Here is a 51932-nt window from a genome sequence, read left to right as displayed (position 1 = left end):
CCGTCCTTTTTGGACGGGCGGGACGCCCATCCCACAATAACAATTAAAATTGTAAGTTATTTAATTCGCGATCCTAAGTTGTATTTTTCGGGCGGGCGAGACGCCCACCCCACAATAATTTCATCAAAGTTGACTGTAAAATTTAGATGCGCCTCAGCTTAGTAGCGATTTCACGATCCGAATGATGGTGGGGGTAGGTTATCTTTTAACGAACAGCGGGAGAAATTACGGTAACTCGGCGGCTGTCTACTAACATCGGCCAAAAACCTCGATCGCTCAATGCTTTTACGGCAGCAGTAGCGGCGTTTTGATCCGTTGTATAAGCGACGAATAAAAAGGGACGCTGGCCGTAGGAAGCTAAGCCTACTTGCGTGCCTAATGCTTCCCTGACTTGCGAGGCTAATTCGGGTTGGTTGAAGTAATCGACTAACACTGCATAACCAGGCCCCAGGGGTTGGGGATTGAAGGCAAGATTGCCGGTTGAAGGATTGGTGATTGGTTCAGAACCTGGTGCTGGCTGAGGGTTGTAGACTGGCAAATTTTGGGGTAGTGCCGCTGCGGGCGATCGTACTACGTAAGCTTGCAATCCGACAACATCTTCGATGTATTTAACCCAATCGCTGGCGATTTGCGAGTCGCGAAAGCCGCCAACTCGCGTCACCGTGTCGTTGATGTACTGACAAACTGTGTTGTTAGTATTTCCAGGGAAAGAGCGTTTTGCTCTTTCTTGCTGTTCGGGTGTTGGGGTGACAATTAACAGTAGATATTCATCGGACTGGGGCGGTTGGCAGCTCGACTCAGCTTTAACAGAAGTCGAGAAAATTGTCAATACCAAAAGGGCGATCGAAGTAGCAGAAAATAGGGGTAGAGACAAAATAAATTTGTACAGTTTACCCCTAATTGTTGTTAGTTGTTTTGTCTGATATTTTGCTATTTTGTTCATGCTGTCTGTAGGGAGGCAAGGGCATCGGGAATAGTTGGTGATGGTGCTTGAAATTCACCTGTCAGTACATATTCTAATCGCAGTTTCAACCAAGTGATGAAGACAGGATCTGTAGAAATAATAGCGGCGGCTGGCTGAGGGCATTTTGCTTTAACTTCTGCCATTGTCGGTGCTTCTAGGAAAGCTGGCTGTTTGACCAACCAGAAGTCTATTTGTTTTTCTTGTTCGTTGTAGTTGCGAGTTCTTTCTTTAAACACTTCATCTAGGGCTTCTTCTTCTAGCAAAAAGCGTTGGCTGGCTAAAACGTAGTAGTAGGTTTGCATTTTTCTCGGTTGTTAGGGGTTGACGGTTAGCAGTTAATGCCGCCTGTACCGACCAGTTTTGCTGGTCAGGGGCGGGTTTGCGGAGTTGCGATCGTTGGAGAGTTCTAGACTCTTGTGCCGTTTACTTTACCTTATTTGCTGTCATCTTGGGTAGATGCAGAGCAAGTCGCTTCAGAAAAATTTTTGGTGGTGAGAGTTGGGGGAGTTGTGAGTGTTGCGAGAGTGGCTGGTTTTTTGGGGATTTGGGCGATTATTTTTCGGGCTGGTGATTTTCGGGAAAATTTAGGTGACAATAGGAAATTAGATGGAATTGCAGGTTGAATAATTACCAATTATTGAGGCAATCTGGGGGCTGTTAAACCTGATTGGGAGTGGTTTGCATATGAAAAGTTGTTGGAGTGCGATCGCGACTGGTATTGCTTGGTGTCTGGCTTGGGGTGAGGGGCGCGAACCTCAATTTGAGATCGGCGTGTTGCAGGAAATGCGAGGAGCTTTGAATTCTGGGGAGGAAGTGCCGGAGGATGTGAGGGAAATTGTCGATCGGGTTCGGGAACTAGAAAAACTTGAGTTTCCGAATTCGAGTGGTGAGTTAAAGCAGTTAAGCGAACAGCATCCTCAGCTTTGGAACTCCCGGATCGGCTTAGTTTACGGCGGTGCAACCAAAATCAAGCAATATGTGTTTGAGTCATCAAAAATTCAGGATGTTCGCGGTGGCTCGGCGTTATTGGACAGAATAAACCTAGTTGACTTACCTGCTTTTTTTAATAAAAATCCTCAGTTATCCCAATACACAATTCAGTGCCAAGAAATCCGAAGATGGCTCGATATCACAATTCCCAGCCAGCCAAAACTCTCAGAAGCACTGATTCCCGAACTCATTATTTATTCAACAGGTGGCAATATTCTGGCATTTTGTCCGGCTGCATTGGTTGACGACTTGGCTAATGCGATTGAAAAACGCTACACCGAAGAAACTTTAACTGCAAATTCCTGTGCCGTAGGAGAGAAATTTAAACTCTTAGAAATTCGCTTTGGGTTGCTACGAGAACCTATTGAAAATACACTTTGGCTAGAGTGGTATCGTCAGCACTATCCAAAACCGCTGGTTCAAGCTTACTTTGGTAATTTGGAGAAAAATATAGAGAATAGTAAAACTGAACGGTGTACTGAAGAGCCTATATCCGTTGAAGATGCTTTTGCAAATAGAAAGAGCTTTAATGAAATAACCACCAAATTGGCAGTTCTCTTTAATCAACGGCGGAGTGGCAATGATTTTCCAAATCGTCCCAGTCGCCGCTATCCACCAATGTTTGAAACACATCCTTACTTGATACGAGATGGGAATGAACGTCGTTCAGCAATAACAAGCGTGCAGCCACCAAAACTGCCTAAAGAAACCAATTTTTCGGAAACTTCTGCTCGGAAACATCGAGTTGGCTACAGAGCTAAAAAAGATTTGCGCCAAGTACCTGAATGGTACGAGGAATCTCAGCTAGAATGGAACCCAGGCGTAATAGAAGGCTGGGTAGCTAGATTCGATCGCTTTCTGGAAAAAAATCCCAGTCTAAAACAGAAATACTATGGAGGTTTGAAATCCGATAACGTTGAAATTGCCGAAAATCTCAGCCATATTGGGAATGCGAGTAAAAATTTTATTGCCTATATCTATGCTGATGGCAATAATATGGGTGGCTATATTCAAAATATTCGCACTCCCCAAAAATATCAAGAGTTTAGTAAAGATGTAGAATTAGCAACGGAGTATGCTGTTTACCAAGCATTAGCAGAGAGTTTGCATCCTCATGAATTGCAAAATTTTACCGATGAATATTCTACACTCAGTAACGGCGATTTAGTCCATCCTTTTGAAATCATTACCATTGGTGGAGATGATATTTTCTTGATTGTTCCAGCAGATAAAGCATTGGCGATCGCCCAAACTATCGGACAACGATTTGAAAAAATATTGCTAAAACAACTGCCATTAGTAGAAAATTCAACAGCCACAGAACAAATCAATGGAGACTATCAGATTCAGCGCTCTAATAAACCTATCGACCCGAAAAAAATCCACCGCTACAAACCTACAGAAGCTCCTCTTTCTCAATGCCAACTCAGTACCTCAAGTGGCGTACTAATTACAGCTTATGATACCCCCATCTATTATGCCAAAGATTTTATCGATCAATTACTGAAATCAGCAAAAGAACGAGCCAAAAAATTAAAGATCGCCGGATACTGTGGCGGGACCGTAGATTTTATGGTAATGAAATCTGTTACCATGATTTCTTCGGATGTAAAAGTATTTCGCAAGGAGGCATTGTTCAAGAAACTGAAACCCAACCTCAAACTTTATGCTGCGCCCTACACATTACATGAATTAGGAGGATTACTAAGCTCCATAGAAGCCTTAAACAATGCTAAGTTTCCCAAGTCGCAACTTTACCAAATTAGGAGTTTATTAGATCGGGGAAAACACACAGCTATTCTGAATTACCGCTACTTCCGCACGCGAGTACAGCAAGGTAAATCCGAACTGCGAGAACATTTTGAAGAAGCTTGGTGTCAGCCAAAAGATCCAACTAACCCAGGCAATTTAGCTCCTTGGATGTATGATGATGGGTCGCTTGAGACTGACAAGTCAGACTATCCACTTTTTGAAACCATTTGGCGAGACATGGTAGATTTATATGATTTTATTGCTGCCTCTGAAGATGACGATATGTTAGAATCAGAGCTAGCGACAATGGAGGTTGAATCATGATTTTTATCGCTCGACTATCCAACTCCAGCGTCACATCCTATGAAATTACCGCTGTAATTGACTCCGCTTTGTGTGTCGGTGCAGGTGGTTCTTCAGGTTCGCTAGCTGATAAACCTATTGTTCGCAACTCAGAAAAAAATTTACTGATTCCTGCTTCTCAAATTAAGGGGCGTTTGCGCCACGAATGCGAAAAGATTGCCAGGGGTTTGCGTTGGGCAGTTTGTGATTCTCCCAACCCTCAAACCATGTGTCCTAAAAGAGCAGGCTTAACAGAAAACTTCGATCGCCCGGAATATCATGTACCAGGTTACGAGGGGAAGCATTGCCTAATTTGTCAAATATTCGGCAATCCAGTTTTGCCTTCTCGCATCTTATTTGATGATTTAATCTGTACGGAAGACCCGGAAAACTTAGCAGAAGTGATGCGTCCTGGTGTAACAATTAATCGCTGTCGCCGTACTGCTGAAGAACAAAAACTTTATTTTTTAGAAACATCACCAGCTAACGCACAACTCAAGTTTACCGGACACATTCACCTGCCTAGTCAGCCAAATTACGCAGGGGCATTAATTCTTGCTGGAATGCGACACATTCATGCTTTAGGTGGCAGCAAATCAGCGGGTTTGGGATGGCTGCATTGGGAGTTTCCTAACCTACTCTTAGAACAAGCCGCAGAACAAGCTGCGTGGGATTTTCTGGCAAAAGGAGATGGAGAATGAAAAAGATTAATTTAGAAATTAAAGCATTGTCTCCTTTGGCAATTGGCAAACAGAAGCCAGGCAGCTCAATTAGTGAAGCAGAAACCTACATTCCTGGTACAGTAATTCGAGGGGCAGTTGCAGCTTACATACTGAAACGCGCAACTACACCCATTACTGCTAGCGACAATTTTCACGATCTGTTTTTGGGTGATAATCCAGCTATTTTCCAAAATGCTTATCCTGCAACAATTGAGGGTGAGAAGCAAACTAGAATCCAACCAGAAGTTAAGGTTGTACCCGCTACTGCTCTTAGTTCTAAAACAAAATCTGGTTTTAAGTCCAAAGGAAACAATGGCGTTTTTGATACTCTTATCGATCGCTTCTGTGCGGAAGGATTCGGTCATTTGTACGATCCAAACTGCCCTAGGGATGGAGGTAGAGTCGATGTTTTCAAAGGTTTTTACAGCGAATTAAATGGCAAATTTTACAGCCATTCCGCAACTACCCGTCTGCTAACGCGAGTTGGCATTAATCGAAGACGAGCCACTTCTGAAGAAAGAGTATTGTACAGTATTGAAGTTTTGAATGAATCTCAAAGTAGGGGTAAAAAAGAGAAGCCTGTCGTCTATACAGGAGCAATTATAGTAGCAAATGAAATAGCAGATTCTCTACAATTTTTTATACACAATCATCAGGACGATTTGAGATTAGGTGGCGCAACTTCACGGGGATTGGGACGAGTTAAAATTACAGCTAAGTCGCCTGTAGATGCAAAAGCTTTGAAGCCTTCGGTGGAAGAAAGAATCAATAACTTTCAGAAAAAATTACATCAGCGGTGGGAGGAATGGAAGAGAATTTATAACCACCCTCTCGAAGATTTGCTACAAAATCGCACGTATTTCACCATCGATCTACAATCTGATGCTATATTAAGAGAAAATTGGAGACGTACTACTGTTATTTCAGAAGATATGCTTCGTCAGTTTTCAGGAGTGATTGATTCATCTCTGAAATTGCACGCTGCTTATAGTAATTATGATTACCTATCGGGTTGGAATTCTGCATGGGGATTGATGAAAGATGTGGAGTTGATTACAGATAAGGGAGGGGTTTATTTATTCAGTACAACTCAGTCAAGTTTATGGAGGGAGAAGTTAAATGATTTGGAAATCAAAGGAGTAGGCGATCGCACAGAGGAAGGCTTTGGTCAAATACAAATTTGCAACGAATTTCATCTAATACTTCGGGAGGAAGCTAAATGAGGGAATCATCAGAGCAACAAAAACAACTAAAAATTCAGAAAGGTATTCGTCAGGCTGAAGACTTTTTAGTAACGTGGATTCAGGATGCTTTGGATAATAAAAACTCTTACGGAGAGTTAGAAGAATCTCAATTTCGTAATTTAGTACGAGTTGCTGACACAACAGAAAGCACAGAAGTTATCAAAAATTTCTTGCGCTATCAACTTGGACGTGACAAAAAATGGGGCAGAGGAAATGATTCTCTAGCTGCCCAAATAATTAAAGATATTGACACCAGAATTAAGGAACGTGCTAAGAAAATAGCGGATGAAGTTAATACCGACGATCTCAACATTATCTGGATCGAACTAACCCGTCGTTATCTTGGCTACGGTGCGCGACATTTAACCTACAAACTCAAAGGTTAATTTTAGTTTATAAAAAGAAGTTGATGCTATGAAGAAACTCGTAATTTCTACCGTTGGTACAAGCTTGCTCACCAATCAAATCGATCGAGAATTTGAAGATAACTGGGCTGTTCGTTTGCGAGATACAGCGAATTTATCTCAGGAAGAAATCGCCAAGCATCATAAAGATGTATCAGATATTATTACAACTTTGCAGGATAGAGCAGCAGAGAAGCTTAAGAGTGAAGTTGAAGATATTCGAGAAGCAAGTGCTGAATTGAATGGCATCTATGCTTTATACAAAAAACAATTAAATCAAGGTAGTAAAGATATGCACTGGTTAATTGCTACTGACACAGCACAAGACCAAGTTACAGCAAAAATGCTAGAAGAGTTTCTGCGTAAACAGGGTTTAACTGCTGATGTATATACACCCCAGGGTTTTTCAGCAAGAAGTACAGAATCTTTCACCAATGGTATTGATGAGTTTCTGAACTGGATTGATGAGACTGTTCCTGGTTATAAAGATAGCGGTTATCAAATTTGTTTTAACTTAGTTGGTGGTTTCAAAGCGATTCAAGGATTCGCTAACACGATTGGGATGTTCTATGCGGATGAAATTATTTACATTTTTGAAGGTAGTCAAGACTTTATTAGAATTCCTCGCTTGCCCATCCAAGTGGATAAATCAGTAATTAAGCCAGTTCAATTTGCTCTAATGGCTTCAGGAGTAGGCGTTTGGGTTAAGTTATCAGAACTTCAGAGTGTGCCTGAAACTTTGATATTTGTGGTAGGCGAGGAAGCAACACTGAGCAACTGGGGTAGACTGACTTGGAATAACTGTAAACGAGAAGTTCTCGCCCGAGATTTATTAGAGTTTCCTTGCCTTGTTTACGAAGATTGGTTTGAAAATGACTATAAAAAAACCAATGTAGACTCTCAAAGAAAATTTGAGTTACACGAGGTACTTTCTGAAGTATCTGGTTCAATGCTAAAATTTAAGGGAGATACCACTCGATTTGATTCTCGACTTCACTTTTCGCGGTATGAAGGAGGGCAAAGATGTGAAGGAGGAGTCAGAAAGAATGAAATCGATCACTTTTACATTAAAAATACTGGCTGGCGAGTCAGTTGTATTGCCAAAGATGGCAAGCTGTACCTGCGCCATTATGGAAAGCATGATGATGTCAACGACAACCCCTGATCGCTTTATGTTTGACACTTTCAAAAATCGACTGGAAATCACAGGAACCCTGACAACAATCACAGCACTTCGCATTAGTGCGGGTCGCTCAACCGAACCGATTGGCTCCGATTTACCAGTAATCAAAGACGCTTTGGGCAAACCTTTGATTCCCGGTTCAAGCTTTAAAGGTGCACTACGATCGCGCTTAGAGAGCTTCCTCCGAGGTATCGACCCAAATCTAGCCGAAGATCCGGCTAACTACACAAGTTCAACTAGAAACAATCAAGTCAAATATTTGAAAAATGAACACAAGAATAATGACTTTGAGCTAACACAAGAGCTCATCAAAATAACAGACGATATTGGCAGTTTATTTGGCACTCCTTGGATGGCCAGCAAATTTCAAGTTCGCGACTTAACTGTACAACCCGATGCGTGGTTCGGGCAATATCAAGAACGAGATGGCGTAGCCATTGACAGAGACACAGAAACCGCCGCCGATGGCAAACTTTACGACTACCAAGTTGTCCCCGCCGCAACTCCCTTTGATTTTAAAGCAGTAGTTGAAAATGCTCATGATTGGGAATTGGGTTTATTAATGATTGGTTTGCATCAATTTGAGACCGAACAAATACCTCTCGGAGGAGGGCGATCGCGCGGCTTAGGAGTGGTTAAACTAGAAATTGATAAGATGCGCTGGATTGATGTCGAAGACCATCCCGAATTTTTGTTAGAATACTTAAAAAAGTTAGTGATGGGAGATGAAACGGCTTATGAAGATGCAGCCGATTATAAAGATGACTGGGTACAAAAGCTGATCGATAAACTCCTGAAAAATAAAACTTCTCAATCATCTCCAACTCAAATAGTTCAAGGCTAAAACTAAACATCCCACACAGGAGGTCAATATGAGTTTCAGCAATTATAAAGATATCGGTGAAGTTCTCCAAGAGTTTCAGATTACTTACACTGAAGCTAATTTTATGGGAGAAACTGCATTTAGTATCCCTGACTATTTTCGGGAAGACTTAGCATTTATGATGCGGGAAGCAGTTGTGGACAATTCAGAGTTTGCTGTGTGCGAAAATTTGATCTATCCAGTTCTCAAAGAAGTTTGGAAATCTTATTATACTAAGTTTGTTTTATGGAGCCATAAGTCTCTTACTTACGACCAGAATCTGTGTGGTTTTCCTGAATATATTTTGACTAAACGCTCCCCTTTAGGAAAATTTGTGTTTGGCAAGCCTTATTTTCTATTAGTTGAGGCCAAGCAAGACAAGTTCGATGAAGGTTGGGCGCAGTGCCTAGCTGAAATGGTTGCAGCACAGCAACTTAACAATGAACTTCAGGTAATAATTTTTGGTATTGTTTCCAACGGCAAAGATTGGGAGTTTGGCAAATTGGAAGAAACAGTTTTTACCAAAAATGTTAACCGCTATTTAATAGAACAGCTAGATCCACTCTTTGCTGCCGTTAACTATGTTTTCCAACAGTGTGAAGTTCAGCTAAATCAGTTAGTAACGGCTTAATCTTAAACTATCCCTAGACCTACTAAACTATGCACAAACGACTTGTCAACCACTGTACAATTGACTTAACTCTCATTCCCGACGGCCCAATTCTCATCAAATCCGGCAAAGAAGGAGCCGACCCAACTAAACCAGATATGGAATTTGTCGAGACTTACCATGCAGGAGGAAAGTCAATTTATCTACCGGGAAGCAGTTTAAAAGGTGCTATTCGCGCTCATGCTGAGAGAATTGTCAGGACAGTAGGTACAGACAAACGTCCTACTAATGGAGATACTTTATGGGCGAGCAATCCTCTTAATCGGGATGAATTAAAGTATCTTGAGAGTATCCCTGATTCCCAAGATATTTATCGGTTATCTTCTTTTACAGACCAAATGTTTGGAAATACTTCAATTGCTAGCAGACTTAGAATCCAAGATGCTCACCCAATTGATAAGAAACAGCTCAAAATTCAAGAACGCAATGGAGTCGCGATCGATCGCGTTTTCGGTTCCGTAGCCGTTGGCCCCTTTAACTACCAAGTCTGCACCGCCGGAGAATTTCGCACTAAAATACATCTCAAAAACTTTTCATTAGCACAATTAGGCTTGATTGGCTTAGTTTTGCGAGACTTAAATGAGGGCTGGTTTGGAATCGGTTTTGCTAAATCTCGCGGTTTGGGGACGGTGACAGTCAAATATAACGAAGCCGTAGTTCAATATCCTGGTTGTAAATTAGATGAAGATAATCGCCAAATTCAACAAATAGTCAAACCCGGTCGATGGGGACAGGCTTTCTTGCTGGGTGCAGGAGAATTTTTAGACACTGAAGAAGCCGCAAATTATGGCTTTTCTAAACCCGATCGCGAACAAACCCCTATTGCTGCTGAAGCGATGGATTTAGGTTTTGGAGTGCAGCTAAAATGGCAAGGCGACGGTGAGACTGGTGTACCGAATTTATTTAAATGTGCAGTTTGTGCTTGGAGTAAGCTTTTAACAGGTGCCGCAGCATGAAGAAAGGTTTTGTATATGTTCGATCGGGTTTGTCACAAGATGAAGTTAAAGAGTTGTTAGAAAAGTTAGCAACTGAGGAAAGTTATTATTTTGTGCGATCGCCCCACGCAGTCAGCGGCATTTGCATGAAATTGCCCGAAGAGTTTTTCCCCGGTTTTGAAGGGCAAATGTTTAATGCCGATCGCGAATTGCGCTGGAAAAAGCAGGGAAGTGCATATCAAGCCTTACTGCTGAGTCGAGTTGAAGCCGATTTAGAAGGATTTGAGCCGATCGATAAAGATTGCGAGTGGCAAATTTGCGATCGCGCGGCTTACTTTCACCCCCTTGACGAACCAAAATTCCCTAAAAGCTTTATTTATAAGGGAAAAAAGAATGAAAAGATTGTCTCTAACAATATTAGCATAGGTCAGCGATACTTTCAAGAAAAAAGAACTGCTACCGTTCATTTTGTCGCCCTCACAGTCAGGAGTTAACATGACTACAAATCTCCCACCCAAGCCCCGACGTTCTACACCGCCGCCTAGTAGTCCGGTTTCTAATAATCCCGCTGAAACAGGAGAACCTAAACCTTATGAATTAATTAGTTTCCCCAAGGAACGACCGCCAAAAAATCCTCCGGCCGGACATCACCAATATTTGGGCGATCGCCTGCACGGAACTTTGTTTCTAACTCTGAAAGTTCAGACTACTTTGCACGTCTCTACAGGCGTAGTTGTCATGGGTAGCGACATAGGCAGCCGCGTCCCTTTAATCAAAACAATGGTTCAAAATATTGACCAAAAGTTATCAATTCAAGGTAGTTCTCTCAAAGGCTGCATCCGGTCAGCATACGAAGCCATTACTAACAGCACTTTAGCAGTAATTACATCAAGATACAGAGATAAAATTCCGCAAGAACGCTTGCCATGTAAAAATAAACAAGAACTCTGTCCGGCAAGTCAAGTATTCGGTGCCTTAGATTGGCAAGGGCTAATTGAATTCAGCGATGCTAAATGCGAAAATACGGGCTTTGCTACGGGATTTATGCCATCTTTATATCGTCCCCGTCCCGATCAAAGACGAGCATATTTTGACGCAAGAGGCAACGTAGCAGGCCGCAAGTTTTACTATCACACAATTCGGGCGATCGACAAAGGTCAAAATCAAGGAATTACTGTTCAGCAAGCGGCTAAAGAGTATACTTTCCAAACACAGATACAATTCAAAAACTTAACAGCAGCAGAGTTAGGAACGCTTTTGATTGTGTTGGGGCAAGATCCAAAGTATCCGATCGCCCTCAAGGTAGGCGGCGGGAAGCCGATCGGCATGGGAACAATGACTGTGGAGGTGACAGCGGCAAGGGTGTTGCAGAATAAGGGAGATTTGCGCGATCGCTATTCCTCCTACAATCCTCCCGAATCTGACAGCATGACTGGCACAAAGTTGCAACAATTTATGCAAAAAAATATTCAAGCTGCTCATTCTAGCTTAGTGCAAGCAACTCAATTGCAACAACTAGCTGAAGTGTTGAAATATCCGACCGATCGCGAACCTCCAACAGGAATGTATTAAAGATGTCTAATACTGAATTAGTGACCGAATCTTTGACCGAAAACCAGTGGGAAATTGCCCACGCGATCGCTCAAACTTTAGTTAAAGAACAAACTGATGTAAATGAATTGGGAAAGGCGATCGCCTATCTCCGCAATGCAGTTAATCAAGATCGAGCTGATGCCAATTCCCGGTTTTTCAAGTATCTTAAAACCCTTGTCGGTAATGGCAGACAAATCGGACACAGTGGCAAAACCACAGATTATTACCGCAGCATCGACAAAGCTTGTAGCGATTGTCTCAAAGGCTTTCAAGGGGATGCTAGCACTTTGTTGCAAATTTTAGGTTGGGCATCTCGTTTGATGCGTTACTACAAAGAAGCGGGGCCGATTGGAGAAGTTGTGACCCCAGTTGTAGAGTCAGCGAGACAAGTTGAAATTGCTAAGGCGATCGGCAGTCATGAGTTTGCAATCGGTCAAATTGTCGAAGCCAAAGTTACTGCTGTAAAAGGAAACAAGGTGACATATGAAATTCTGGGAACTATCAGGCTAACTGAGAAAGAACCGAAAAAAGCCCAATCTATTTCTGAAGGACAAGTGGTGAAAGTGGAGGTTTTAGATATTAAGGAAGATGGGAGCCCCAAGAAGGTTAAATGTGCTGGCTAAAAACCAGGCTGTTGATACTACCAAACCTCCTTGCATTAACTCTGCCCCGTCGCTATAATATTGACTGTAAGCATAAAAAGAGGCCACAATATGTTAGCAAAAGAAAAATCTCACTCTAACAAATTTGACTATTACTCAGCATTGAACCGTTCCGAGTCCGCTCAAAGCAAAGTCAAGCAGGGGTATTGTGTAGCTTACTATACAGTTTTCTGGGTAAAGGCTGTTCCAGGCTACTCTGTCTCGTCACAGATGTCCGAATACCGACTTGTAGCCTAACAAAAAACGGCGCAGCTTAAGTAATTAGCTGCTCAAAGCAGCCCATTGTGTAAGCTAGCGTTTCCCTAGAAACTAGGAACTCGCCATATGAATACATCCAGTTCCTAGTTTTAAAGAAAACCCCAGAATTTGTGATAGTTTTTGTAAGACCATACCTGAGGATGACACAAATGAATGATGCAGAAAAAAATAAAGTTTATCTGGTGACTGGTGTAGTAATAGCTATTGACGAGAGCGATGGGATATTAATAGCAGGAATGTTATCAGATAGTCCTTTTAATGCTGAAGATTCGGAGTCAACAAAGACAAAAAATTTGGTAGGCAGTTTTGCATTCACCCGGCAAAAGGCCGAATTTCTAAGAGATCGTCTCAATGAATTTTTGCAGGAATAGACAATGAGAGTAATCACAAACTTAAGAGCAGAACTTCAAAGCTCAATATCGAATCCAGAAACTTTTAAATTCTCTCAATTCTCTTCTTCTCCTCTGAAACCAAAGCAGTCATTCAAGTCGCCTACTGCTCCTGTTGAAGTACAGGAATTAGTCCAGGAGTTAGCGAAGATGGACGGTGTAGCAAAAGTTAGAGCCGTAGCTCCTAGAGCCTTAGATATTCACTGGATTGAATTTGAATTAGAACTGCACCCTGAAACAGAGTTAGATTATGAAACTTGGGACAAAATCCAAGATTTAATAATTGATTGTGAGTGGGGTTTGCGGGATCAAACTAATGAAGAGTGGTACTTTCCCAGAAAAGTGGTCGAGAAGTTTGCCAAAATTAAAGACGGGGCTAAAGTAGTTTCTGAATCGAGAATAAGTTTTTCAAGTTCTACAAGCTACAATCAAGTGAAATCGCCCAAGAATTTATTTGTGGTGGCTGGAAGTTAAAAATATTAAATTACTGAACAAACTAGAAAGTAGCTGTTGATTTTTATGCCGAGCGAACATTCCCATAGCGAACAAGCTAAGTATAACGAACAGGCGGCACTTAGTATCAGAGATACTTCTCCTGATTGGGCAGTAACAATGTGTTTTTATGCAGCCCTGCACTGGGTAGAATGGTATGCAAAGGTTCAGGGAGACGATCTCGAACGACAATACCAAAACTACCCATCGCCTCACGATCGCCTGCTTGCTTACGTTTTTAAAATTGCTAAAAATCGACAGTACAGAGATTTGAATAAAGCTTATCAAGAACTAAAAAATGCTAGTCAAATAGCCCGATATTTAACAGATATAAGAACTGATTCTAGGATTCATTATAGTAGATATAAAACGAGAGAGGTTGACCAATCTTTTGACAATCTGCGAATAGTTAAAGAGCGACTAAATAGTTGACCGAAATATCTAAAATTTAGCCTCAAACTTTCACGGACTTGACTTTTGAAAAAAAATGGGATACCCTGATAGGGTTAAAAATAAAGAGTTTCTTAAGTGCAAAATCCAAAAATTGCAAACTTCCCCTGACGGGGACGGAAACTAGCTTCCGTAACAATGCTGCGTAATAGTCAAATTTGTTTTGACAGTTGCTCAGACTTCCCCGCAAGGGGACTTTAATCGATCGACCTAATTGCTTCCCACACTTTTTAAAACGCGCGATCGCCCCTCTCAATCCGCCATTCCGTCAAGGGCGAGATCCATTTTTTGTGTTTTATCTTGATAAAAATTCCAAATATTACGCAACCGACACAATGGAAGTGTCTGGGTAAATAAATAATTGGCGATCGCACCCCCCACTCCCATCCGCTCCCCGTCATCCCCCGATTTGTGGCATTCTATATCTGAAAACCTCACAAAACACCGCATGAAGGAGGGCAGCAAGTACCAGTCGCTCTTAGATTATCTGCGCGAAAATGGCCATCTCGACGAAGTAACCCTCAACTTCGCCGAAATAGAGGCATTGCTAAACGACGCACTCCCCCCTTCCGCACGCACTCAACAAGCTTGGTGGAGCAACCGCAAAAAGGGCGCTCTGCAATCTACCGCTTGGATGCAGGCAGGATATCGGGTTGAAACTGTCGATTTCGACGCAGAACGGGTAACATTTCGCAAGTTAATCCAGAAAATTCAGGTTCGGCAGGCGGGCGATGGGGTGCAGTGGAATGGCGAACTGATCAAGGCATTACGTCTCCATCTGGGGTTGACACAAACAGAATTTGCAGAACGGTTGGGGGTTGACCAGAGGACTGTGAGTAAGTGGGAGAACGGACACTTACCTGCTCGTTCCACCCTCAAACATCTGAATTTAGTCGCTGAGATAGCGGGTTTCAGCTCCAGGGAAGAATCTGAAAACATAGATTAATTAATTGACATTTTACTATTATAGTAGTATGTTGTTATAGTAAGGCTTAGTTAGGCGATCGTCAAGTGCGATCGCGCCAAAAAACAAAGCCCCCAAAAACAAAAGCCAGCGCCGCAAATTGGGCACTGGCCGATTCAAAATTAAAAAATCACCTCTATGATACACCATTCTTTCACGCCTCGCCCGATTACGGAGCGAGAAAAACGAATCATTCAGCTTTACGCGGACTGTCAACTGGCGATGACTCCGCAGCAATTCTACGCAAAATGGGATGTCCCGCAAGAAGCTCTAGCTCTCATTTGCTGTCGATCGCTTTCTACTGTGCGTCGCTGGTTTACCAGGGGAGGCAAGCACCGCCATCCCCAACTGCACGACTTGCGTAACCTCGCCTTGATGAATTTTCTGTTAGAGCATTTTGAAGCGATTCCCCCAGAACTTCGGCAACAACTTTGCTTAGGCAATTCGTAATCTTGCATTTTTTTCTAGCCACCTCACAAAGTAGGTGGCTAAAATTTAGCCCCCTATAATTAAGCTGAGACAATCCCTGACAAAAAACAGATTTTTTTGTTTGGGAATTCGCTATGCCTTTGAGTGTTTATAAAATCATTGATGCCCTTATCTTAAATCGCGAACCAATCCATCAAAACATAACAGAATAAATAACCCCACCCCAAATCCTGTCTAGACTTCGATCGATTAAAGGCTAAACTAATATAGAGTTTTACCATAAAAGTTTCTCCCCGTTCATGAACATCGCTTATTTAGTCAACCTATATCCCAAAGTCAGCCACAGCTTTATCCGCAGAGAAGTTATAGCCGTTGAAAATTGCGGCCTGAAAGTCGCACGCTTTTCGATCCGATCGTCCAAGTCAGAACTCGTTGATGAGGCCGACAAACTAGAGCAAGAATTGACTCAAGTAATCTTAGGAGTTGGTGTACAGGGGTTAGCGTGGGGTTTGCTCCGCCTTGCCGCAACTAGACCCATTCGATTCATCGAAGCTTTGCGCCTAACATTTCAAGTTGGCTGGCACTCGGAACGGGGGATTTTGCTGCATCTAGCTTATTTAGCAGAAGCTTGCATTCTTTTAAATTGGTTTGCAGAATCGGGTACAGCACACGTTCACGCTCACTTCGGGACAAATTCGACAACAGTTGCAATGCTGTGCCGCGTGCTTGGCGGCCCGACTTACAGTTTCACCGTTCACGGCCCTGAAGAATTTGATAAAGCCACACTTCTTTCCTTAGACGAAAAAATTAAGCGATCGACCTTTGTAGCAGCAGTTAGTTCCTTCGGTAAAAGTCAGCTTTTTCGGTGGTGCGATCGCACTTTTTGGTCAAAAATTCACGTCATACACTGCGGCGTAGATGCTGCATTTTTAGCTGCACCCTACGTCCCCATACCCGCAGCACCCCGCTTAGCTTGCATAGGGAGGCTCAGCGAACAAAAAGGTCATTTATTATTGCTAGAAGCTGCTAACTTGCTAGCAGTTCAAGGCTTAGAGTTTAAGTTGGTACTCGTAGGAGACGGGCCGCTGCGATCGGATATTGAACAGCAGATTCAGCAACTCGGCCTGCAAAATCATATAGAAATTACCGGCTGGGCCAGTGGCGATCGAGTTCAGCAAGAGATTTTAGCTTCACGGGCAATGGTATTGCCTAGTTTTGCTGAAGGTTTGCCCGTCGTAATTATGGAAGCCCTCGCTCTCAATCGGCCCGTAATTAGCACTTATGTTGCTGGCATCCCGGAGCTCGTAGAACCCGGTGTTTGCGGTTGGTTAGTTCCTCCCGGTTCCGCCGAAGCATTAGCCGTAGCAATGCGCGCGGCACTGGAAGCACCTCTAGAAAAGCTAGAACAAATGGGGAAAACAGGAGCCGAGAGAGTTGCTCAACAACACAATGTTGATTTAGAGGCAAAAAAATTAGTGGCGCTGTTTGAGAGTGCTTGAGAAGGGTGCAAAACCTATTGATTAACTGACATCAAATCTGTTATACCAATTTTTTATGAGGCCCCGTAGAATCTGATCCCCCCTAACCCCCCTTAAGAAGGGGGGGACAAGATTCTTCTCTTTCGTCCCCCAACAATCAGGGGGATTTAGGGGGATCGAGATATGTGCAACTTCACCTTAAATTGGTATTAGCATCGGAATTATTCATATATCTCTTCTCGACCTCTGCGTGAATCAACGTCAATCCATTGTCATCTGCTGTTCAAAAATTTTCTTTTTTTAACCGCAGATAGAGGCAGATAAACACAGATTAACGCAGATGAATTATATCGATTCCGGTTGCAGCGTCCGTGATTGTTGACTGTTGACTGGATTTTACAATTCCGATGCTAACAGGATTTGATATGACATCTTGCACCATGATTAATAAGTCTTTCAATGGCTGGATCTCCTGTCCACTCCACATGAAAATTAATTGTTTGTGGAACAGGCATCTTGCCTGTTCCTTTAATTAAGCTGTAATTGTTTGTGGAACAGGCATCTTGCCTGTTCCTATAATTAAAGCAACCTACTTACAAACTTTTTAAGGAATAGGAACAGACCGCAACAACTTGTCAACAATCGCCTTAGCCCTCTTTCCCCCTGCCGGAATTAATCGGTGAGAAAGTACGTGCGGTGCCAAATATTTCACATCATCAGGAGTCCCATAATCCCGGCCCTCCATAAACGCCAAAGCCTGCAAGGCCCGGTGCAAAGCCACCGCACCCCGGGGACTCACCCCCAGAGTAATCTCCTCATCCTCCCGCGTCGATCGCACCAAATCTACAATATACTGTTTCAAAGAGCCTTCCACCTTCACACCAGCGCACAAACGGCGCAATTCCTGCACTTCTTCCAAAGAAATACAAGGCTGCAAATCTTCAACAGCAAAACTATCAGAAAGCCGTTCCAACATTTGCAACTCTTCCAACGCAGCGGGATAGCCCAAAGTCAAAGACAAAGTAAACCGATCCATCTGGGCTTCCGGCAGCGGAAAAGTGCCTTGATATTCGATCGGGTTCTGAGTCGCAATCACAAAAAACGGCGTCGGAACATTTCGAGAAACTCCATCTACTGTCACCTGCTTTTCTTCCATCACTTCCAGCAAAGCTGACTGAGTTCGCGGCGTCGCCCGATTGATTTCATCGGCAAGCAAAACATTAGCAAAAACTGGCCCGGGCAAAAACTCAAACTCTCCGCTGCGCGGATTCCAAATATTAGTACCGGTGATGTCCGTCGGTAACAAATCGGGAGTGCACTGAATCCGCTGAAACTTGCCATCGATCGATCGCGCCAAAGACTTCGCCAGCAGCGTTTTTCCCACACCCGGCACGTCTTCCAGCAGCGCGTGACCGCCCGAAAGCACGGCTACCAGCACCAAGCGAATAGCATCCGCTTTGCCAACAATAGTTTTGCCTAGATTTTGTTTTAGCCGCTCAATATTTTGTCTCATATCCCTGATTTCTAATTGTTAATTGCTAATTGCTAATTGTCGAAAAGATATCAAGATTGCCAAAATCTTGAGTCTTTGCCTTGCGGACTTCGTATTTGTACAACTAGAATTTAGTCTGACTCATCTTGCACCATTTTTAAAACCGATCGCCCGTTCTAGATCGCATAATTATTAGACTTTAGCAGCTATAGCGGTTCTCAAGCGTGGTGAGGTATGGGGACGAGTCCTATGCCCTATGCCCTATGCCCTATGCCCTATGCCCTATGCCCTATGCCCTATGCCCTAGGCTATAATACGCTTCTAGCAATATCACAATCTGCCTGAATTTGAGTTTTGAGAGCTTCCAGAGAAGCGAATTTTTGTTCGGGTCGCAAAAACTCTACCAAACTCGCGCTCAAGGTTTGACCGTACAAATCCCCAGACCAATCTAACAGGTGAACTTCCACAGTGGGTTGCAGGCCGTCTACCGTGGGGCGGCAGCCAACATTCATCACCCCATTGACAAAAAATAAATTTGATGCTATGCCGGGGATTATAGATTTGGGATTTTCCCGCTGATAGGAAGAACTTTCCTCTTTCATCTTTTCCCCTCCATGCTTCACCGAGACTCGCACCGCGTACACGCCAAAACGTGGCAAAAATTTTTCCGGCGGCAGTTCGATATTAGCAGTAGGAAATCCGATCGTCCTACCCAGCCGCTGTCCCCCAACCACAGTTCCGACTAAACTGTAAGGTCGCCCCAACAACTGATTCGCTCTTGTGAGGTCGCCGGATGCCAGACCTTCGCGGATTGCAGAACTGCTGATCCGATCGCCCTCACCGCAATTATGCAGCGGTACAAGAGCAACATCAATACCGTAACCAGAGGCGATCGACTGCAAATCCACAGCCGTTCCAGCGCGTCCCCGTCCAAACCGAAAATCAACCCCCACACTAATTCGACTCGCTTTTAGTTGTCGCACCAAAATTTCCTCGACAAACTCAGAAGCAGTCAAAGCCGCAAGTTCTCGATCGAACGGCAGCAGCACAAGTTGCTCGACGCCCATTGCTGCGAGCAATTCTACCTTTTCTGCCAGAGGTGTCAGCAGTTTTTTCGGTTGACCCGTAAAAAATTCTTGCGGGTGCGGATCGAATGTCACCACAGTGCCGTAAAGCCGATCGACCCCATCAGAATCGATCCCAGAGAGGCTGTTGCCCTCTGCCCTAGGGCCTATCAAACCATCGAAATTATGGCGGCTGTCGGCTCTATCGGGCGGTGCTGCTGAGTCATTTTCGCAGGTCGCCGGATGTTCGCTTTCCAAATTTTCATCTCTGCCAGCGTTGGAGAGCAAGTTTTGCCCCGACGCAATAACCGTCGCAGAATTTTGCCCAGGCGATCGATTTAAAATTGGCTGCACGACTTGTCGATGCCCTAGGTGCAAACCATCAAAGTTTCCCAAGGCAACAGAAGTTGGAGTCAGAGCAGCGGTACAAGAAGAAGTTACCCACACGCTTAAAATTTTGACATACTTAGCCAGATTGCGATCGCCAGTCGATTTTAGATTTTAGATTTTAGATTTTACTCCACAGATAAATCTGGAAGGTTGAACTTTGGTCTAAACTTTTTGGTTTTCCACGACAGGAGTACGTGGCACGGTATCCGTCTTTGACTGAGGTCAATCGATTTTAGATTTTAGATTTTAGATTTTCGATTGAAGCATTGACCCCACGGATAAATTCGGGGGGCAAGTTTCATGGGATACAGGTTTTTTATTTCACCGGTCCTGAGTCTGCTTTCGGAATGAATCCGGGGGCTTGTATCCTGGATGCTTTCGGTCAGCCCTCGCTTAAATGTCAGATTTCACAGATCTAGATTTCAGAACCATCTGACAATCTCAAATCCATCAGACAGACACTTGAGGCGCTTGCACCAACGCTTCAGACAAATCGTTATCAGGAGGCAGCAATTGTAACGACAAACCTTCCCGCGCCATCAAACTATTCGGGAACCTTTGAGCCACTTCTTCTCCCACCCTGTCTAAAAACTCGTCATTGTGCAGCGGGTCGTGGTGAAAAATCACCAACTTTTTGACATTAGCAGCCTTTGCCACCTTCACCGCTTCCTGCCAAGTCGAATGTCCCCAGCCGACCTTGCTGCTCTTCGGGGCATAATACTCCTCATCGGTATAAGTAGCGTCGTAGATCAGCACATCAGCATCCTGAGCTAAATACAGCACATTGTCGTCTAAACGATCGGGAAAATGTTCGGTATCAGTCACGTAAGCAGCCGAATACCCCCGCCAGTTTACGCGGTAGCCTATAGCTTCGCCCGGATGGTTGAGCAAAGCAGTTTCCACCTTAATCTCTCCGATTTCCAGCGGTTTGCCCACTTCTATATCGTTAAATTTCAGGTCTGCCCCCATAATTTGCAGGGGTACCGGAAAATTGGGGTGCAGCATCTGGTCGTGGAGGCGCTGCTGGATAGTAGCCTTATTAGGAGCAATAGCCCCATAGATGTGAAAGCAGTTCCCAGGAATAAAAGCTGGGACAAAAAATGGGAATCCTTGAATGTGATCCCAGTGAGAGTGAGTAAAAAACATATGAGCTTTTACGGGCATCTGGGACAGGAGAGTTTGTCCCAAAACCCGCAATCCAGTACCGCCATCGAAAATTAGGCGACTGTCACCCACTCGCATTTCTACACAGGGCGTGTTGCCCCCGTAACGTACTGTTTCTGCTCCGGGAGACGCTATGCTACCTCTAACGCCCCAGAAGTGAACCGTGAATTGGTTGTGCATACTAGACATGGGTTTTCTTGCAAGATTGTTCCGGCGAGTTATCGATAAGGTGTTTACATATTACTAAGGGCTTTACCATCAAACCCAAGCTCTTTGACGGTCGAGTTCCCCACTTGTTGGAAGTGCCAAGAGTCTCGCTCATCGCGAGAATGCAAAACTGTTGGGCTTGACAACTGAGCAATAAATTACAAGGTAGACTAATCAAGTCTCGATCGTAACTATTCTTTTCGTCTCTTCACTAGCCTAACCTCCGCAGACACACTTTGGGGCAGCAGTTCTGTCTGAGTTTGGTCAAAAGCCGCTGTTTGTTCCAGCCTCCGCATTTGCCGAACCTGATCGCGCGGTTGCTTGTTTGCCCTGCTGCTTTACGGGTTGGAACGCGGATGATGGCTTTCCTGCTATCTAGTCCGGTTTAGCGACCATAATATGCAGGTGTCGGGGCTGTGTTGCGCCGATATCTGGCTGATGTTGCCGATCGGGCCTAAAGGCGCCTCTACAAGAATGACGGTTAATTTACCCGACTTGAGATGGTCCCGCCATTTAACCCCTGCCCATGAGCATCAGGGACTCCTTTTTAGCAGAACCCGGTTTAACTAACTCAACTCCCATTAATTCCAAAATCTTAGCAGTTTAGGAATGCTTCTGCTATTAATTATCAAGCAATACTGTCTGGATTGTCTGCCCGCCCAGAGGCGGCGGTTCGTCCCGCTAGCGGTCAAGCTGAACCCAGCCTCATCTGACACCGGGTAGCAGCGACATCCCCAGCCTGCGGGCAAAAGGCTAAATTTTCGTCCTGCATTTCTTGGCGGACGAATTGAATCACTCAAAATTCCCCTATTTTCGGAAATTAAAAAATTTCGAGTTTTTGCCATCATGCCAACTCCGATCGGCATTCTGTCTCAAGAGTGATGCAGAAATATTCCCTGTTAACCTGTGGTGCTTTTCTCAACTATCTTCAATAGCTCTATTTTTGGTAAGGATTTCTCGGAATTCGGCGCAGTTGCGGTACTGGCCACGGGTTTGAATTTCGGGTATCATAGAGTCTTAGACTCTTGTTTGCCGAGAATCTAAATCACTGCTAAAAACGCCTGGATAACTTTAAGTTTTTTTTCAAAAAAGTCAGTATGAATCAAGTTAAAAAAACTACAAGCAAGCTGAATAGATCGCCTGTGAAAGTGTCCGATCGCACTTTGGAACTCGGTAATCTCCCCTTGAGCGACCTGTCTGTAGAAATGACGGATGGCCAAGCTTTGAGGAAATTTAGTTCGGACGATCGCCCGCCGGGAACCCCAACAGCCACAGGTCGGACTGCCGAAACAATGCGCTGGGGGGCAGATGGCAAGAGCGATCGGGCCCGATCGCCTGTGGTTTCTACTGCGTTTCTCAAGTGGCTGCTAGAGAGTTTGACTCGATCGAAAGGTTGGCTGGCAGTTGTCACCCTGGCAGCAGTTTGGGGGTGGTGGAACAGTCAGTTACTGTTTTCCACAGGCCTGGGGATAGCAGCGATGATGCTGGTTTACCGAGGGCAGTCGTGGGACTGGCAATTGCTGCGAGCAAAAGGCGAACAATTTTGGGAGGGCCCGAACCGCCGCTTCGTTTTAGCCGTCGGCACCGGCGGCATTGCTACCTTGGGCGCTTACATGAGTTTGGCGATTTGGGCTGACTCAAGCAGCCACTGGATGGCTTTGAGCCTAATTTTGCAGAATTTGGGCACGATCGCGATTCCCTGGCTGTTGCTGCGGCAAGGGTTGAGTCTGGGGGCCGCAAAAGATGAAGTGGTGCTCGATCGCATCTTGGCGGATTTGACTGATGCTGACCCCGTGAAGCGTTTGATTGCAGTGCGGCAAATGACCGATTTGGTGAATCAGGGTGGGTTTGGCCCTGTGAGCTCTGTCAAAAGTTCGTTAGCGAAGCCCTCGCAGAGGATCGCCCGTTCCCGCGCTGCCGAGTGCTTTCGCCTGATGCTGAGTCGGGAACCAGAAGCTTTAGTCCGCAATGCCCTTCTCGAAGGTTTGCAGACTTGGGACGCTACTTATGGCATGGCTTTAAAATCCAAAAGTCAAGTCATCGACTATTAGCTGACCATCAAAAGCGTAAAAAGTAATTTTATGAATATTCGGAGCTTTTACGCGTAGGGGAGCCCTAGGGTCGATCGGAGAATTAGACCCGATCAGATTGGGCGCCGGCATTTCATCCTGAACAATTGGGTTGCCGTCAATATCACAAGCAGATAAAACAGTTCGTCGCGAACTGGTGACAAGTCCTGACACCCAGCGAACTGGATACTTAAAAGTTACTTCTATCAGTCCGCTTTTGGGGGCTCCCATTAACACTGTTGCCCCAGAACCTGTGAAAAATGCTGGGTTTGAAGGTTGGATGGCGACGGCATTGCTAAAAGTAACCCCCCAATGTGCAAACTGGTGTTCTACTACTTCAAAGCATTTCAAGTCTTCTAAAGCTACCCGGACGATCGCAGGTACCGTGGCGCGCGATCGCACCTCTGACCCGGCGGCTGAGCGTTCTGGAGTGGCGACAAAAGACTTTTTGCTGTTTAAATCCATGCTTCGATAGGCTGTATCAAATTCTGCAAACCCGTCTGATTGAAGACTTTTCGCATCAACCATAAAACCCTCGCGATCCCTTTTTCTGAGCAGTTGCATTTTAGTAGACCTCCCTGAGATTAGTTGTTTCTTCTGTTTTGGAATTGATAACGGCGAGGCCCGTGATTGCCAAACCTGCAATTAGGAATCGAAACCCCATCACCCGCCCTCCAACAAAGACTTTCGACCTCAAAAGCCACTGCTCCGCAAAATATCGTGATTAATGATTTGTGATTGGCGAGCGTCGGCAAACCTGCCGCCTGCCTGAAAGCGAGTTCTAATAGTCCTCCTTTCCGAGCGCTTGCTTTCGGGGTTGGCGAACCGACTCTATTTTGTTGAGGGGTCTTACCCATCATTTTGCTATTATCTCCGATCGGCGGTAGTTTGCAAGGGTAAGGATAACTACACAGCCGAATTGCCCAAATCGCAAAACTTACTTGCTGTCTGTAGTTTCACGCTTCACCTGTACTAAAATAGATTTAAATCATTACTCAATCTTTACAAAAACGCCACCAGCTTTGCAAGTTTTTTAAATAAAGACGGGGCGACGGAAAAGAATCTAAAATATAACAGCGATTAAGGTTAGTTTATGCTTGTACCCCTCGGCTTCGGTCAGCGCTCGATAGTTACTTCTCTCGGCAGAATGGTCTACTACACTGCTGAAAAAATGCCTTGGATGGGGTTGCCGACCTCAACTTCGGAAAATAAGCCCAACTTAGTATTTTTTCACGGTTTTGGCGGCGGGTCGAGTGCCTACGAATGGTCGAAAGTTTATCCGGCTTTTGCGACAGAATATCGAATTTTAGCACCGGATTTAATCGGTTGGGGGCGATCGGAACATCCGGCAAGAAATTATCAGGTTGAAGATTATATCACAACGTTGATCGAATTTATCGAAAAAACTTGCGGTAGTCCGACAGAGGTGATTGCTTCTTCGCTAACAGGGGCGATCGCGATTCGAGCTGCGATCGCACGGCCGGATCTCTTCAAATCCCTAATTTTGACCATACCCAGCGGTTTGTCGGACTTCGGACAAGATTACGGCAGCAGTTTCTTCGCTAAGCTAGTCAACACGCCGATTTTAGATCGCTTGCTCTACAGTACCGGAATCGCCACAGACGGCGGCATCCGTAGCTTCCTAGAACAACGCCAATTTGCCGATTCGCGTCGCGTTTACCAAGAAATTGTTGATGCTTACCTCCAATCTGCTTTGGAACCAAATGCAGAATATGCCGCCCTGTCTTTTGTGCGGGGAGATTTGTGCTTTGATTTGTCGCTGTACATCACTCAGCTAACAACGCCGACAGCGATTATTTGGGGAGAAAAATCGCAGTTTACCGGCCCCGATATCGGCCAGCGGTTGGCAAATCTCAATCCCGAAGCAATCAAAGTTTTTCAACCTCTCGAAAACGTAGGTTTGACTCCGCAGTTAGAAATTCCCGCTGTCACGATTGGCTTAATTAAGCAATACTTAAAATTGCTTTCGGAAGGGTGAAGAAGTTCGGCAACGGATTTTGTAACGGATGTAACGGATGTAACGGATGTAACGGATGTAAAGGATGTAAAGGATAGAAGGAAGAAGGAATATGAATTCCCTCTTCCCATTAGCAATGACTACTGACTACTGACTACTGACTACTGACTACTGACTACTGACTACTGACTACTCTTTTACTCGCACGTCGATAACGCTGGCGTTGAAAATGTACTTGTTGCCTTCAAGCTCTAGCGTAGTGCCAATTTTGACTTTCGTATTACCTAAAACCGGGCCATTTTCAGTAAGTTGACCTTTTCCCTCTAAGGTAAACATCATATTTTTGCTGAAGGATTCTTCTTCTCTGGGATCGGGGAGAGCTTTCAGAGTGCCGTTGGGCTGAGGAACTGCTAGGGTTCTGGTGAGAGTTTTGACAGATTTAATGGTAATCTGACCGGAGGGTTGATTGCGGATCACTACATTGATTTTATCGCCAGCTTTGAACAAATCTTGAACGTTTGTTCCTTTGAGACCGATCGCAATTGCATCAATTTCTACAGGTTTGACACTGGTGCCGACTTGGGCGACGGAACCGCCAGAAGTGCCGGGAAAGAAGAAGATTCCGACTGCAACTAGCAGTACGATTAGAGCTGCAGCTACGTCTAGGATGCTGAGTTTGCCGAACAGTCGGCCTTGAGAATCCAAAATTTTCATAAATCGCCTATTATACTGATAGCGACAGGAGTATGTTTACAAGCTCAGGACTTACACAGACATCGATGAAAAACAGATGCTGCTATTGCTGAGCTACCGCTGGCAATGACATACTTTATTGATGCGTAAGTCCTGAAGCTAAAAGATATTACCACAACGATCGCCCCAAATCCGCATGACTGGGGCACTTAACCCAGAAGGCAGTTGACGGCGGTTGGTTGGGCTGCGGGCCGATCGCCCAGAAGCTGGTGGGGGGGTGAAAAATTGGCAAAAAGCTAGAATAGCAACTAAGCAGCCTCAAATTGCGTCTGCCTATTGAGTGACTTTTCGAGTTTTTCCTCAAATTTTATCTAACTTCTCCCACGTATCAATCATGTTAAAAAGTTTTTGGTTGACTTGCCGGCGTACTTGTGGCCGGGGGATTTATCTGTTTCTGTCCCTGATGGTGGCTGCGGGTATCTGGGTGGTTTCCCCGGAACCGACTCAAGCATTTTCTTTGCCTGAACTGATTTTTCGAGGCATTCAAGTTATTCAATTGTCGAATATGTCCGATCGCCAAGAGGTGACTATTGGCCGACAAATTAATCAGCAGTTAACCAACAGCGAGTTTAAGATTGACCGCGATCGGGATACTACAGAATATATCAACCGCATCGGTCAACGACTCGCTCAAGAAAGCACTCGCCCCGATATTCCTTATACTTTTCAAGTGATTGACGACGACAATATTAATGCTTTTGCGACAATGGGCGGTTTTGTTTATGTGAATAAAGGTTTGATGACGGCGGCGGACAATGAGGCAGAATTGGCCAGTGTCATCGCCCACGAAATCGCTCACATTAATGCTCGCCACGCGATTAAACAAATGCGTCAAATGGCCATAGCTTCAGGCGTAGCTTCGGCGACTGGGCTCGATCGATCTCAGGCGGTTCAGATTGGGGTAGAATTGGCTTTGCGGCGCCCCCACAGTCGCCAAGCTGAGTATGAAGCCGATCAGTTGGGATTGCAAACTATGGGGCGAGCGGGCTACGCTCAATCTGGGATGGTTGATTTTATGAAAAAGTTGCTCAACAAGCCTTCTCCTCCGAGCATTTTAAGCACTCACCCGGCTACTGCCGATCGTATTGCTGCTATTTCGCAGGCTATAGATCCGGATCTTGCTAGCGGTGAAGGTTTGAATAATGAGGATTACAGGCTAGAAATCCGCAGGCTTTTAGGTTCGTAGAAATGTAAATCAGCCAGGCAATCTCTTCTCTTCTCTTCTCTTTTCTTACTTCGCGATCTTCGCGTCTTCGCGGTTCGTTAAAAAACAAATCCAGTTACTAGGGTAAGTCAGCAGCAAGTTAATTGCGATTTAATAGATATCACATCTTGCACCATTCTCAAGAACGGGCTCTCCGGCCCGTTCCACAAGAGATAAATTTTCTTGTGGAACAGGCCGGAAAGCCTGTTCATAAAATAATTATTGACAATGGTGCAATATCTAAGATAGATCAAACTTAAACTGACGCACCCTACAACTACAAATTGATTTAACACTGCTGTTGAACAATAGAATCGATCGCAGGTTGCGGGGGTGCAATCGGCTGCGGCTTCAATTGCCGAACAACTTCGTCAAACGGCAAAATTCGGACTTGATTGTTAAATACATTTACTTGATAAACTCTGCGGTAGCTGAGGTCAAATCCTGTCAGCCAGCCGCTTTTGGGATGATAAGCACCCGTGTCAATATCCAACCACCCTTCGCCCCTGACTAATTCGCCCGGTCTGACCCCATGAAAGGTAAAGGTGATCGTGTGACCGGTGATAATTAATTTATTGGGAAAATAGGGTTTCGGCATGGTGTGAAATTCCCTGCGAATCCAACAGAGTTGTTCGATCGACTGTTCATCGATCGACAGATGGGGGTCAACGCCGGCGTGAACCAGCCAGATGTCCCCTAAATCCAGGTGCGTGGGGAGCGATCGCAGCCACTCTAAGTGTTTATACGGCATCATCCCTGTATCTCTGTAGCTGGCTACTGTCGCATCGCCGCCACTGTAGAGCCAAGATTGCCACGCTCGCATATCCATCGGCGTTCCCGACAAAGCCTCCAGCATCAGTTGTTCGTGGTTGCCCAACAGAGTTTGGTAGGGGCTTTGCTGCACAAAATCTAATACCTGAGCGCTTTTGGGGCCACGATCGATTAAGTCTCCCAAAAAATAGACGCGATCGTTCGAGCTGGGGGCAAGTGCCTCTAGCAGGGTCATTAAGCCGTCGTAATGCCCGTGTACGTCCCCGATAACAATGCGCCGATGCTCCATTGTGTTTATCCGCTTCCCTGACTCAAAAGCCCCATCTCTAGCTTATAGCATCTGATTTTGCTGTTATTTGCCTCCCCTCTTTTACGGTGGAGGGGTGTCACCCATTATAGTGCTTTTTATAAAGATTCTGTAAAGCTCACCAGTCTCTGTTTGCGTAGCTACTGGTAGAAACACAGGCAAGCTGTTAATTGTGCTTCTGCAACTGCTGTTACTGAGGCAAAGCTTTGAGTTATTTCACTCTTTAGGGTGCATCAGCGATTAGCCGACCGATTAAGTCGAAAATAATCCTAGCTGACCACCCTAAAATACGATCGATCATTAACGATTGTTACTGAGTCAAAGCTTTGAGGAATGTCTGGAGTTCTGCCAAAAAACCTTTCTTTTTTAAGGGTTTGGCAGGTGTGGTGGAGTCAGGATCGGCGCTGGGGAGAGAAGCGGCTAAAATCCGCTCTAAATCGTCTCCGACTGGTTTTTGGGCGGTTTCAGAAATTAGTTCGTATTGGTCGTTTGTTTCCAGCCACACTTGCCACGATTGGGGGTAGCAGCGGAATAAAGCAGCAGTGTCTAGGGGTCTGATGTAGTAGCAGGATTCAATTTTGCTGAGGAATCGATCGCGCAATTGGCGGCCCGCATAGCCTATACCTATGGTGGCAACATCTTCGAGGCGCGGGTTGAGTAGAATTACTGGGCGACCGGCCGCAGCTATGTAAAGTTTTTCGACTTGGGCAACTTCTACGGCTGCTGGATTGATCAAAAGGAAAAGTTGATCTTCCGGCGCTATTTTATCTTCAACAGGAGTGCGACTGCTGCCTAAATCAGTGACTTTAAACGGTGTTTCTCCCCAGTCACGGCGCGCGAGGGCCGCAGCACCGGTGTCGGGAAAAAAGACTTTTACTCCGGGGTAGATTTCCTCAAATTCTGGGAGGAATTGTAAGGTGATAGACTGTGCTTGTAGGGCGATTTCTGGAAATACTAATTCGACTTGCAGTAGAGTTTTGCCGTCCGAGAGGGCAGCGGCGGTGGCAATGCGGGATTGGGCGATCGCCTCGTTGAGATCCTTGGGCAGTTCTGTCATTAATTTAATTGTTTTTACTCGACTTCTCTCAATCTAATTTTACCTGAGATATTGCACCATTCTCAATTACCTATTTATGAACGGGCTCTTCGGCCCGTTCCACAAGAAAATTCACTCTTTGTGGAAAGGGCATCGGGCTTTCCGTTTAGGAACAGGCTTTTCGGCCTGTTCCACAAAAAAAATTGACTCTTTGTGGAACGGGCATCTTGCCCGTTCTTGAGCATAATGCAATATCTAAGTTTTACCGCCTCAAGCAACAAAAGCTAACACCGACACTGGCGAACCTGAACCTCCCAAAAGGCGCAATATTCCGATAACTAAAGTAATTTCAGCCGCAGGTAACAAGTCGAGATTTGCTAGATTTTCCAGCACTATTCGCTGCGTTTCCAATACCAATTTATTAACCACAAAACTTTCATCTCGCCCGGTATCGACTCCGTGAGTGTCGGTTCCAACTCCCGCGATAGAGCGTTCTTCTAGCAAAAATTGAGTTGCTGCTTTGCCAAATCCCGGAAAGTGGCAAATTCCGCGATCGTCTCGGTTGAAAAATGCTTTCTCGTCCTCCCATTTTTCTTGCCAGCCAGTATACAATAAAACTAGATTTCCCGGTTCTATAAGTTTGTGCTGCCGTTCCCAAGTCAATATATCATCAATTGTTAAAGTGTAGTCGGGATTGGCAAGACTTTGCTTTCGGATGTCGATCGCAATTGCGGGCACAACGAGTGACTGCGGGGAATAATTATCAATGCTGGCGCCTCCTGCATAAAAGCTGTTGGGTGCGTTGATGTGAGTGCCGCTGTGTTCGCCCATCGAGAATTTTCGCAGGAAATACCCGTCTGTTTCTATTTGAGATACTGTGGCAATTTCTGTCGCTGGATCTCCGGGCCAAATGGGAATATTTGGGTGAATTGAATGGGTTAAGTCTACAATTTTGCTGTAGGCGATCGTTTTGAGATTATTTAAGTTTAATTGGTTTGTCATATCGTTGGCGATTGTTTTTGAAGTATTTAACCGCAGAGGGCGCAGAGGGCGCAGAGTTAGAGAAGAGAGGGATGGATAATTCGGATACGAATGGATTTGATATCATTAGGTAAAGTAGATTGATTATTTATTAAACCTGGTTGATTTTTTGACCGTCTGCGATCTCAATCTAAAATCTAAAATCTAAAATCTAAAATTGGATTAGCCGATCGAGCGTTGCTTCCATCACATCCTTTGTTTGCCCGGAAACAGTATACACCAAAGCTTCTCGATAAACTCTCCCGGCTGGGTGTACCGCACCGTTAGCAGCGCCACTAGAAACTGCAACCGCAGCGTGCCCGCAACGCACCGCTAAATCAATGGCTTGAGCTCGCAGCGCTAATTGTTCTGCTTTGGAGCTATGTTGAGATTGTGGGAAATTCTGTTTTAGCCGATCGAGCTTTTGCTCTAGTTTTTGACAAGCCGCCGTTATAAAAGGTGAATTCTTAGCAGCCGCCGCTGCAGCAATTACATCTAATCCGGCTCGAATACAGCCAAAAGTAGCCGGAACAAAATTCAGTATATTTTTGGTGTCGTTTTCCGAAATCCAGCCGACAGGTTTAACTGAAATTATTTCCGATTCATGCAGCAACCAATTATCGAGAGTTGCTGTCACAGTATTAGTCGAGTTCATGGCAATTAACTGCATGATTTCGCTACAAGCTATTTTACCATATTCGCCTTCAATATTGGCAAAAGGCACTAAACCGAAAACAGCGCGTTCGTCAGGAAGTACCGCCGCTACAATAAACTTTTGAAACAAGCTAAAACCTGTTACCCAAGGAACTTTTCCTGACAGTAAATAGCCCGCTTTTGTGGGAGTTGCGGTGACGGCCGGATTGCCCGATCGCCTTAAATGCGAAAACCCAATACCCAAGCGTAACTCTTTTTGGGCGATCGCGGGCAAGTATCTGCTTTTTAGCATTTCATTGTCGCTGTTGGCAATCATCGCAGTGGCGCTGTGGTGCTGAGTTTGCAGGAAAGACAAAGCGCCGGAATATCGAGCCGTCAATTCCTGATATTTGTAAAAAATCTCCGGTGCAATTTCGGCACCGCCCCATTTTTGGGGAACTCGCAATGCTAAGAGCGATCGATCTTCCAATCCAGCAATTGCTGTTTTTAGCGCTTCCGAGTCGCTGTCGATAATTTCCGCGTGGGGTGAAACGCACTTTTGCAGGTAAGTTTCTGTGCTGTTTAGAATATCTTGAAAATCCATGTTTTATAATTATTTTATAGCAGAGGTAGGGACGCGGCAGTGCCGTGTCCCTACTTATTTCCTCACATTGTGCACCCTTATCAAGAACAGGCAAGATGCCTGTTCCACAAGAAATAAATTCTATCTATTGTGGAACGGGCCGGAGAGCCGATGCCTGTTCCACAAGAAATAAATTCTATCTATTGTGGAACGAGCCGGAGAGCCCGTTCATAAAAGGCTTGTTGAGAATGTAACAACTAACTTATTTCCACACTTTCCAAGGAGCCTTCCCTTCATCCCAAAGTTCGTTTAAATACTTGTATTCTCGAAAAGTATCCATCGCAAAGAAAAAGCCGTCATGACGGTAAGCCATCAACTGTCCGTCTGCAGCCAAACGCTGCATCGGCTCCTGTTCTAAAATACAATCATCTCCCCCCAAATAGTCAAATACCCGGCGGTTAAATATCATATATCCAACACTGATCCAGCCATCTATTTGAGGTTTCTCAGAAAACTGTACTACGCGGCTATCGCTGTCTACATCCAAAATTCCAAAGCGAGAAATCGGGCGAAATGTAGTGACAGTTGCCAGCTTCCCGTGAGACTTGTGAAAATCCATCAAGGCGTCAATATCGACATCAGCTACTCCATCGCCGTATGTCACCATGAAATTCTCGCGATCGATATATTTTTCGATTCGTTTTACCCGCCCTCCCGTCATGCTTGCCGCGCCAGTTTCAGCCAGTGTCACCTTAAAATCTTGTTCGAGATGTTCCTCGTGATAAGTGATGATATTTTGGCGTCCCAGACAGATAGTAAAGTCATTGTTCATGGCTTCATAATTGAGGAAATATTCTTTAATCATGTTGCCGCGATAGCCCAAGCACACAATAAAGTCTTGGAAACCGTAGTGTGCATATATCTTCATGATGTGCCAAATAATTGGATGCCCCCCCACCTCAACTAAGGGTTTGGGACGAAATTCTGTTTCTTCTCTGAGACGAGTACCGAGACCACCTGCTAGGATAACTACTTGCATTTTTTCAATTTTTTAAAGATGATCAATTAATTTATCATCAATAATCAGTGATTTAGTCAAAGAATTATTAACTTTTTCTCATAGTGAGTGAAGCTTTGTAAACCACAGAAATCACAAACTATTCTCAATAATCGTATGCTGGGTGCCCAGCCCCCTCTATTTGCGTCTATTTATGAATAATCCTAGGGTGCGCGCGGAGAACCATGTATTTAAATATTGCGGGCAATTTCTACTTAACCGTAGGTCGCGCACTGCACACCGTATATTTAAATGCGGCGCGCTATTTCTAACTTATACCAATTTTTTATGAGGTTGCATAGAATCCGATTCCCCCTAGCCAAGAGGGCGGGCACGGGGGCACCGCCCCTACTAAGGGGGGGACAAGATTCTTCTCTTTCGTCCCCCTTATTAAGGGGGAGTAGGGGGTATGCGAGGGGGATCGAGATATGTGCAACTTCACATTAAATTGGTATTACGAATGGTAGATTAGGAAATAGACAAACAAAGCCAACACCTCTACTAAATATAAGGAAGAGATTCAACAGCAATGAAAACTCAACTCGATCGCCTAAAAAAGTTTTTAGGTATCCTGTGTGCGATCGCCTCAATAATTATATTATTCCAATCGGCTATACCGGGTGTTTACGCCACGGTTGTTGCACCGAAAATCTCAACCATATCACAAACCACCATAGCTTTTGTACCCAACATACCGGGCGGCGGATTAGACTTTCACGAATCAGCAGGAGGACACACTTTAGAGAGACACGTTGGTAAAACAGAAGCACAACTAGCACAGCGACTCGCAAGCGAAACGAGAATTCCTGCCGCATCTTCTTTTACTGATCGTTCCGTCGCCGAAGCGGCTATTGCAGAAGCAATGAACAGAAATCAAAGTGCGATCGACTCTTGGGTGAAAAGTCGAGGCAATCGTTATACGATCGACTACAATGCCAACAGAATAATTGGCATTACTGTGCGTCGCCGCGCCTCCAAAGCAACTTCAACATCTCGCCTGAGAATCGTCCTCCAGCGCCGCGCCAAATTACCTCCCGGATACTTTATTCTCACAGCTTATCCCCAATGATCGATCAATTTCCTCATTTAACCCAATTTTTCAGTTCCTACTTTCACCAAGACTGGCCGTTAGAAGCTGACACTCCCAGCGATGTAGTGAACAACTACCGCAGCAGCGAACCGCGCCCAAGTGTTGAAGCTGCATCGCAAGAGATCAGCAAACTGCTAGAAATGCCGATCGCCCCCGCCGATTTAGAAGCATTCATCCTCGATGAATTAGGGTGTTACTACGACCCACAATCCGAAAATCAAACAGTCCGAGAATGGTTGGAATCGGTGCAAAAATCTTTGAATAATCCCAGCTAAAATCTATATATTTGTAAGGACGCGGTAGTGCCCTGTCCCACAATTTGTCTATATATTTGTAAGGACACGGCGCCGTGCCCAATGCGTGTCAAATTAAGCTTTTCGTCCGCTAGTCCTCGCGCCTACCCGCCAGTCCGCCAGGGAATGAATTCCACGGGGCTTATAGCCAAAGTCCTCTAAAAGAGGACTGAATAATTCATTAGTCCTCTTTTAGAGGACTTCAGCTTTGAGGCAGGGGTTTCAACCCCTGTCGGACTATCGGTTTAACGTTAAGTAGACACCAATGGGCTTTTGGAGTGTCTCTACAAGTTGTTCACAATCTAATAGGATAGCTAGCTCACTTGCTAACCGTCAATAAGTAGCCTTCGTGGACGTTGAAATTAGGGATAACATAAGCCAAGCTGCCGCTACCCACGGAAAAACTTTCTTCTTTAACGGTGACAAGCTTTGGCACGGATCCTTCTTGATTGTTGGGAATCTTTTCTAACTTTAGAGTTATTTTCTGACCCCTTTGAATACCTAGCTGCTCCAAATTGCCGAGGGTTAATGTTACCGTTGTTGCTGAGGAAAAATTGGGGTCGAAATAACCTAAAAGTACCTGTGCTTTACCTTCAGGATTTGACTTGCTGGCTAAAGCGACAAGGCGATTGTTATTTGACCAACTCCGCACCCGCGAATTAACTCCGTCAGCATAAGCTTTGTAAGCCCACCAAGCTGCTCTTGGCTCAAAAGTATTAGGCGTGACCATCCCACTCAGCGTATTATTGAAGCAATTGCTAACTTTATTTGGCCCTTTAGTATCCCAACAAGCTCTGCAAGCACCGTCAGCTTTTGCATACTCTAAGTTATACAAATAACCTAAGATTTCCCCCGGCTGGTACTGCGCTAAGTTCCCGACAATTTCGTTGACGTAAATTTTTTGCAATTTCAGTTCCTTGTAAGAGGGACTTTGCTGAAAATTGCGTTTAGCCTCAATTACGTGATCGTCAACAAATAAAATCATCGTGTCGTTAAGTTCGTGCCATGAGAGGAAATTAACTTCAAGTTTGTTAGCCTTGCAGTAATCCAAAAAAGCGGCGAGATATTCTTTGCTGTAGCGGCCGAGGCTCGGCCCGCCAATCATTGCTGACGGCCCCAATTCTTCCCGCAAGATTTTGTAAGCTCTTTTGTAAGTTTCAAAGAATTGTTCTCTGCTTCCGTTCCAAAATGGATCTTTCCAATCTGGCTCATTCCATACATCCCAAATAATTTTTTTGCCTTTATTTTGCTGAGCTAATTGCCGCACGAATGCTTCCCAGGCGGGGTAGTTTTGATAGGGCCAGCCATTGGGATTGCTACCGTAGCCCCACAAGTCGCTAACTACTAACTGAAACTCGGCTCCGCTGGCGATTATGCGATCGTAGATATCGAGTCTCCCCGCCCGCCAAAGTTTGGGCTGCAAGGGTTTGATAGAACTATCCGGGGGTTTTGCGGTATCGATTCCGTGCAGGATGCCGCTCATGGAAATTGTACCGGTGGCTGGCTGTCCAAAATCTACTGTAACGTTCGATCGCAGTTGGGCGATCGCTCTTGGCTGTCCCAAATAGGCTATTAACAGAACAGTGACAATAGCTAAACAAATTGGCAGCAGTTTATTAATACGTGGGAACTTGAATGTAAATTGCATATCTTTTCTTTGGTTGATGTTTTGTGGAAGGGGCCGGAGAGCCCGTTCCTAAGAATGCTGCAAGAGCTCAGTTTTAACGAACCGATGAAAACACTTCAAAACCCTGTATTGATTCTATCACTTGTTGCCACGATGGGGAGTTGATCAGCTCGTTGATATCGAAATTAACTCCTTTTTCCGCAGCAAAAACACTAAAATTTTGCACCCAATGAAAGATAGTTTCTGTGGTCAAATAAGGTGTGCAGGCCCAAGCAGATTGCAAATTGTTCACCATCTCGGACATATCTCCCCGATCGTAAGCCTCCCAAGCTTTCCACACTAAATAATAGTGTTTCAGCAGGCTATCCACTTGCTGTAGCTGCTTTTTGAGTTTCGGACTAATAGAGAAACTGTCGTTCTCATCGTCACTTACCAATGCCTGTTCAATTATTTCTCCATATTCCCGAAGCATCCGTTCTTCTTTGAATAGTTCTTGGGCTCGCGCTTTGCACGCTTGTCCTGCAAGTCTACGCGATTCGGGATTTTCGGCCCATATTTCCAGCGTTTCTACTAACTCTTTTACTGTTCCTTCTGGGTCGATTGTAGGATCGGGGAGCAACTTTCCTGTATCTCCCAATTCTTCAGGAATCCCGCTGACTGCTGTGGCAATTACAGGCAATCCTTTTGCCATTGCTTCCATAATTGCTAGCGGCATTCCTTCTGCTTGGGAAGATAAAATAAAGATGTCGCTGGCGTCGAGCCAATCAGCAATATCCCAGCGCTGTCCTAAGAATTTAACCTGTTCTTCTACTCCCAATTTGCTCACAGTTGCTCTTAATTCAGGTTCCAGATTGTCGTGAGTAGTAGACCCAGGCCCGGCCCAAACAAAGTAAATTTTGGACCAAATTGGACGATTTTTCAATTGGGCGATCGCCTGCAATTGATACTGATATCCTTTAAGTGGAGTCAATCTCGCCGCTGTAAAACAAACGACAGCATTTTCAGGGATTCCTTGTTCTTGACGCAGGCGTTGGCGTGTTGAAAGATTCGGCGGTTCAAAATAACTGTTAGGTCTCCCATAATAAATAAGTTTGCCTCGTTTTAGAGGCACTTTAAAAATTCTTTTGAACAAGTTTAAATTTTCCTGGGACACTGCTACTACTGCTTTGGCTAAACCGTACTGATAGGAGACAGCCTCCAAATAGGGAATTTGATCGCCCCGATCGAAAGTTTCATAATTGCGATCGATATAACCGAGAGTAACTATGTACGGTATATTCTGCTTAATAGCAACTTGTTTGGCCGCAAAATTGGCTATCGGCGAGCCGTCGCTAAATATAATTAAATCCGGTTGAGCCTGCGCGTAAATTTTTTCAGCATCGCCTAAATTGTAAGTACCTCGCAAAAACTCTTTTATTGTGTCAAAATCCAGCCAAATATGTTCTATACCTAACTGTTTTTGTTCGGCAATTAAAGGGTGAGAAGCTTTAGTTTGAACGCTAATAACTTGGTAGCCTTCGGCTACTAATTTACACATCAGCGAGTGGTTGAACTGAGCTAAACCTCCCACTCCGTGGTCTTCCGCGTACAGTAGTAGGCGGGCTTTTTGCGGTTGGGAAATCGAAATATGTGCAGGTTGAAACTGAGGAGTATTGTTAGCAGCAACCACTACGATATCTTGCCATTCTTTTAAATTGGTTAAGGCATAAGTATCAAAGTCGAACCCGTATTCTTGCGAAACACCCCTAAAAGTTTCTAACCATCTAAATACTGTTTCCGTACCTGTAAAAGGAGTGTAATGAAGAGATTTCTCCAAACACTCGACCATCTCTGCCAAATATCCATCACGGTACATCCGCCACGCTAGCCATACTAAAGACCTGTAACGTTCCTCGCGTTTCAAGTCGCGGATGTACTGAGGTAAGTCTAGCCGCGCGAAAAATTGCTCCATCACAATTTCCATATTTTTCATTAGTTTGGAGCCGCTGGACATGAGATTACTGTCGTGCTGGCGATAGCAGGTTAATATCTCTTTTAACCAAACTGACTTGCAGCCTTTTAAAGCTAAACGTAGAACAAAATCTAAATCTTCGGTTGGCGGCAAGCGATGATCGAAACCCCCCAAGCGTTCCCACCACTCTCGCCGCAGCATCATGGCGCTGGGACGCGCTGATTTGTACAAAACAAAAGTTTCTAAATCTAATTTTGGTGATTCTTCCCAAGGCTTTACTCCATAGATGCCTTCGTCGTTTTTGCCAACGATCAGCCAACCTGTTTGCACCAAATCTAATGTGGGGTCAGCGTCAAAGCAAGCTACTTGTTTTTCTAGTTTTTCTGCTAAGAAGAAGTCGTCAGCATCTAAAAAAGCTAAAAATTCCCCTTTGGCTAATTTGCAAGCATTATTTCGAGCAATTGCTGATCCTTGGTTATCTTGATAGATGTATTGAATTAAATCGAGGTAAGGTGCTAAAACTTGGCTGGTATTGTCTGTTGAACCGTCATCTACGACGATAATTTCCCAGTTTTCATAACTCTGACTGAGAACGCTCTCTACGGCTTTGAGAATGTAGCGCTCGCAGTTATAAGTCGGGATAATGACACTGACGCGTACTTTTTTGGGAGTGATGATACTAGCTATTAACTGTTTCCATTCTGGTAATTTTCCCATAGCAATAGCCTCGATTTGGCAGCCGTAGGTCTTAGCAATTCCGGTGATGCGCTTTACCCAATCTGCTATAGTTGCTGTCAGGGAGTACGGGGTATAATCCAAAGATTTTTGCAAATAGTCAGTCATTTCTGCCGGATAGCCACTGTAGTAGAGTTGCCACGCCATCCATGTCAGAGCCTCATAAAAAGCAAGCTTTTCTAATTGGCGGATGTCCTCTGGTAAGTCGGCTCTACTGAAGAAATTTTGCTTTAATTTAATACAAAGGTTTGCCTGTTTTATCGCTCTCTGGATGGACACATTTTGCCCGTGCTGGCGGTAGCATACTGTCACTTGAGGCAACCAAACAGCTTCGCACCCAGATAGTGATAAACGCACAATTAAGTCGGCATCATCTACTGAATCATACTGAGAATCAAAGCCACCGACTCGTTCCAGCCACGCCCGCGAAAACATCATGGCGCTGGGAAGTAGGGGCATATAAACAATCCAGGTTTTTAAGTCGAGCTGAGGAAAGTATTCCCAGGGTTTTATATCGCAAATACTTTCGCCTTGCTCTTTAACAATTCGCCAGCCACTATTAACAATGCCTAGTGATGGCTGAGCGTCAAATAACGCAACTTGTCCAGCTAACTTATCGGACAAGAAAAAGTCATCTTGATCTAAAAAAGCAATTAATTCACCTCGGGATTCCTGAATTCCTCGGTTGCGGGCGGCAGCTACTCCTTGGTTTTCCTGATAAACATAGCGAATTTTTTCAACATAAGGCTGCAATGCTTGGCGGGTGTCGTCGGTTGAGCCGTCGTCTACGACGATAATTTCCCAGTTTTTATAGGTTTGGCTGATGACGCTTTCTACCGCTTGCGCGATGTAGCGAGCTCCATTATATGCTGGAATAATTACACTTACTCGCGGTGTCGGATTTGCTATTGACATGAGTTTGCTCGGTGATAACGAATGGTTTGGGAACACAACACAGATTTAGACGCCGATACACAGATTTTTGATCGTTGTTGGGCCTGTAAAATACAATTTTACTGATATTTGTGGCTATACTGCTGACAGCAACCTAAATTTAAAATGTTCCTCGGGTGTTTTAGGGGAGAAAAAATACAGATTCAATGCCCTGTAACCCCTGTACCAATTGTTGCCATTCTGCTGAGTTAGTCAGAGAATATGTATCTAAATGATGCCCTTTTGCAGATGAAAAATTGCCAAAACATTCTATCCAGTTTAACATCGTTTCTGTACTCAAAAAAGGCGTACACTGCAAAGATTCTTGAAGGCTATTTTGCATCCCGATTAGATCTTCTTGACAGTAAGCGTGCCACGCTTTCCACACTAAAAAGTTGTAGCGCACCCGGCTTTCTACCTTAGCCATCCACCCCTGCACCTGTGGTTGAGTAACAAATTGATTTCTTTCGCAATCGGAAAGTAAAGCTTTTTCGATCGCCTCAATCGACTCTGCCAACATCCGTTCCTCTTTAAACAGTTTCTCGGCCCGCTGCTTGCAAGCTTGACCGATTTGATGCCGCAATTGTGGATTCATCGCCCAAGCTTCTACAGTTTCCGCCAATTCCCTCGCTGTTCCCTCCGGATCGGTATTCGGATCGGGCAACAACTTCCCAGTATCGCCGAGTCCTTCTGGAATCCCGCCCGCTGCCGAAGCAACTACGGGCAATCCTTTAGCCATCGCTTCCATGACTGCAAAAGAAGGTGCTGCATCGCCGAGAGATGTCAAAATGAATATGTCGCTAGCATCCAGCCAATCTAGGATATCCCAGCGCTGTCCGATCAACTTCACGCGATCGCTCACTCCTAACTCTCTAACAGCTTCCCTCAATTCTCTTTCTACATCGCAATAGCTTCCCTCACCATTCCCGGCCCATACAAAATACAGTTTAGACCACACGGGAGATTGTTTCAACTGCTTGATTGCTTCGATCTGATACCGATGCCCCTTAACGGGTGCCAATCGAGCAGATGTGAAACAGACAATCGCATCTTCAGGAATTTCTAACTCTTGCCGCAGGCGTTGGCGAGCCGAAGGATTAGGAGGTGCAAAATATTCAGGAGAGCGCCCCAAGTAAATCACTTGCCCCTTATCTTTGGGTAAATCAAAGTCATCGCGCAATAAATTCAAATGTTCATAAGCGCCAACAATCACCGCTCTAGCTTGCAGGCACTGATACAGCACTCCCTCTCGATAAGGCACTACATCCCCGTAGGCAAAATTTGCGTGATCTGGCATGACTAACCCGATTACCATCATGTATGGTATTCCCATCTGAATAACTACCTGTTTAACTGCAAAATTGGAATAGGGCCAGCCATCGCTAAAAATAATCAGATCAGGTTTATTAGTAGAAAAAATCTCTTGTGCATCCTCAGTATTTCTTAACACCCGCGCTAAATCTCTATGGCTGCTAAAATCCAGCCACAAGTGCTCTATACCTAACTCTCGTTCTCGCTCAAGCAAGGGGCTAGAATGTTTGGTTTGCACGCAAGTGACTTGATAGCCCAACAAGGCTAACTGACAGAGAATGGCATGGTTGTACTGCGCTAATCCTCCCACGCCCGGATCGTCGGCGTTGTAGAGTAGAATGTGCGTTTCCCTACGGAATAGCTTCGCTTCACGCGGTTTTGAAGGTGTGGGAATAGAACTCTGTTGAGATTGGGGCGGATTAGTCATCACCATCAGAATTATCTCTTGCCATTCCACTAACTTACTCAGCGAATAAGCATCAAAATTTTCACCGTATTCTTCAGAAGCTATCTTAAAAGTTTCCAGCCAACTCACCACTGTTTTTGTGGGCGAAAAAGGCGTATATTGCAATGATTTTTCCAAACACTGGGCCATCTCTGCTAGATGACCGTCGCGGTACATACGCCAGGCCAGCCACTTGAAGCATAGATAGCGTTCCTGGTTTTTTAACTGGCGGATTGACTCAGGCAAATCAGGTCGATTAAAGAATTCTTTCATCAAAATTTCTGTATTCTTCATTAGCGGCAAACCGCTTGACATGATATTAGACTTATGCTGGCGATAACAGGTAAGAATCTCTTCTAACCAAACTGCTTTGTACCCCTTTAAAGTCAAACGCAAGGCAAAATCTAAATCTTCTGCTAGCGGAAAGTGATCGTCGAAACCGCCCAAATCTTCCCAGCACTTTCGGCGCAGCATCATCGCACTAGGACGCACACATTTAAATATAATAAAGCTTTCTAAATCTAATTTAGACGCTTGCTGCCAAGGCTTAATTTCAAAAATATCTTTCCCTGTTTCATCGACCATCAGCCAACCTGTTTGCACCATATCTAAGGTGGGGTCAGCGTCAAAGCAAGCTAGTTGTTTCTCTAGCTTGGATGGTAGGAAATAGTCATCGGCATCTAGAAAGGCTAAAAACTCCCCTTGCGCTAGTTGGCAAGCAATATTTCTGGCGGCTGCTACTCCTTGATTTTCCTGGTATATGTAGCGAATTCTGTCAAAATAAGGCTGCAATACTTCCTGCGTGCGATCGCTAGAACCGTCATCTACAACTATAATCTCCAAATTAGTAAAAGTTTGGGACAGCGCGCTCTCCACCGCTTGTACGATGTAGCGAGATCCATTATATACAGGTATAATTACGCTTACTAGCGGTGTTCGAGTAGGTGTTGACATTATTTAGCTCGCTGTTAACCTATGATTATCTAGTTTATATTAATGTCGCGGACATTCAGCATTATTCTGTGTTCGGTAGCTCTACTTACAAAAACTTGAACATTGGGAAATTGTAGCATATAATTTTACATGGAATGATTACTCAAAAGGAAAATAAAAAATGAATTCAGAAACAGTGCAAGTGAATTTCCAGCAGCAGGCAGAAATTTATTTGGCTACAGGGAACTTCGATCGGGCGATCGCACTTTGCCAACAAGTTTTGGCATCTGAACCCAATTCAGCAGAGACTTGCAAGACCTTGGGAAAGGCGCTGCAAGCTCAGGGTAAACTAGAAGACGCAAGGTATTGGTATAAAGTTGCGATCGCTCTGCAACCAGATTTGGCCGAAGCTTTTGCTAACCTCGGCACTCTCTGCGCTACTTTGGAACAGTGGCAAGAGGCGATCGCCTGTTACCAAAAAGCCATCTCCCTGCAACCAAACTTTGCAGGATTTTACCGTAACTTGAGCCGGATATTTACCCAAGTCGGTAAAGCTGAAGAAGCAGCAGACTGTTGGTATCAAGCACTCATGGTGGAACCGATAGAGATAGCGGAAGAATATCTCGATTTAGGTAATACTTTATTGGCGCAAAACAAGCCAGAAAAAGCGCTGACTTGTTACCACCGCACGATTTATTTAAACCCGAGTTTTTGCGAAGCTTACTGCCAATTAGCAGAAGCGGCTAGCGAGCTAAAGCAGTGGGACGAAGCTATTGTTCACTACCGCAAAGCTATTCAACTCCAGCCGGATATTTCGGATTTTCATTACAAATTAGGCAATGTTTTGCAAGCTAAGGAACTCTGGCGCGAAGCGGAGGCTGCCTACCGAAAAAGTATTGATTTAAATCCCAATTCTTTTTTGTCCTACTACAACTTAGGCAGCGTGCTGCTCAAGTTAGAAAAATGGCAAGAAGCTGCGATCGCCTACCGCACGGCTGTTGAAATTAACCCGGATTATTCTTGGTCTTACTACAGCATCGGTGCAGCTTGCGATCGATTAGAAGAATGGTCTGAATCCGCCGCAGCTTACCAGCGCGCTACTGAATTAGATCCGAATTTTTTCTCAGCTTTTCACCAGTTAGGGGATGCTCTTGTTAAACTAGAAAAGTGGTCAGAAGCTGAGGCTGCATACGAACGGGCGATCGCACTAAATGCGGATTTATTTTGGTCTCATTATAACTTAGCTTTGACTTTAGTTAAACTTCAAAAGTTTGAAGCCGCAACACTCGCTTATCGGCGGGCGATCGCACTCAATCCAGAATTCTCTTGGACTTACCACAATTTAGGAGCAGCGCTGTTAAAAACCCAACAGTGGAAAGCCGCAGCTACCGCTTACCAACGTGCTATTGAACTTAATCCCACTATTTCGTGGTCTTATTACAATTTAGGCGATGCTTTGAGTGGAAGTCACGCATGGAACGATGCTGTTTCCGCCTACCTTTGTGCGATTCAAATCGAGCCGTCTCTACCGGGAATTTACCTAAAGTTAGGTGAGGCTCTAATTAAAAGAACTCCGGTAGATTCAGATGTAGCAACTAGCTACTATCACCACCAAATGCAGCCGCAGCACGCTCCTGAATTTTACTGCGAAATAGCCCAAAAGTTTGCTGATAGCGATCGGCTTAACGAAGCCATAATGTTGTACTTGATGGCATTAGAAATTAGACCCAAAGATCCAGAAATATCCAAAAAATTAGAGGATATTTTAGAAAAACAGCGTCAAACAGGGGAATCTAGTATATTATTAGAGTTAGAGGCTAAGGATATTCGCGATCGCTATATCGCCCGAGTCGCCAAAGGCAAGACTTTTGCAGAAGTCGGCGGCTTGTGGGGAACTGTCAGCGAAAAAGTATCTGTAGCTAGCAAATACGGTGCTGTTTCTCTGACAATGATTGATGCCATGCCGGCCTCCCTCCAGTGGTGGCAAGATTTTCACGATCGCATGACAAGTTTAAATATTGCTAATTATCACTGTATCAATCAAGATATCACTCAGATTCAGCTTGCCGACATTGGCGAGCCTTACGATGTAACTCACTGTGCAGGAGTTTTGTACCATCACCCCCATCCGTTGCAGATTTTAGTTGCCTTGCGTCAGATAACTCGCGAGCATTTAGTTTTCACTTCAGTTATTACCCAAGAAGTAATAGAAAATGAGTTGGGACGCTATGAAATTCCCGCTTCTGGAGTAATGTTTATTCCAGCTTTGGACGACGCTGAACGAGCTCTTTTAACAGCTTACTGGCGACCATACATCAACAACAACCAACTTATAGGGATAACTGAGAAAGCAGTTTTTGACATGAACGATTTTGCGCCGTGCTGGTGGCTACCTACAGCTACTGCTTTAGAAGCTATGTGCGAAGTCGCGGGATTTAAGGTTTTAGATAAAGGATTGACTTGGAACAATAATGCTCTGACTCTGCTGCTGGGGGTTTGAGGATTGGTAAACGAACAATAACAGGACTTGCTTATGCACAAACGGCTAAACACCCGGTTTATGAGCGGATTCCTCGTTTTCTTTTCCCAATATTCCTACTAGAAACCGGGTGTTTTCCGTAAGTCCTAAATACAATAGCTGCCAACATTTTTTGTGTAGAAAACAGGAACTGGGAAATAATCAATGAACAATCACCAACCAGGGACGCCGCTAGGAAACATTTTAGTAGTAGACGATACACCAGAAAACCTGCGTCTCTTGTCTACAATGTTGACTCAGAGGGGGTACACCCCCCGCTGCGTGATTAACGGAAAAATGGCTTTGAGAGCCTGCAATTCTAATCCACCAGATTTAATTTTGCTCGACATAATGATGCCGGAAATGAACGGCTACGAAGTCTGTCAGCACTTGAAACTAGAAGCAAAAACTCGCGAAATCCCGGTAATTTTTATCAGCGCTAAAGATGAAGTATTTGACAAAGTAAACGCATTTACTGTGGGAGCTGTTGACTATATCAGCAAGCCATTTCAGTTTGAAGAAGTGCTCGCCCGTATCGAAAGTCACCTCAGCCTACGGAATTTACAAAAGCAGCTAAAAGAACAAAATATGCTGCTGCAAGAAGAAATCACTAGCCGCTTAGCAGTCGAAAAAACTCTTCAGGAAAAAAACCAAATTTTGCAACAAGAAATCCGCACGCGTTGCGCCGTTGAAAAAGCTTTGCAAGAGCAAAATTTGGTACTCCAACAAGAGATATCCCACCGCCAGCGCGCCGAATCTGCTCTCTTAAAATCTAACCAAGAATTGGCGCGTTCAAATGCAGAACTAGAACAATTTGCTTATGTGGCTTCTCATGACTTGCAAGCGCCTTTAGCAACCATTGCTAGTTACGCTCAACTTTTAGAAAAACGCTACAAAGACCAACTCGACAGCCAAGGTAGTAAGTTTATCGGCAATATCGTTCAGGGCTGCACCCGAATGCAAACTTTAATTGACGATTTACTCGAATATTCGCGCGTTGGCAGGAGTCGGAAACCTTTTGAACTGACAGATTGCAATCACGCAGTCGAGCAAGCACTCGCGAACCTGCAAGGGGCGATCCGCGAGAATAAAGCCGTTGTCACCTACAGCGAATTACCAACGGTAATGGGGGATATTTCTCAACTCGTACAGCTATTTCAAAATTTAGTCAGCAATGCGATTAAATATCGCCACGATGCACCGCCTGTGGTTCATATTACCGCTGGCAAACAGGAGGAAAACTGGTTAATTTCTATCTCAGATAATGGAATTGGGATTGCTCCCCAGCATCAAACACGTATCTTTCAAATTTTCCAGCGCTTGCACACTCAAAGAGAATATTCTGGGACAGGTATTGGTTTAGCAATTTGTCAAAAAATTGTGGAACTTCACGGCGGATGTATCTGGGTGGAATCGGAACCGGAGCAAGGTTCTACGTTTCACTTTACTCTCGCTTAATTGAGGCGTAATTTCGGTAAAATGTATCAGCTATAAGGTAGAAAAAATTAATTACTTTCTCTCTTATAAACCCTAAACGAGATGATATAATCTCGAAGTTAATAATATTTAATATGGGAGAGGAAAGCCTTGAATAATTGGGAAGGATTGTGAGTATTGGGGTGGGGAGAGGGGCTACAGTTGCATTGCTTTTTTTAGTGGTATAAATTACCAGTTATAATAAAAATTATTTTCCGTTGACAGTCTAGTTCGTGCGTGATATAATTTTAATTATTAAACATGATTTTTGTAACGCTTGCTTACTCTCCCCAATCTGAGGATAGATGTATGTGTACGGGCAATTGAATGACTGCCCTAAAAATAAAAGGTAAAATTCAAGTTAGTTTAATATTTTCTGGGTGAAAAATATTATGAAAGCAGTTTTTAACTTAGCTTTGCCTCCTATCTGCTTTAAAGTTCTCTTAGTAGAAGACAACCATCACGAAGCTGAGCTGATTGAAGATTTGCTGTCAGAAATTGGCGGCGCGCAGCGTATAGTGCTGACGAAAGTAGAGCGCCTCAGCGAAGCGCAGCAGCGATTGAATGAAGAAACTTTTGACATAATTTTATTAGACCTTTCACTGCCAGATAGTCTGGGAATCGAGACGGTGGCTCGGGTACAAGAGTACGGGGTAAATGTGCCGATCGTAGTTCTGACCGCCCAAAACGACGAAGAACTTGCCCTGCGGTTGATTTCGGTGGGCGTACAGGATTATTTGGTAAAAAGAAAAATCGACAGCGAACTGTTAATTCGATCGCTCCGTTACGCCATAGAACGCCAGAACAGTCAAGATGCTTTGCGAAAAAGTGAAGAAAAATATCGCTCGGTGGTGGCAAATTCCCTGATCGGCATTGCCATCATCGCTCCAATTATTGACAGCGAAATTCCTCTCAATGGCCACTGGATAGAAGTTAACGATGCCCTGTGCAGTTTGCTGGGCTATGAGCGCTACGAACTCTTGCAAAAGAATTGGCTAGAGTTGACTCATCCAGAGGATTTGGAGGCTAATTGTGAAAATTTTTCTCAGATGTTAGCAGGTAGGCTCGACGGTTACATCTTAGACAAAAGGTGGCTCAGAAAAAACGGCGAAATAGTTCACACGCGAGTTTCCCTGCGCTGCATCCGCCGCCAGGACGGGTCTATCGACCGGATCATCGAAGTAGTGTTGGACGTGAGCGATCGCTACCGATACGAAGCAAAACTGAAAGCGTCAGAAGAATTTTTAAACCACACCATAAATGCTACGCCCGACCCAATTTTTGTCAAAGACGAGCAACACCGCTGGATGATATTAAATGATGCTTTTTGTCAGTTGGTCGGCAAATCGCGCCAAGAACTGATCGGCAAATCCGATTATGACTTTTTTCCCCAATCAGAAGCTGCTGTTTTTTGGACAAAAGATGAAGAAGTATTGACAACGGGGATCTGCTGGGAAACCGAAGAACAATTCACAGACTCGGCCGGGAAAGAACACATAATTTCTACAAAAAAAAGCGTCTTCAAAATAGCAGACGGCAGTAAAGTAATAGTGGGTACAATTAGAGATTTTACCGAATACAGACAGCAACAAAAAGCCCTGGAACAAAGCGAAGCTCGCTTTCAAAAATTGGTAGCTAACCTGCCGGGAACAATTTATCAATTACGAAGGTCAGCCAATGGAAAAATGTCTTTCCCCTACATCTCTTCAGGCAGCCGGCAACTCTACGAATTAGAGGCCGAAGCCATAGAGGAAAATGCGGAACTAATTTCCAATGGAATTCACCCAGACGACCTCTTAGATTTAAAAGCATCGATGGCAATTTCAGCTACTACGCTGGAACCTTGGCAGCAGCAGTGGCGACAGACTTTGCCATCTGGAAAAGTTAAGTGGCTGCAAGGAGCTGCGAGACCAGAAAGGCTCACTAATGAAAGCAAATCTGGCAGCGAAGGCGATATTATCTGGGACGGTTTAGTGATGGATATCACTGAATTAAAGCAGGCACAAACAGAGCGAGATCGTTTTTTTACCATCTCCTTAGACTTGCTTTGTATTGTAGGTTTTGACGGTTATTTTAAACGTTTAAACCCAGCTTGGTCAACAGCTTTAGGCTACAGTATTAGTGAATTGTTTGCCAAGCCAATGATCGAATTTGTTCATCCAGACGATCGAAAAGCCACCGCAGCCGAAGGAGCAAAACTAATAGCGGGTACGTCCAGTATCTCCTTTGAAAACCGCTACATCTGCAAAGACGGTTCTTACAAATACTTCCTGTGGACGGCATCGCCATTTAGCGAAGAAGGTTTAATCTACTCAGTCGGTCACGACATTACCTCTCGTAAACAAGCAGAGTCCCAACTCCAGCGACAAGCAGTAGCAATGGCCGCTGCTTATGACGGAATCGCCATTTTTAATAATAATAAACAATGTATTTATTCCAACGAGGCTTATCTCAAAATGTACGGCTTGGCTAGCCCTAGCGAACTGTATGGTAAGAAATGGGAAATGCTCTACAGCAAAGCAGAAAATCTATTTTTTGAACTACAAATAATGCCGAGGCTCCTGCAAAAAGGGTACTGCAATATAGAAGCTACCGGTCAGCGCCGGGACGGTACTAAGTTCCCGCAAGAATTGTCGCTAACAATGCTTTCGGGTGGCGAAATAATTTCTATAGTCCGCGATATAACTAATAGAAAACAGGTAGAATCAGCCCTGCGAGCGAGCCAGCGCCGCTACCAAACTTTAGCAGAAGCATCGCCAGTTTGCATATTTCACACCGACACTTTGGGAAATTGCCTTTATGTCAATCAACGGTGGAGCGAAATTACGGGATTAAACGCCGAATTAGCAGCAGAAATTGGCTGGATGAATGCCATACATCCCGATGATGTGGATCGGGTGAAAAATGAATGGCATCGAGCAATTATTGAGAAAATTCCTTTTAAATCAGAATACCGCTTTCAGCGTCCAGACGGTCGTGTAATTTGGGTGATAGGTCAGGCAATTGCAGAAATCGGAGACAAGCAGGAAATTAAAGGCTATATCGGCACTATTACTGATATTAGCGATCGCAAACAAGCAGAATTAGATTTGCTGCGAGTTACTCAAGCGGTGGAAAGCACCAGCGATGCGATCGGCATTGCTGACTTGACAGGGCGATCGCTATACCACAATCAAGCCTTTGTTCAACAGTACGGCTACACCGCAGAAGAACTAAACACAGCAGGCGGATTAACAGCAATTTACCCCCAAACTAAAGTGCTGCTAGAAATGTTTAAAACGATCCGTAAAGGCAAATCTTGGCAAGGCGAACTCAAAATCAACACTAAAAACAACAAACTGGTAACAACTTTATTTCGCGCAGACGGCATTAAAGATGAAACTGGTCATTTAATCGGGTTAGTGGGAGTAATTACCGACATCACCGAACGCAAACAAGCGGAGATGGCACTGCAGCAGCAATTAAGGCGAGAACGGCTGGTAGTTGCCATGCTCGATCGCATTCGCTCCTCCCTAAATTTAGAAGAAGTCCTGACAACTGCTGTCGAACAAGTGCGGCAATTTTTGCAAACAGATCGCACAGTTATTTACCGATTCAATCCCGACTGGAGCGGTCTTGTAGTTGTCGAATCTGTAGCAAAAGATATAAGTTTGCTGCAAAACTTTGACAATTTCGATCCGTGTTTTGGAGAAAAATTTGTTGATGTTTACCAGCAAGGCTATATTCGCGCTATAGAAAATATTTACGCGGAAAATATGAGCGAATGTCACATTAAATTTCTAGAACAATTTGGAGTTAAAGCTAACTTAATAGTGCCGATTTTACAAGCCAGAGAAAGCATTTCCCAGGTCCAGCAGACGGCAGAAAATCAGCTCTGGGGACTCCTGATCGCCCACGATTGCAGCGGCCCCCGTTCCTGGGATTCCTCAGAAATAGAATCCCTCCGGCAATTGTGCGTGCAATTGGCGATCGCGATCCAGCAATCGACGCTATTTCAACAAGCACAAACGGAAATTGTCGATCGCAAACTTGCAGAATCTGCCCTCCAACAAGCTGCATTAGCCGCAGAAAGCGCCAACCGCGCCAAAAGCGAATTTCTTGCCAATATGAGCCACGAACTACGCACCCCTTTAAACGGGGTTTTAGGTTACACTCAAATCCTCAAAACCGACAAAGACTTAAGCTCAGATCACCAAGAAAGTCTCAGCAATATTCAACAGTGCGGTCAACACCTGCTGATGTTAATCGACGATGTTTTAGATCTTTCCAAAATTGAAGCTAGAAAAATGGAACTCTACCCGGAAGAGTTAAATTTTATAAATTTTATCAAAAACATTGCCGATCTCTTTCAGATGCGGGCCTCTCAAAAAGAAATTTTATTCAATTACGAACAAGTCTCTCCCCTGCCTAGCTGCGTTCGTGTCGATCCCAAAAGATTGCGCCAAATTCTCATAAATTTACTCAGCAATGCCGTTAAATTTACTAACAGTGGTGGTGTGACTTTCAAAGTCGGCTATGTCGGCACAGGGGCCTGGAGTCGAGGGCAAGGAGAAAATTATGAGTTCTCGACTTTGAGTTCGGAACTGAAAGAAAATTATATGCGCTTCGCCCACAATGCGATCGCAGCCAAACACGCTTTAAAAATCCGCTTTCAAGTCGAGGATACCGGCACGGGCATAGACCAAAGCAAGTTAGAAGAAATATTTTTGCCTTTCCACCAAGTAGGAGGCAATACATTTGTTGAAGGTACAGGTCTCGGACTCTCGATTAGCCAGAAATTAGCGAAACTAATGGGTGCCGAAATTCGCGTCCACAGCACTTTGGGAAAAGGCAGCACTTTTTGGGTAGATTTAGAATTACCAGCAGCTAAACGGTACTTGGAGGTGTCTCCTTTGCAGGAAAAACGCTGGCTTGTCGGTTTTATCGGCAACAAGCGGAAAGTGCTAATCGTGGATGACAATCAACTGGATCGCGATTTGTTGTGCAGGCTGCTGCGGCGTTTGGGATTTGAGGTTGCAGAGGCCCAAAACGGTCAAGAATGCCTCTGCAAAACAGTTGAATTTCAACCGGATGTGATTTTAATGGACTTGCGGATGCCTGTAATGGATGGCTTAGAAAGTGCCAGAAAACTGCGGCAGTTGCCGGAAGTAAAAGATGTTGTGTTAATCGCTATGTCAGCTAGCGTTTTCGAGGCTACGCAGCAAGATAGCATCCTCGCAGGGTACGATGCTTTTCTTCCCAAACCGATCGAAGCAAATCACTTTTTGGAACAGTTGCGCGTGCATTTGGGACTAGAATGGATTTATGGGGAATCTTCGGAAAACAAAAAGCGCAAAACTCCCAGTTTGTCACCAGCCTCTGATTTGCCTGCTTATTCTTCTCTGTTACCAGCAGCTTCTGAGTCAGTAGCAAAACTTTTGAAACTCGCAGCTATGGGCGACATTGAAGAAATTTTTGAGGAGAGTGCTAAGCTGGAGAGTTTAGAACCTAATTTAGTGCCGTTTGTCTCGAAGCTGCGCCAACTTGCTAAGGGATTTCAGCTCAAACAAATTCGGAATACTTTAAACCAATATATCGACGAAAAATAGTATGACTATCATGGTTGAGAGCTTGGCTGGATACATATAATTTAGATGTGCAGCAACTTACCGCCGCGTTATTGAGCCGGATATCTGGCAATTGTCGATCGCGCAATTGTCAGTGCAGGCCGCTGTAACTCCCAACATTAAACAAGTTATTTTACCGCTTCAGAAGTTGTATCCCAGAGTCCGAGCAACTGCTGTTAAATGCCAGATATCTTTGGGTAAACCAGAGATTTTGAGTAGCGCCGGATCGGGTTCGATCCTACCGTGTTTTGTACTCTTTCAAACAAGATTTTTCTGGTAAACTAAAGTGGAAAGTTGCTTTCCATCCCTAGACTGAAGTCCCAGGGTTTGCCGGCTATTTTTTGACAAGAGAGTTTTTGAGAGAGTTGGGATTGAAATTACTTTGCCTCATAGATTTTGAGCGCCTCCTGTGGCTCCCCATTACCCTGTTTTGTACTCTTTCAAACAAGATTTTTCTGGTAAACTAAAGTGGAAAGTTGCTTTCCATCCCTAGACTGAAGTCC

Annotated in this window: 43 protein-coding genes; 28 read left to right on the top strand and 15 right to left on the bottom strand. The window is 44.5% G+C overall.

The genetic code is table 11. The features are described 5' to 3' along the window. Nucleotides 1–205: 205 nt before the first annotated feature. Together QUB35_RS21410 and QUB35_RS21405 are read right to left on the bottom strand one after the other, a co-directional pair. Nucleotides 206–943, bottom strand: coding sequence for a hypothetical protein (locus tag QUB35_RS21410; RefSeq protein ID WP_333143761.1), 738 nt, complete (start codon nt 941–943; stop codon nt 206–208). Beyond that, nucleotides 940–1266 carry an MgPME-cyclase complex family protein gene (locus QUB35_RS21405; RefSeq protein WP_172192102.1) on the bottom strand — a complete coding sequence of 109 codons (327 nt, stop codon included), beginning with the start codon at nt 1264–1266 and terminating at the stop codon, nt 940–942. Before QUB35_RS21405 ends, QUB35_RS21410 begins: the two co-directional genes overlap by 4 nt. A gap of 114 nt (nt 1267–1380) precedes the next feature. On the opposite strand from QUB35_RS21405, the gene QUB35_RS21400 reads away from it, so the two are divergent. From QUB35_RS21400 to QUB35_RS21310, 19 genes are all read left to right on the top strand, one after another. Next, nucleotides 1381–1587 carry a hypothetical protein gene (locus QUB35_RS21400; RefSeq protein WP_333143760.1) on the top strand — a complete coding sequence of 69 codons (207 nt, stop codon included), beginning with the start codon at nt 1381–1383 and terminating at the stop codon, nt 1585–1587. 61 nt (nt 1588–1648) lie between these two features. Further along, complete coding sequence (gene cas10, locus QUB35_RS21395; protein WP_333143759.1) at nt 1649–4030, top strand: type III-B CRISPR-associated protein Cas10/Cmr2; 2382 nt, start codon at nt 1649–1651, stop codon at nt 4028–4030. Further along, entirely contained in the window at nt 4027–4749 is a 723-nt protein-coding gene (locus QUB35_RS21390; protein WP_333143758.1) for an RAMP superfamily CRISPR-associated protein, read from the top strand. The genes cas10 and QUB35_RS21390 overlap by 4 nt, the downstream gene beginning before the upstream one ends. Further along, a complete protein-coding gene (gene csx10 / locus QUB35_RS21385; RefSeq protein WP_333143757.1) occupies nt 4746–5993 on the top strand; it encodes a type III-D CRISPR-associated RAMP protein Csx10 in 1248 nt (415 codons plus the stop codon). The genes QUB35_RS21390 and csx10 overlap by 4 nt, the downstream gene beginning before the upstream one ends. Continuing rightward, nucleotides 5990–6400, top strand: coding sequence for a hypothetical protein (locus QUB35_RS21380; RefSeq protein WP_333143756.1), 411 nt, complete (start codon nt 5990–5992; stop codon nt 6398–6400). Before csx10 ends, QUB35_RS21380 begins: the two co-directional genes overlap by 4 nt. A 28-nt stretch (nt 6401–6428) precedes the next feature. Continuing rightward, a complete protein-coding gene (locus QUB35_RS21375) occupies nt 6429–7583 on the top strand; it encodes a putative CRISPR-associated protein (protein ID WP_333143755.1) in 1155 nt (384 codons plus the stop codon). Nucleotides 7584–7590: 7 nt separating this feature from the next. Beyond that, on the top strand, nt 7591–8445 hold the full coding sequence (csx7, locus tag QUB35_RS21370; RefSeq protein WP_333300743.1) for a type III CRISPR-associated RAMP protein Csx7: 855 nt from the start codon (nt 7591–7593) through the stop codon (nt 8443–8445). 28 nt (nt 8446–8473) lie between these two features. Further along, nucleotides 8474–9094 (top strand): hypothetical protein, encoded by a 621-nt coding sequence (locus QUB35_RS21365; RefSeq protein WP_333143753.1) that lies wholly within the window; start codon nt 8474–8476, stop codon nt 9092–9094. Nucleotides 9095–9123: 29 nt separating this feature from the next. Beyond that, the gene (locus QUB35_RS21360) at nt 9124–10089 is read left to right on the top strand and encodes an RAMP superfamily CRISPR-associated protein (RefSeq protein WP_333143752.1); all 966 of its coding nucleotides are present in this window, start codon (nt 9124–9126) and stop codon (nt 10087–10089) included. After that, nucleotides 10086–10562: a hypothetical protein gene (locus QUB35_RS21355; RefSeq protein ID WP_333143751.1), complete on the top strand. Its 477-nt coding sequence runs from the start codon at nt 10086–10088 to the stop codon at nt 10560–10562. The genes QUB35_RS21360 and QUB35_RS21355 overlap by 4 nt, the downstream gene beginning before the upstream one ends. A gap of 1 nt (nt 10563) precedes the next feature. Continuing rightward, entirely contained in the window at nt 10564–11640 is a 1077-nt protein-coding gene (locus QUB35_RS21350) for an RAMP superfamily CRISPR-associated protein (protein WP_333143750.1), read from the top strand. A 2-nt stretch (nt 11641–11642) separates the two neighbouring features. Then, entirely contained in the window at nt 11643–12284 is a 642-nt protein-coding gene (locus QUB35_RS21345; protein WP_333143749.1) for a hypothetical protein, read from the top strand. Nucleotides 12285–12374: 90 nt separating this feature from the next. Next, the gene (locus QUB35_RS21340; protein ID WP_333143748.1) at nt 12375–12560 is read left to right on the top strand and encodes a hypothetical protein; all 186 of its coding nucleotides are present in this window, start codon (nt 12375–12377) and stop codon (nt 12558–12560) included. 170 nt (nt 12561–12730) lie between these two features. Continuing rightward, on the top strand, nt 12731–12952 hold the full coding sequence (locus QUB35_RS21335) for a hypothetical protein (protein ID WP_333143747.1): 222 nt from the start codon (nt 12731–12733) through the stop codon (nt 12950–12952). A gap of 3 nt (nt 12953–12955) precedes the next feature. After that, nucleotides 12956–13444, top strand: a complete 489-nt coding sequence (locus tag QUB35_RS21330; RefSeq protein WP_333143746.1) for a hypothetical protein — start codon at nt 12956–12958, stop codon at nt 13442–13444. Between the two features lie 45 nt (nt 13445–13489). After that, complete coding sequence (locus QUB35_RS21325) at nt 13490–13894, top strand: hypothetical protein (protein ID WP_333143745.1); 405 nt, start codon at nt 13490–13492, stop codon at nt 13892–13894. A gap of 379 nt (nt 13895–14273) precedes the next feature. After that, a complete protein-coding gene (locus tag QUB35_RS21320; RefSeq protein WP_333143744.1) occupies nt 14274–14858 on the top strand; it encodes a DUF7662 domain-containing protein in 585 nt (194 codons plus the stop codon). 156 nt (nt 14859–15014) lie between these two features. Beyond that, entirely contained in the window at nt 15015–15326 is a 312-nt protein-coding gene (locus QUB35_RS21315) for a helix-turn-helix domain-containing protein (protein WP_333143743.1), read from the top strand. A gap of 278 nt (nt 15327–15604) precedes the next feature. Then, the gene (locus tag QUB35_RS21310; RefSeq protein WP_333143742.1) at nt 15605–16804 is read left to right on the top strand and encodes a glycosyltransferase; all 1200 of its coding nucleotides are present in this window, start codon (nt 15605–15607) and stop codon (nt 16802–16804) included. Between the two features lie 583 nt (nt 16805–17387). Here the strand turns inward: QUB35_RS21310 and QUB35_RS21305 are convergent. The 3 genes from QUB35_RS21305 to QUB35_RS21295 form a co-directional block, all read right to left on the bottom strand. Next, on the bottom strand, nt 17388–18296 hold the full coding sequence (locus tag QUB35_RS21305) for a MoxR family ATPase (protein ID WP_333143741.1): 909 nt from the start codon (nt 18294–18296) through the stop codon (nt 17388–17390). A gap of 287 nt (nt 18297–18583) precedes the next feature. Continuing rightward, nucleotides 18584–19786, bottom strand: a complete 1203-nt coding sequence (locus tag QUB35_RS21300) for a bifunctional riboflavin kinase/FAD synthetase (RefSeq protein ID WP_333143740.1) — start codon at nt 19784–19786, stop codon at nt 18584–18586. 393 nt (nt 19787–20179) lie between these two features. Beyond that, a complete protein-coding gene (locus tag QUB35_RS21295) occupies nt 20180–21082 on the bottom strand; it encodes an MBL fold metallo-hydrolase (protein WP_333143739.1) in 903 nt (300 codons plus the stop codon). Nucleotides 21083–22197: 1115 nt separating this feature from the next. Between QUB35_RS21295 and QUB35_RS21290 the strand changes: the two genes are divergently transcribed. Further along, complete coding sequence (locus QUB35_RS21290; RefSeq protein ID WP_333143738.1) at nt 22198–23151, top strand: hypothetical protein; 954 nt, start codon at nt 22198–22200, stop codon at nt 23149–23151. Here the strand turns inward: QUB35_RS21290 and QUB35_RS21285 are convergent. Continuing rightward, nucleotides 23119–23733 (bottom strand): hypothetical protein, encoded by a 615-nt coding sequence (locus QUB35_RS21285; RefSeq protein WP_333143737.1) that lies wholly within the window; start codon nt 23731–23733, stop codon nt 23119–23121. The two genes, QUB35_RS21290 and QUB35_RS21285, sit on opposite strands and share 33 nt — an antisense overlap. A 529-nt stretch (nt 23734–24262) precedes the next feature. On the opposite strand from QUB35_RS21285, the gene QUB35_RS21280 reads away from it, so the two are divergent. Then, nucleotides 24263–25168 carry an alpha/beta hydrolase gene (locus tag QUB35_RS21280; RefSeq protein ID WP_333143736.1) on the top strand — a complete coding sequence of 302 codons (906 nt, stop codon included), beginning with the start codon at nt 24263–24265 and terminating at the stop codon, nt 25166–25168. A 168-nt stretch (nt 25169–25336) separates the two neighbouring features. Here the strand turns inward: QUB35_RS21280 and QUB35_RS21275 are convergent, their stop codons facing one another. Beyond that, nucleotides 25337–25861: a DUF4330 domain-containing protein gene (locus tag QUB35_RS21275; RefSeq protein WP_333143735.1), complete on the bottom strand. Its 525-nt coding sequence runs from the start codon at nt 25859–25861 to the stop codon at nt 25337–25339. Nucleotides 25862–26234: 373 nt separating this feature from the next. Between QUB35_RS21275 and QUB35_RS21270 the strand changes: the two genes are divergently transcribed. Further along, on the top strand, nt 26235–27086 hold the full coding sequence (locus QUB35_RS21270) for a M48 family metallopeptidase (RefSeq protein ID WP_333143734.1): 852 nt from the start codon (nt 26235–26237) through the stop codon (nt 27084–27086). A gap of 307 nt (nt 27087–27393) precedes the next feature. Here QUB35_RS21270 and QUB35_RS21265 read toward each other — a convergent pair whose 3' ends face one another. The 4 genes from QUB35_RS21265 to QUB35_RS21250 all read right to left on the bottom strand — a co-directional run bounded on the left by QUB35_RS21265 (nt 27394) and on the right by QUB35_RS21250 (nt 31475). Further along, nucleotides 27394–28164 (bottom strand): metallophosphoesterase family protein, encoded by a 771-nt coding sequence (locus QUB35_RS21265; RefSeq protein WP_333143733.1) that lies wholly within the window; start codon nt 28162–28164, stop codon nt 27394–27396. Between the two features lie 328 nt (nt 28165–28492). Beyond that, nucleotides 28493–29239 carry a DUF1995 family protein gene (locus tag QUB35_RS21260; RefSeq protein ID WP_333143732.1) on the bottom strand — a complete coding sequence of 249 codons (747 nt, stop codon included), beginning with the start codon at nt 29237–29239 and terminating at the stop codon, nt 28493–28495. Nucleotides 29240–29488: 249 nt separating this feature from the next. Then, entirely contained in the window at nt 29489–30220 is a 732-nt protein-coding gene (locus tag QUB35_RS21255; RefSeq protein WP_333143731.1) for a cyclase family protein, read from the bottom strand. 190 nt (nt 30221–30410) lie between these two features. Next, nucleotides 30411–31475: an acyl-CoA dehydrogenase family protein gene (locus tag QUB35_RS21250; RefSeq protein WP_333143730.1), complete on the bottom strand. Its 1065-nt coding sequence runs from the start codon at nt 31473–31475 to the stop codon at nt 30411–30413. A gap of 95 nt (nt 31476–31570) precedes the next feature. Between QUB35_RS21250 and QUB35_RS21245 the strand changes: the two genes are divergently transcribed. Then, nucleotides 31571–31708 carry a hypothetical protein gene (locus tag QUB35_RS21245; RefSeq protein ID WP_333143729.1) on the top strand — a complete coding sequence of 46 codons (138 nt, stop codon included), beginning with the start codon at nt 31571–31573 and terminating at the stop codon, nt 31706–31708. A gap of 8 nt (nt 31709–31716) precedes the next feature. Here the strand turns inward: QUB35_RS21245 and rfbF are convergent, their stop codons facing one another. After that, entirely contained in the window at nt 31717–32493 is a 777-nt protein-coding gene (gene rfbF, locus QUB35_RS21240; RefSeq protein WP_333143728.1) for a glucose-1-phosphate cytidylyltransferase, read from the bottom strand. 547 nt (nt 32494–33040) lie between these two features. On the opposite strand from rfbF, the gene QUB35_RS21235 reads away from it, so the two are divergent. Further along, nucleotides 33041–33580, top strand: a complete 540-nt coding sequence (locus QUB35_RS21235) for an RNase A-like domain-containing protein (RefSeq protein WP_333143727.1) — start codon at nt 33041–33043, stop codon at nt 33578–33580. Beyond that, on the top strand, nt 33577–33876 hold the full coding sequence (locus QUB35_RS21230) for a contact-dependent growth inhibition system immunity protein (RefSeq protein WP_333143726.1): 300 nt from the start codon (nt 33577–33579) through the stop codon (nt 33874–33876). The genes QUB35_RS21235 and QUB35_RS21230 overlap by 4 nt, the downstream gene beginning before the upstream one ends. 337 nt (nt 33877–34213) lie before the next feature. Here QUB35_RS21230 and QUB35_RS21225 read toward each other — a convergent pair whose 3' ends face one another. The 3 genes from QUB35_RS21225 to QUB35_RS21215 all read right to left on the bottom strand — a co-directional run bounded on the left by QUB35_RS21225 (nt 34214) and on the right by QUB35_RS21215 (nt 41850). Further along, on the bottom strand, nt 34214–35542 hold the full coding sequence (locus QUB35_RS21225; protein ID WP_333143725.1) for a GH39 family glycosyl hydrolase: 1329 nt from the start codon (nt 35540–35542) through the stop codon (nt 34214–34216). Nucleotides 35543–35615: 73 nt separating this feature from the next. Next, nucleotides 35616–39122, bottom strand: a complete 3507-nt coding sequence (locus QUB35_RS21220) for a glycosyltransferase (protein WP_333143724.1) — start codon at nt 39120–39122, stop codon at nt 35616–35618. Between the two features lie 160 nt (nt 39123–39282). After that, nucleotides 39283–41850: a glycosyltransferase gene (locus QUB35_RS21215; protein ID WP_333143723.1), complete on the bottom strand. Its 2568-nt coding sequence runs from the start codon at nt 41848–41850 to the stop codon at nt 39283–39285. A 160-nt stretch (nt 41851–42010) separates the two neighbouring features. Between QUB35_RS21215 and QUB35_RS21210 the strand changes: the two genes are divergently transcribed. From QUB35_RS21210 to QUB35_RS21200, 3 genes are all read left to right on the top strand, one after another. Then, on the top strand, nt 42011–44329 hold the full coding sequence (locus tag QUB35_RS21210) for a tetratricopeptide repeat protein (RefSeq protein WP_333143722.1): 2319 nt from the start codon (nt 42011–42013) through the stop codon (nt 44327–44329). Between the two features lie 183 nt (nt 44330–44512). Next, entirely contained in the window at nt 44513–45805 is a 1293-nt protein-coding gene (locus QUB35_RS21205) for an ATP-binding protein (RefSeq protein WP_333143721.1), read from the top strand. Between the two features lie 410 nt (nt 45806–46215). After that, a complete protein-coding gene (locus tag QUB35_RS21200; protein WP_333143720.1) occupies nt 46216–51411 on the top strand; it encodes a PAS domain S-box protein in 5196 nt (1731 codons plus the stop codon). The last annotated feature ends 521 nt before the right edge of the window (nt 51412–51932 follow it).

Origin of the sequence: Microcoleus sp. B13-B6 (genome assembly GCF_036705405.1) — a bacterium.
Lineage (GTDB): Bacteria > Cyanobacteriota > Cyanobacteriia > Cyanobacteriales > Microcoleaceae > Microcoleus.
This window is presented reverse-complemented; position numbering and strand designations above follow the sequence as displayed.

Excerpts from the sequence above, each read along its gene's own strand:
- QUB35_RS21410 (WP_333143761.1), bottom strand. The coding sequence starts at position 943 with ATGAACAAAATAGCAAAATATCAGACAAAACAACTAACAACAATTAGG.
- QUB35_RS21405 (WP_172192102.1), bottom strand. The coding sequence starts at position 1,266 with ATGCAAACCTACTACTACGTTTTAGCCAGCCAACGCTTTTTGCTAGAA.
- cas10 (WP_333143759.1), top strand. The coding sequence starts at position 1,649 with ATGAAAAGTTGTTGGAGTGCGATCGCGACTGGTATTGCTTGGTGTCTG.
- QUB35_RS21390 (WP_333143758.1), top strand. The coding sequence starts at position 4,027 with ATGATTTTTATCGCTCGACTATCCAACTCCAGCGTCACATCCTATGAA.
- csx10 (WP_333143757.1), top strand. The coding sequence starts at position 4,746 with ATGAAAAAGATTAATTTAGAAATTAAAGCATTGTCTCCTTTGGCAATT.
- QUB35_RS21380 (WP_333143756.1), top strand. The coding sequence starts at position 5,990 with ATGAGGGAATCATCAGAGCAACAAAAACAACTAAAAATTCAGAAAGGT.
- QUB35_RS21375 (WP_333143755.1), top strand. The coding sequence starts at position 6,429 with ATGAAGAAACTCGTAATTTCTACCGTTGGTACAAGCTTGCTCACCAAT.
- csx7 (WP_333300743.1), top strand. The coding sequence starts at position 7,591 with ATGTTTGACACTTTCAAAAATCGACTGGAAATCACAGGAACCCTGACA.
- QUB35_RS21365 (WP_333143753.1), top strand. The coding sequence starts at position 8,474 with ATGAGTTTCAGCAATTATAAAGATATCGGTGAAGTTCTCCAAGAGTTT.
- QUB35_RS21360 (WP_333143752.1), top strand. The coding sequence starts at position 9,124 with ATGCACAAACGACTTGTCAACCACTGTACAATTGACTTAACTCTCATT.
- QUB35_RS21355 (WP_333143751.1), top strand. The coding sequence starts at position 10,086 with ATGAAGAAAGGTTTTGTATATGTTCGATCGGGTTTGTCACAAGATGAA.
- QUB35_RS21350 (WP_333143750.1), top strand. The coding sequence starts at position 10,564 with ATGACTACAAATCTCCCACCCAAGCCCCGACGTTCTACACCGCCGCCT.
- QUB35_RS21345 (WP_333143749.1), top strand. The coding sequence starts at position 11,643 with ATGTCTAATACTGAATTAGTGACCGAATCTTTGACCGAAAACCAGTGG.
- QUB35_RS21340 (WP_333143748.1), top strand. The coding sequence starts at position 12,375 with ATGTTAGCAAAAGAAAAATCTCACTCTAACAAATTTGACTATTACTCA.
- QUB35_RS21335 (WP_333143747.1), top strand. The coding sequence starts at position 12,731 with ATGAATGATGCAGAAAAAAATAAAGTTTATCTGGTGACTGGTGTAGTA.
- QUB35_RS21330 (WP_333143746.1), top strand. The coding sequence starts at position 12,956 with ATGAGAGTAATCACAAACTTAAGAGCAGAACTTCAAAGCTCAATATCG.
- QUB35_RS21325 (WP_333143745.1), top strand. The coding sequence starts at position 13,490 with ATGCCGAGCGAACATTCCCATAGCGAACAAGCTAAGTATAACGAACAG.
- QUB35_RS21315 (WP_333143743.1), top strand. The coding sequence starts at position 15,015 with ATGATACACCATTCTTTCACGCCTCGCCCGATTACGGAGCGAGAAAAA.
- QUB35_RS21310 (WP_333143742.1), top strand. The coding sequence starts at position 15,605 with ATGAACATCGCTTATTTAGTCAACCTATATCCCAAAGTCAGCCACAGC.
- QUB35_RS21305 (WP_333143741.1), bottom strand. The coding sequence starts at position 18,296 with ATGAGACAAAATATTGAGCGGCTAAAACAAAATCTAGGCAAAACTATT.
- QUB35_RS21295 (WP_333143739.1), bottom strand. The coding sequence starts at position 21,082 with ATGTCTAGTATGCACAACCAATTCACGGTTCACTTCTGGGGCGTTAGA.
- QUB35_RS21290 (WP_333143738.1), top strand. The coding sequence starts at position 22,198 with ATGAATCAAGTTAAAAAAACTACAAGCAAGCTGAATAGATCGCCTGTG.
- QUB35_RS21285 (WP_333143737.1), bottom strand. The coding sequence starts at position 23,733 with ATGCAACTGCTCAGAAAAAGGGATCGCGAGGGTTTTATGGTTGATGCG.
- QUB35_RS21280 (WP_333143736.1), top strand. The coding sequence starts at position 24,263 with ATGCTTGTACCCCTCGGCTTCGGTCAGCGCTCGATAGTTACTTCTCTC.
- QUB35_RS21275 (WP_333143735.1), bottom strand. The coding sequence starts at position 25,861 with ATGAAAATTTTGGATTCTCAAGGCCGACTGTTCGGCAAACTCAGCATC.
- QUB35_RS21270 (WP_333143734.1), top strand. The coding sequence starts at position 26,235 with ATGTTAAAAAGTTTTTGGTTGACTTGCCGGCGTACTTGTGGCCGGGGG.
- QUB35_RS21265 (WP_333143733.1), bottom strand. The coding sequence starts at position 28,164 with ATGGAGCATCGGCGCATTGTTATCGGGGACGTACACGGGCATTACGAC.
- QUB35_RS21260 (WP_333143732.1), bottom strand. The coding sequence starts at position 29,239 with ATGACAGAACTGCCCAAGGATCTCAACGAGGCGATCGCCCAATCCCGC.
- QUB35_RS21255 (WP_333143731.1), bottom strand. The coding sequence starts at position 30,220 with ATGACAAACCAATTAAACTTAAATAATCTCAAAACGATCGCCTACAGC.
- QUB35_RS21250 (WP_333143730.1), bottom strand. The coding sequence starts at position 31,475 with ATGGATTTTCAAGATATTCTAAACAGCACAGAAACTTACCTGCAAAAG.
- QUB35_RS21245 (WP_333143729.1), top strand. The coding sequence starts at position 31,571 with ATGCCTGTTCCACAAGAAATAAATTCTATCTATTGTGGAACGGGCCGG.
- rfbF (WP_333143728.1), bottom strand. The coding sequence starts at position 32,493 with ATGCAAGTAGTTATCCTAGCAGGTGGTCTCGGTACTCGTCTCAGAGAA.
- QUB35_RS21235 (WP_333143727.1), top strand. The coding sequence starts at position 33,041 with ATGAAAACTCAACTCGATCGCCTAAAAAAGTTTTTAGGTATCCTGTGT.
- QUB35_RS21230 (WP_333143726.1), top strand. The coding sequence starts at position 33,577 with ATGATCGATCAATTTCCTCATTTAACCCAATTTTTCAGTTCCTACTTT.
- QUB35_RS21225 (WP_333143725.1), bottom strand. The coding sequence starts at position 35,542 with ATGCAATTTACATTCAAGTTCCCACGTATTAATAAACTGCTGCCAATT.
- QUB35_RS21220 (WP_333143724.1), bottom strand. The coding sequence starts at position 39,122 with ATGTCAATAGCAAATCCGACACCGCGAGTAAGTGTAATTATTCCAGCA.
- QUB35_RS21215 (WP_333143723.1), bottom strand. The coding sequence starts at position 41,850 with ATGTCAACACCTACTCGAACACCGCTAGTAAGCGTAATTATACCTGTA.
- QUB35_RS21210 (WP_333143722.1), top strand. The coding sequence starts at position 42,011 with ATGAATTCAGAAACAGTGCAAGTGAATTTCCAGCAGCAGGCAGAAATT.
- QUB35_RS21205 (WP_333143721.1), top strand. The coding sequence starts at position 44,513 with ATGAACAATCACCAACCAGGGACGCCGCTAGGAAACATTTTAGTAGTA.
- QUB35_RS21200 (WP_333143720.1), top strand. The coding sequence starts at position 46,216 with ATGAAAGCAGTTTTTAACTTAGCTTTGCCTCCTATCTGCTTTAAAGTT.